Origin of the sequence: Streptomyces sp. NPDC026589 (genome assembly GCF_040638385.1) — a bacterium.
Classification (GTDB): domain Bacteria; phylum Actinomycetota; class Actinomycetes; order Streptomycetales; family Streptomycetaceae; genus Streptomyces.
Window position 1 is genome coordinate 1 of sequence record NZ_JBEZYG010000004.1, and the last position, 57,024, is coordinate 57,024.

A 57,024-nucleotide genomic window follows, 5' to 3' on the forward strand; every position below is an offset into this window, starting at 1 on the left:
TGCTGGCGGCCGGGGCGTCGCCCGGGGTCCTGCGGACGATGGGCCAGGCGGTGCTGATCACCTTCTCGGACGCGTGACCGGCCGGTGCCCGGCGGCGCGGGGCTTCGTCGTGGGGCCCGCGTCGTAAGGTCTGCCTCATGGGGCCTCCGCCGTGGGGCCTGCGTCACGGGGCCTCCGTCGTGGGCCTTCGCCGTGCGGCCCCGGAAGTCCCGATCCGTGGGGGCTCAGGAGTCCCGCGAGCCCGGCGGCAGCGCCGCGGGCCGGGGGCGCCCCGCATGCCGCCCCACCCGCTGCCACGAGCCGAGGCTCCCGGTGTGCTGGCTCTGCCCGCCACTCCCGCCCTGGCCGGTGCCGCCGTGCCCGGAGGGGGCGGGGTGGCCGCTCAGGGCGGTCCTGGAGGCGAAGAGACCGGCGCCGAAGGCCGGGAAACCGAGATTCTCCTCGCCGCTCCGGTCGCCCGGCAACGCCCGGAACGAGCGCCGGTACTCGGAGTACAGCGCGTCGTAGATCGGGGTGGGGGATACGCCCCCCGACGGATCCTGCGAAGGTCGCATGGCAGGGATCTGACTCTGATGCTGGCGGGAGGAGTCGTATGAGTGCACGTAGGTGCCAACGACCTCACCGCGCGTCGGATGCGGCTCCGCCGGAGAAATCGCTGTTCGGCGGGGGCGTCCGAGCCGGCCGGACACGATCAGGTCCCGGCCAGCGGCATCGACGCGGCGACCAGCAGCCCGTTGACCGCGGCCTTCTCCAGCGCGTCCCGGAGCAGGTCCTCACGCGGCTGCTGACCGATGGTGCCGGCCGGGGCGGCGAAGACGAGGACCGTCTGCGACTTGTTGGCCGCGGCCCGCCAGCCCTCGGTCACCTGGAGCGGCTGGTGGGCCTGCCACCAGGCGACCGGCTTGCCGCCGCCGGCGCTCGGCTGCAGCACCGCGTGCAGCTGGCCCACCGCCAGCAGCACGGACCAGCCCGCGAGGACCTCCGGCAGCCGGTTCAGGTCGGGGGAGGGGCGGAAGCCCTGCTCCAGCAGCAGCTGGAGGAACTCGTCGCCCCCGCTGCCGTCGGTGCCGGGCCGGGCGACCGGGCCGGTCGGTTCGACGACCAGGGCCGGGCGGAGATCGTCCTCGATGAGGACGAGTCCGCTGGTGATGCCGAGGACGGCCTGTTCGGGCATGCGCCCCTCCGTATCCTTCTGCTCGCTTCCGGTGATGCTGCGCACCGCGCCCTGGAGCTGGTCCTCGGCGACCTTGACGACCTGCGAGGGGATGCACGTCGCGTGGGCGAACGCGAGGACCGCGGTCTCGTCGCCGATGAACAGCACCGTGCTGGTGCGTTCCTGGTCGGAGTCGCCGGGGGTGCGGCAGGAGGTGCAGTCGTAACTGCCCGGGGCGTTGTCGCCGACGAGCAGCCGTTCGGCTTCGTCGTCGCCGATCTCGGCGCGTACGTCCTGGCTGACGTCGAGCATGCGCGGCACGGGGACTCCTCGAACTCGGTGCGTGGGCCGGGTGGTTCCCGGGCTCCATGAAGAGACAACGCGGGATCCGTGGCCGGGGTCACGCACCGGGGCGCACGGAAGTGCGACACAGGTCGACACATCGGTACATCGAGCAGTCGACGTACAGCTCCCGCGTTCCGCCGGGGAAGTTTTTACCGGGGGGCAGGCAACCTCTCGGCATTCTCCTACGTCAAGCTCGGAGGAAAGTCCTGGTGAACGGGGAGCGCCAGCCGTCCGGGTTACCGCACCGGTGGCCCGCACACGCGGTCCCGTTACTTCCGGGGTCTGCGGCTATCCGGATTGCATGCCTCCGGATAGCCGCAGGTCAGCGGCGCTGCGACGGTGGGGCGGGCATACCGTGAGAGATGTCGCGGACGCTCCGGGATTTCCCGGTGTATTTCGGACGGAAAAACGCCGGGAAGCACAGACTTGACAAGGCCGGGCCGACAGGGGAAACAGCGAAACCATGCATATTTCTTTTCTTCTGCACAATGCCTACGGAATCGGAGGGACCATTCGGACGACGTTCACGCTCGCCCGTACGCTCGCCGAGCAGCACGACGTCGAGATCGTGTCCGTCTTCCGGCACCGTGACGCCCCCGTCCTCGGCGCACCCGAGGGCGTGACGCTGCGCCACCTCGTGGACCTGCGGAAGAAGAGCGCGACGTACGACGGCGACGACGCCGAACACGCCCGGCCCGCAGTGGTGTTCCCGCGCGGGGACAGCAGGCACAAGCAGTACAGCAGGCTCACCGACGCCCGCATCGCCGCCCATCTCGGGGCGACCGAGGCGGACGTCGTCGTCGGGACCCGCCCCGGGCTCAACGTGCACCTCAGCCGGGGGACCCGCCGCGGACCGGTGCGCGTCGGGCAGGAGCATCTGACACTCGACAGCCACAACTACCGGCTGCGCCGCGAGATCGCCCACCGGTACACCCTGCTCGACGCGCTCACCACCGTCACCCGTGCCGACGCGGACGACTACCGAACGCGGCTGAAGCTGCCGGGCGTGCGGATCGAGGCCATCCCCAACGCCGTTCCCGAGGCCGCCTGTCCGCCCGCGAGCGGGGACCTGAAGTGGGTCGTCGCGGCGGGCCGGCTGCACCGGGTCAAGCGCTACGACCTCTTGGTGCGGGCCTTCGCCCAGGTGTCCGCGGCCCGTCCGGACTGGCGGCTGCGCATCTACGGCGGCGGGGACGCGACCGGCGACGAACAGGCGTCGCTGCGCACCCTCGTCGACGAACTCGGCCTGCACAACCACGTGTTCCTGATGGGCTCGGCCAACCCGATGGAGGCCGAGTGGCCCAAGGGGTCGATCGCCGCCGTCACTTCGGACCGCGAGTCCTTCGGCATGACGATCGTCGAGGCGATGCGCGGCGGTCTGCCGGTCGTCGCCACCGACTGCCCGCACGGGCCGGCCGAGATCGTCGAGGACGGCGTCGACGGGCGGCTGGTCCCGGTCGGCGACCCGGACGCGATCGCCGCCGCCCTGCTCCAGCTGATCGAGGACGACGACCTCCGCCACCGGATGGGCGGTGCCGCGCTCACCGCCTCGGCCCGCTTCGACCCGACGCGGATCGCCGAACGCCACGAGAGCCTGTTCGCCGAACTGCTCGCCCGCGGCGCCCGGGGGCACGGGCACGGCGCCCTGCGCACCGCCCTGCACCGCACCCGGGGCAGCGTCCTCGACGGGGCCTACGCCCTGCGCTACAAAGCCGCCGACGTGCTCCGCAAGGGAAGGGCCGCATGACCCCCGCCATAGCCACCGTACGGGCCGACTGCGTCGCCGATCCGGCCGGGACGCTCACCTTCGAGCTGACCGCCCCGGCCCCCGCCCCCGAGTCCGTGCTGCTCCTGCGGCGCCGGGGCGCGGCCGGCGGCAGACCCGGCGGCACGGTGCGGATCCCGCTCAGCGGATCCGGCCCGGGGCGGCTGCGGGCGGTGCTCCCGGCCTCCACCGAGCTGTCCGAAGGGCGCTGGGACGCCTATGTCGAGGAGCCGGGAGCCGCGACCGCCCGGACCGTGGAGCCGGGGCTGCGGGACCTGCGGGCGCTCGTCGACCGCAGCCCGGACACCGGAGCCGCGAGTGTCAGCGCCCGGGTTCCCTACCCGACCGCCGACGGCCGGCTCGCCCTGCGCTGCTGGGTCCGCGCCCCGCACGCCGAGGCGGGAGCCGTCGTCGTCGGCCCGGCAGGCATGACGGTCGAGGGCGTGCTGTACGGCGTCGCCGTGGGGGAGGGGGCCGCCGTGGAGGCCCGGCTGCCCGGGGACCGGGGCCGGGCGCACCGCTTCCCGCTCACCCCCGCCGACGGGCCGGCAGGCGCCTTCTCCTTCACCCTGCCCTACGGCCCGCCGGCCGAGGGGCCGGTGGACGGGGCGCAGCTCTGGCAGCTGTGGCTGGTCCCTGCGGCGGGCGCGCCCGGGGTCAGGATCTCCCGCATCCTCGACGACGTCTGGTCCCGCAACAAGTCCTTCGTCTACCCGACCCGGGCGCCGGCCCCCGGCGTGCTCGCCACCCCCTGCTACACCGCCGACAACGACCTCTGCCTCCGGCTGGAGCCCGGACCGGCGGACCGCTGAGGAAGGGGCCGCGGACGGAGGGATCGGGGGCGGAGCGGATCGCGGGCGGACCATCGCGGGCCGAAGGGATCGGGGGCGGAGCGGATCGCGGGCCGAGGGATTGCGGGCCGAGGGATTGCGGACCGGGGCTGTCCGCAATCCCTGGCAGACTCACCCGCATGTTGGAGACCTCGGCACGACTGCTGCGCCTGCTCTCACTGCTCCAGGCCCACCGGGACTGGTCCGGCGCCGATCTGGCCGACCGGCTCGGCGTCACCCCGCGCACCGTGCGCCGGGACGTCGACAAGCTGCGCGACCTGGGCTATCCGGTGAACGCGAGCAGGGGCACCGGCGGCGGCTACCAGCTCGGGGCGGGCGCCGAGCTGCCGCCGCTGCTGCTGGACGACGAGGAGGCCGTCGCGGTCGCCGTCGGCCTGCGGACGGCCGCCGGGCACGGCATCGAGGGCATCGGCGAAACCTCCGTACGCGCGCTGGCCAAGCTGGAACAGGTGCTGCCGCACCGGTTGCGCCGCCGGGTGAGCGCGCTCGGCGCGTTCACGGTGCCGATGCTCCGCGGGGCGGACGACTCCGCCGTGGACCCCGCTGTGCTCACCGAGCTGGCGGCCGCCTGCCGGGACGCGGAGCGGCTCCGGTTCGCCTACCGGACCCACGGCGGGGAGGTCTCGCGCCGGACCGTGGAGCCCCACCGACTCGTCTGCACCGAGCACCGCTGGTATCTGGTGGCCTGGGATCCGGACCGGGCGGACTGGCGCACCTTCCGGGTGGACCGGATCACCCCGACCCCGCCGCACGGCCCCCGTTTCGTCCCCCGCCCCCCGCCGGCGGACGATCTCGCGGCCTACGTCTCCCGGGGCGTCGCGGTCTCGGCGTACGCGGCGCGGGCCGTGGTCCTGCTGAAGGCCCCGGCGGCGGAGGCCGCCCGGCGGGTGTCGCCGTCCGCCGGGGTGGTGGAGGCCGTGGACGCGGACACCTGCCGGCTGATCGCGGGCGCGCCGGACCTCACCGTGCTGGTGATCCACGTGCTGATGATGGGGATCGATTTCGAGGTGATCGAGCCGCCCGAGCTGATCGAGGTCATGCGGGAGGCGAGGGACCGGCTCACGCGCGCGCTCGACGGATCTGAGGCTCCGGGTGTGGTAGAGGCCCGCCGTTCCGCGCACGCCGGCCGGGTGGGACAAGCGTGCGGTTAAGGAAAGGCCGGTTTACGGGGGCGGGAATTCCCGGTGACCCGGCCATTCGTGCGGCGCTCCCCGCGGAGGGGAAGAGAAGCAGGTCATCCCATGATTTCGGAAGGCTCCCGGCAGCCCCTCACGCTGTTGCACGGGGTTTCCCGATAATGCGCGCGGATGCCTCCGGTCGGCCCGTTCGAGTGAATAGGACCGCGTATACAGGTGTGGGGATCCTGTGACACAAGCGTGACCGCCACGGCATGTGGAGATGCAGGGGAACGCCCTCCCGGCCCGGCCTTCCGCCACGGTCCGGGGCCGCCTACGGTGAAGGCATGGCATCTCTACCGACCCCTCCAGCCCAGCCGGACGACGCCGCCGAGTCGTACGTCGGTCTCGCCGCCGACGCCGCCGAGCGACAGGCCACCAGCCGCGGCTGGGACACGGTCCGGGCCGTTCCCCCCGGCACGTTCCTCACCATGGAGTTCCGTCACGGCCGCATCAACTTCCAGGTCGAGGACGACACGGTGACGCGCTGCTGGGTGGGCTGACCCTCCGGCCGCACCGGGCCCCCGACGGCCGGAGGCCCCGACTACGGTCGGGGCCTCCGGTTGTGTGCGGGTGAGGCTGCGCGCACCCCGTCCCCGCGTTCGCGGGCAAGCGGGCAAGCGGGGAGCGGGGTCAGCCGCCGGTCATCGGACGCGCCGGGCTGCCGGTGCCGCGTGCGCCCCGTTCCGTGTGCGGCGGCGGACGGCGGACGCCCGCCGGGGCGACCGGCAGGGAGCCCGGACGCACGTGCCCGCCGTGGGCCCGCGCCCTGGCGCCCGGGGCCGGATGTCCCGCGGGGAGCACCGGCTCGGCCCCGGCGGCCACGGTCTCGGCGGCGAGGCCGTCGGCGGCCATCGACTGCGGGAGCATCACCGGCCGCGGTTCCGACCCCGACCCGGTCCCGGCCACGGATGCCGGGTGGGCGCCGTCGCGACGCTCGCGCCACTGCTCGCGCATCGCGAAGATCCAGGCCTCGGTCCGGGCGATCAGCGGCTCGAACCAGGGCAGCGCCAGCAGGATGAGCAGCCCGGCCGCCCAGCCCAGCACGACGTCGCTGAGCCAGTGCGTACCGATGTACACGGTGGTGAGGCCGACGCCCAGCGAGACCGTCGCGGAGACGGCCGACAGATAGCGCCTGGCGCGTGGCGTGGTGGCCAGATAGGCGAGGATTCCCCAGGTCACGACGGCGTTGGCGGTGTGCCCGGAGGGAAATATATCGCCGCCGGCGAACATCTCGGCCGAGCCGATCTGTGTCGCGTAGTGCGGGCCGAGCCGCCCGAGCCCCAGCTTGACCGCGCCCACCGTCACATTGAGCAGCAGCAGGGAGGTGCCGAGGACCAGCAGCGGCCGGAGCGTGTGCTGACGCCAGGAGCGCCAGCCCAGCCAGCAGGCGACCATCACCGCGGTGGGGCCGCGCTGGCCGAGCACGACGTAGTAGTCCAGGAAGGCGTGCAGTTCGGGCCACTGCTGGTAGGGCCGGAACAGCATGACCTTCCAGTCCAGGGCCACCAGCCAGGACGTGATCAGCACCGCCCAGACGATGGCGAGATAGAACGCCAACGTCCCGCCGAAGAGGGCGATGCGGTGACGGCTCATCCGCGGTGCCACTATCTTCGGCGGTTCCGGCTCCCGGTCCAGCCGGGCAAAGATGTCGGTACGCACCCAATCGACGTTACAGCGAGTGAGTGAGCGAGCAGGCCAATCCGGGCTCTTTGTGATGACGATGTGATGTGGACTTTGTCTCGGAACGGCGTCTTTTCCGGTCGCCGAGAAGTGCCTCCGTGATCTTGTCGCCAATTGCCCCTCGGTTCCGTTCGTAAGCGTGTTTGATCTCTCGGAAAAAGAGGCGCACCGGAATCCGCGGCAATTGGTCCCGCCATTCGAGGGAGGCGCGCGCCGTCGCGCCGCGCCCCTCGACGCCCGCCGGGATCCCCGTCACGGCGGGCGTCACGGCTCCTCGGACGGGAGCCCCCGGGCCGGTTCCGGAAACGGCGTACGCCAGACTGTGCGGCGGAACGCGGTATGACGTGGACCACAGGTGACCTCGCCGGACTCGCGTACGCTGACGGCTCACTCGCCTGTCGATGCCGGGCCCCACGTCACCGTCGGTCCGCCGAGCGCGAGGGACTCATCGGGAGGTACGTAGATGTCCGGGACGACCACGGCCGGGGTCCGGCTGCGCGAGGCCGCCGACGACGCCAACCGCTGGGTCGTCCTCGTGGTCCTCTGCCTCAGTCTCCTGGTCGTCGCTCTCGACGCGACCGTGCTCCACGTCGCTGTTCCCGCCGTCACCGAGGACCTGCGCCCGAGCGGCACGGCCCTCCTGTGGATCGTCGACGCCTACCCCCTCGTCTGCGCCTCGCTGCTCATCCTCTTCGGCACGCTGGGTGACCGGATCGGCAGACGGCGCGTGCTGCTCATGGGCTACGCGCTGTTCGGCGTCGCCTCCGCGATCGCCGCGACGGCCGACACCCCGGCCGTCCTGATAGCGGCCCGCGCCCTCCTCGGCGTCGGCGGCGCGATGATCATGCCCGCCACGCTGTCGATCCTGCGCCAGGTCTTCCCCGACCGCCGGGAGCGGGCGCTCGCCATCGGCGTGTGGACCGCGGTCGCCGCGGTCGGCGCCGCCACCGGACCGGTCGTCGGCGGCTTCCTGGTCGAGCACTTCTGGTGGGGCTCGGTCTTTCTCATCAACATCCCGCTGATGGCCGTGATCCTGCCGCTGGGCCGCTGGCTGCTGCCCGAGTCGCGCGGCGGCGACGACGGCCCGTGGGACGTGCTGGGTGCGCTGACCGCCGCGGCGGGAGTGCTCGGCGTCGTCCTCGGCGTGAAGCGGCTGGGCAGCGGCGCGGGGCTCCTGGACCCGGTCTCGCTGGGCCCGCTGGCCCTCGGGCTCGCGCTCCTGATCCTCTTCGTACGCCGTCAGAAGCGCCGCAGGCATCCGCTGATCGACGTCTCCATGTTCGCCCGCCCGGCCTTCTCCACCGCCGTGGGCTGCATCGTGCTCGCCATGCTGGCGCTGGTCGGCCTCCAGCTGATCGCCGTCCAGTACCTCCAGCTGGTGCTCGGGCTCAGCCCGCTGGAGACCGGGCTGCGGCTGCTGCCCCTGACCTTCGCGGCGATGGCCGCGGGCGCCACCGGCTCGTACACCCTGCGCCACGTCGGTCCCCGCCGCATGGTCGGCTGGGGCTTCGTCCTCACCGCGACCTCGGTGCTGCTGCTCACCTCGATGGGCCAGCACGACCGGCCCGCCCTGCTGACCTGCGCGTTCGTCCTGCTCGGCTTCGGCCTCCAGACCACGCTCTTCGGGGCGTACGAGTCGATGCTCAGCGACGCCCCGCCGGAGCGGGCGGGTGGCGCGGCGGCCATAGGGGAGACCTCCTACCAACTGGGCGCGGGCCTCGGCATCGCCCTGCTCGGCAGTGTCATGAACGCCGCCTACGCCCCCGGTCTCGCCGGTCTGCACGAGCAGGGCGTGCCCGCCCGCGCCGGGGCGGAGGCCTCCCATTCGCTGGGCGAGGCCTATCAGGTGGCCGCGCAGCTGGGCGGCCCGACGGGCGACCTGCTGCGCTCCACGGCCCGGCACGCCTTCATCGGCGGACTCCATGTCACGCTGTTCGTCAGCGCGGGGCTGCTGCTGCTCGGCGCCCTGGCCGCCCTGCGGCTGCCGAAGGCCATGGAGTGTCCGCCGAAGGAGGCGTGCCGCCGGCGCGAGGTGAATGACGCCGCATCCACAGCCGCTTCCGCATCCACGGCCGCTTCCGCAGCCTCAGCCTCCTCCGTGTCCACGGCTCCCGCGTACGGGGCTTCCGGTCCCGGGGCGGACGAACACCGGGTCCCAGGCGCCGCCCGGCCGGCCGGGCCGGACCGCCCGGCCCCGCGCCCGATGGTGCCCGCGCGGCGCGAGCCGGCCGAGGCGACCGGCTCTGGACGAGCGGCACACTGAGCCGTAACGTCAGCACGACGCCCTGACTACCACTGCTAGTTTTCGGAGGGCGGGCGTCTCCCGGTCCCTCCGAGCACCGTGCGAGCCGCCGGAGGCACCCTCATGTCCAGCACCGAGTCACCGAAGCCGTCGAAGCTCCCGCCGTTCGACACGTCGGATCCCCTCGGCATCGACGACCTGCTCGGCGCGGACGACCTCGCGATCCGCGACACCGTCCGCACCTGGGCCACCGACCGCGTCCTGCCGCACATCGCCGATTGGTACGAGAAGGGTGAGCTGCCCGGAATCAGGGAGCTGGCCCGGGAGCTGGGCGCGCTGGGCGCGCTCGGCATGTCGCTGGACGGGTACGGCTGCGCCGGGGCGAGCGCCGTCCAGTACGGGCTCGCCTGCCTGGAGCTGGAGGCCGCCGACTCCGGGATCCGCTCACTCGTCTCCGTACAGGGCTCGCTCGCCATGTACGCGATCCACCGCTTCGGCTCCGAGGAGCAGAGGCAGCGGTGGCTGCCCGGCATGGCGTCCGGCGAGATCATCGGCTGCTTCGGCCTGACGGAGCCCGACCACGGCTCCGACCCGGCCGGGATGCGGACGTACGCCAAGCGCGCCGGCGAGGACTGGATCCTCACCGGCCGCAAGATGTGGATCACCAACGGGTCGGTCGCCGGGGTCGCCGTCGTCTGGGCCCAGACCGACGAGGGCGAGGACGGGCGGGGCATCCGGGGCTTCGTCGTGCCGACCGACGCCCCCGGCTTCTCGGCCCCGGAGATCCACCACAAGTGGTCGCTGCGCGCCTCGGTCACCAGTGAGCTGGTCATGGACGAGGTGCGGCTGCCCGCCGACGCGGTGCTGCCGGACGCGAGCGGGCTGCGCGGTCCGCTGAGCTGTCTGAGCCACGCGCGCTACGGCATCGTCTGGGGCGCCATGGGCGCGGCGCGGGCCAGCTTCGAGTCGGCCCTCGGCTACGCGAGGAGCCGGGAACAGTTCGGCCGGCCGATCGGCGGCTTCCAGCTCACCCAGGCCAAGCTGGCGGACATGGCCCTGGAGCTGCACAAGGGCATCCTGCTCGCCCACCACCTGGGCCGCCGCATGGACGCGGGCAGGCTCCGGCCGGAGCAGGTCAGTTTCGGCAAGCTCAACAACGTGCGGGAGGCGATCGAGATCTGCCGCACCTCGCGCACGATCCTCGGGGCCAACGGGATCTCGCTGGAGTATCCGGTGATGCGGCACGCCACGAACCTGGAGTCGGTGCTCACCTACGAGGGAACCGTGGAGATGCACCAGCTGGTACTGGGCAAGGCGCTCACCGGTCTCGACGCCTTCCGGTGAACGGGACGCGCCGGTACCCGCGCGCCGACCGGATGCGTTGACCGGATCTCTCCGGCGAGCGCCCTGCTCAGCTCTGGTTGAAGAAGCCGCCGGCCTTGCGGCCGGCGGCTTCCCCCGCCACCACCTGGGTGTCGGCGGGGGACAGCAGGAAGACACGGGTGGCCACCCGGTCGATCGAGCCGCGCAGGCCGAAGATCAGCCCGGCGGCGAAGTCCACCACACGTTTGGCGTCGGCGGGGTCCATGGCCGTGAGGTTGACGATCACCGGGACGCCGTCCCGGAAGAGCTCGCCGATGGCGCGTGCGTCCCGGAAGCTGTCCGGGGTCACCGTCGCGATCCGGCGGTCCCGCTCCTCGGCCGTCTCCGCGGCCACCTGCACCCGCGGGTCGGTGACCCAGGCCTGGTTGCCCGTACCGGTCTCCGCACCCTCGGCGTACTCGTCGTCGTAGTACCGCTCGTCGTTGTCCTCTACGAGGCCCAGCCAGGCACTTGCCTTGCGCACCGATCCCATGGACGCCTCCTCTCACCGCGGTTCCTTGGCGTTCCGCATCTCTTTCGTATCCCTATGGTCGTCCATGATGCGGATACCGCGCCAAGTGGATAGTCGGCCCGCAGGCGATTCGTGACGTTACTGGTGCAGAAGATGTGGCGATTCGTCAGGGTTCGTCCTGCGCAAGGGGGCTTGTAGAAGGAAAATATGATGCTCCGGCCGTACGGGTGATCCGGGGGACGTACGGGTGAACGGGTCACTCGATACGATGCACGACGCTCCGGTGCGCGAGCGTCGCGCACCGGCTGAACGGCTCACGGGGGATCGTCGTGTTCGGAATCGTCAGGCCCTGCACCCATCGGCTCTCCGAAGGTCTCCGGGTCGAGTGGATGGCCCATCTCTGCGGTCTGTGCCTGGCCCTGAGGGCGGATCATGGACAGTTCGCCCGTATCGTCACGAACTATGACGGCCTGATCGTCTCCGTCCTGACGGAGGCTCAGGCGGGCCGGGCGTCCGGCGGTCGGCGCACCGCCGGTCCCTGCCCGCTGCGGGCCATGCGCACCGCGCCGGTCGCCACGGGGGAAGGGGCGCGGCTCGCCGCGGCCGTCTCGCTCGTCCTCGCCTCGGCCAAGGTCCGCGACCACGTCGCCGACCGGGACGGGCTGCTGGCCCGCCGCCCGGTCGCCGCCGCCGCGCGCCGGGTGGCCGCCGGGTGGGACCGGGCGGGCGCGCGGACCGGGGCGGCCCTCGGCTTCGACACCGCCCTCCTGGTCGACGCGGTCGACCGGCAGACCGGGATCGAGACGCTCGCCGGGCCCGGCACCCCGCTGCTGACGGTCACCGAACCGACCGAGACCGCCACCGCGGCCGCTTTCGCGCACACCGCCCAGCTCGCCGGGAAGCCGTGGAACGCCGCGCCGCTCGCGGAGGCCGGCCGGCTCTTCGGGCGGCTCGCCCATCTCCTGGACGCCGTGGAGGACCAGGAGGCCGACGCCGCGTCGGGAGCCTGGAATCCGCTCACCGCCACCGGCACCCCGCTGTCCGAAGCGCGCAGGCTCTGCGACGACGCGCTGCACGGCGTGCGGCTCGCGCTTCGGGAGGCGGAGTTCACCGACGGCAAGCTCGTCCACGTCCTCCTCGCCCATGAGCTGCGGCGCTCGGTCGACCGGGCGTTCGGCGCCTCCTCCTGCTCCCATCAGGGGCAGCAGGGGCTTCAGCTGCCCGAGAGCGCCTTCGGGCCGCCGCCGGGCAATCCCTACGGCGCGCCGCCCGGTCAGCCGTACGGTCCGACGCCGGGACATCCGTACGGTCCGCCGCCCGGCGGCCCGGGCTCGCCGCCTCCGCCGCGCCCGCCCCGCGACCGGCGCGGGCTGATCGCCGGATGCCTGGTGTGGGCCGGGCTGGCCTGCACCTGCCAGATGTGCTGCGGGAGCTTCGAGGATCCCTGGAGCCGGGAGCGGCGTCAGGCGCCGTGCCAGAGCTGCGGCGACTGCTGCGAGGCCTGCAGCTGTTGCGGCGACTGCGGTGAGGGCTGCTGCTGTTGCGGGGACTCCTGCGGCTGCGACTGCTGAACGGGCTCCGCCCGCCGGTGCGGCGGGCGGAGCCGGCGTCAGGTCACTTCAGTTCGGGCGGCGAGATCTCCGAGGACGGGATCGCGGACTCGGTGGTCCCCCACTTCTTCAGGATGCGGTCGTAGGTCCCGTCCTCCTTGAGCCGGTTGACCGCGGCCTGGAAGGCGGGGGCCAGCGGGGTGCCCTTCTTGAACGCGAAGCCCACGTCGAGCCGCTTGAACTCGTTGAGGAAGCGCAGTCCCTCCTGCCGGCTCACCCCGTAACGCAGCCCGTTGATCGTGGACATCACCACATCGCTGCGGTTCTGCTGGAGCGAGAGCCAGACCGCCGTCTGGTCGGCGTACGTCTTGACCTCGTACGGCTTCCTGCCCGCCTCCGCGCACCGGGGCAGATGCTCCTGGAGCGTCACCTCGAAGGTGGTTCCCGCCCCGGTGGCCACATTCAGCCCGCACAGCTGGGTGAGGTCGGTGACCTTCTTCAACCCGCTGTCCTCGCGGACCGCGAAGCCCTGCCCGTCGTTGATGTACGTCACGAAGTCCACCGTCTTGCGGCGTACGTCGGTGACCCCGAAGTTCCCCGTGCCCAGGTCGTACTTTCCGCTGCCCAGCGCCGGCAGGATCGCCTCGAACGACGCCACTTCGCGCTTCAGTTCCAGCCCGAGCACCCGGGCCGCCGCGTCCGCGAAATCGATGTCCGCGCCGGCCAGGGTGGTGCCGTCCTGCTCGTAGAAGGCTCCGGGCGGGGTGCCGATGGCGGCGGCGATCCGCAGGGTGCCCGCCTCCCGGACCCCGGCCGGCAGCAGTTTCGCCGCCGCCTCGTCCTTGCGCACCTTCGAGACCACGTCCGTCGTCGGGGTCTTCGCCCGAGCCGCCTTCTTGTCCGGCCCGCCGTCCGCCGCCTCCGTCGGCTCGGCGCAGCCGGTGAGGGTCAGCGCGGCCACGGTGATCAGGGCGAACAGGGCGGTATGTCGGGATCTGGGCATGGCTGTGCTCTCCGGATTCGTCGGGATGGGCCGACCGCCCCGGGCCGTCTGCGGGGGCACGGGGGACGGCGGATGTCTTCAGCGGTGCGAGGGGAGGGCGGAGCGGTGTGGTGAAGGTGAGGTCACGCGAGGAACGAGGCTCGAACGCCGAAAAACAGGGCGTGAGCAGGGAAAGCCGGACAGCGGGGAGTCAGCTCAACAGGAAGAGGACCACACGCGACCGAAGTCGATGTGGGAGCGGGTGACCAGCCACTGCTGCGGATGCATGGCCCAAGTGGAGCAGGCATCCGAGTGCGCGTCAACCGAGGTGAGATCCCCGGCTCACAGTGTGGACAGGCTTGACAACTCCCCGCGCACGCCGCTTATCTCGAACCCATGGACCGGCGCTGAGGGGCCCGGCCCTGTGTGGTTTCCGGTGTGAGGCACGCCCCGTGTTCGATCTGAGCATCCACGGAGCTCCCGCATGCCCCCGCAGACCGTCTCGCTGCCCCCTCCCTCCTCCCGGCCGCTCGTCAAGGACGACGCCGACACGGTCCCGCGCATCGTCCCCGTACGCCGAACAGGCCGCTGGACAGCGGCTGTTGCTGTTCTCGTGCTGCTCGCGCTGGCGCTGAACTCGGTCATCCGCAACGACGCCTTCCAGTGGGACGTCGTGCTCTCCTACTTCGGCACCGTCCCCGTCCTGCGCGGGCTCTGGCTCACGCTCTGGCTCACCGCGGTGGTCGTGGTGCTCGGCTTCGTGCTGGGAGCCCTGCTCGCGGTCATGCGCCTGTCGGGCAACCCCGTTCTCCAGGCCGTCAGTTGGGGCTACGTCTGGCTCTTCAGGTCCACGCCGATCCTGGTCCAGCTGCTGTTCTGGTTCAACATCGGCGCGCTGTACCCGCAGATCCTCGGCGTCTCCACGGTCAGCCTCCTCGGCCCGGTCACCATCGCCGTCATCGGACTCACCCTGCACGAGGCCGCGTACGCCGCCGAGGTGGTGCGCGGCGGGATCCTCTCCGTCGAGCGCGGCCAGGTGGAGGCCGCCCAGTCCCTCGGCCTCGGCCCCTGGCGGCGGTTCCGGCGCATCGTGCTGCCGCAGGCCATGCGCTCGATCGTGCCGCCGGCCGGGAACATGCTGATCGGCACCCTCAAGGGCACCTCCATCGTCAGCATCATCGCCGTGCAGGACCTGCTGTGCTCCGTCCAGCTCGTCTACCACCGCACCTACCAGGTCATCCCGCTGCTGCTCGTCGCCACGCTCTGGTACGCGGCCGTCACCACGCTGCTGAGCATCGGCCAGCGGTATGTGGAGCGGTACTACGCCCGTGGCACGGCGGGTGCGCGATGAGCACCGTGCCCAGCGTCGTGGTGATCGGCGGCGGCCCGCGCGGCACCGGCGTCATCGAGCGCATCGCCGCCAACGCCGGTGAGCTGTACGGCAGTCAGCGCCTGGACATCCATCTGGTCGACCCCTACCCGGCGGGCGGCGGGCGGATCTGGCGGCCGGACCAGTCGCCGCTGCTGTGGATGAACTCCATGGCCGAGGACGTCACCATGTTCACCGACGAGACGGTGGACCTGGCCGGCCCCGTCGTGACGGGACCCGCCCTGGACGCCTGGGCCGAGGACGTCCGCGCGGGCCGCGTCGTCCCTTCGGCGGACCCCGCCGTGGTGGCCGAGATACACGGACTCGCCGGCGCGGACTTCCCCTCCCGGCGACTCCAGAGCGCCTATCTGCGCTGGACCTACGACCGCGCCCTGGCCGCCCTGCCGCCCGGCATCACCGTGCACGAGCACCGCACCACCGCCCTCGCCGTCACCGGACCACGCGGCGGCCGCCAGCGCGTCCGGCTCCAGGACCGCGCCGAACCCCTGCCGGCCGACCTCGTCGTCCTGACCGTGGGCCACCTCGACGCCGAGAAGGAGCCCGAGCAGGAGCGGCTGAGCGCCTTCGCCCGGCGGCACGATCTGGTGCACCTGCCGCCCGACTTCACCGCCGACAGCGACCTCGACGCCCTGCGCCCCGGGGAGCCGGTCATCGTCCGCGGCTTCGGGCTCGCCTTCATCGATCTGATGGTCCTGCTCACCGAGGGACGCGGCGGACGCCACGAGAACGGGGTCTACCTGCCGTCGGGCCGTGAACCCGTGCTGTACGTCGGATCGCGCCGCGGCGTCCCGTACCACGCGAAGATCGGCTACGGCTGGACCGGCGAACGCCCGCCGCCGCTCCGCCTGGGGCAGGCGTGGGCCGAGGAGCTGCTGAGCCGGCCCGGGCCGCTCGATTTCCGGCGCGATGTCTGGCCGGCGGTCGCGAAGGAGCTCGGCCACGCCCACTACCACCGGCTGTTCACCGCCCACCCCGAGCGCACCGCCCTCGCCCACGAGGTCTTCGCCGAGAAGTACGCCGCCGCCGACCCGGACAGCCCCGAACTGGCCGGGCTGATCGCCGAGGCCGTGCCCGACCCCGCCGACCGGCTCGACCTCGACGCCCTGGACCGGCCCCTCGACGGTGTCCGCCACGCATCGCCCGAGGCCCTCCAGGAAGCCCTGCGCGACCACATCACCGCCGACCTGACCCGGCGTCACGACCCGTCGCGCAGCGAGGACCTGGCGGTCTTCCTCGGGCTGCTCACCGCCTACGCCCAGCTCGTCCGGCTCGGCGACATCGGCGGCTGGTGGCACGGCTTCTTCAGCTATCTGGCCTCCGGCCCGCCGGGGCCCCGGCTCCAGCAGCTCCTGGCCCTCTCCCGGGCCGGCGTCGTCCGCTTCCTCGGCGCCGGCCTCACCGTGGAGACCGACGAGGAGCACGGCCTCTTCCGGGCCACCGGCGCCACCCTCCCCGGTGCGCACACCGAGGCCCGCGCCCTGGTCGAGGCCCGCCTCCCCGACCCCTCGCTCCGGCACACGGCGAGCCCCCTGCTGCGCGCGCTGCGCGACGAGGGGGCCGCCGTCACCGACACCGGACTGCTCTCCGTGGACCCTGCCGACAGCCGGGTGCTGGACCGCGCCGGCCGCCCGCACCCGCGCCGCTTCGCGCTGGGGCCCTTCACCACCGCCCGCAACAGCGGGGCGTTCACCCGGCCCCGTACCGGCGGACCCGCCTTCCGGCAGAACGACGCCGCCGCGCGCGCCGCCCTCACCTTCCTGCGCGACCTCTCCTGTCGGGGCCTGCTCGCCTCCTGACCGCCCACCCCTTCCCGTACCACCCCGCCACCGCGCCCAAGGACTCCACTCATGTCGCTGACCAGCGATCCACCCATCGACCCACCCGCCGGGACCCTCGACGGCCCACCCGCTCCCGAAGCCGCCGAACCCGGCACCGACTACGGAGAGCTGACGGTCGTCCCGGTCCGCCACCCCTGGCGCTGGGTCGCCGTCGCCGTGACCGCCGTCCTGGTCGCCCAGTTCATCAACGGGCTGGTCACCAACCCCGGCTGGGAGTGGGACGTCTTCGCGCAGTTCTTCTCCGCACCGGTCATCCTCAAGGCGGTCTGGCTCACGCTCCAACTGACCTTCTACGGCACGGTCCTCGGCTTCGCGCTCGGCATCGTGCTGGCGTTCATGCGGCTGTCGGCCAGCCCGTTCCTGCGGACGGTCGCGTACGGCTACATCTGGGCGTTCCGCTCCATCCCGCTCATCGTGCAACTGCTGTTCTGGTTCAACCTCGCCTATCTCTACGAGGAGTTGCAGTTCGGCATCCCGTTCGGGCCGGGCTTCCTCACCTTCGACACGATGAACCTGGTCGGCGCGGTCAGCGCGGCCGTCCTGGGCCTCGCGCTGCACCAGGCGGCGTACGCGGCGGAGATCGTACGCGGTGGCGTACTGGCCGTAGGCGGCGGCCAGTTGGAGGCGGCGGCCGCCCTCGGTATCCCGAAACTCCGGCAGCTGCGGCGGATCGTGCTCCCGCAGGCGATGCGCTCCATCCTGCCCAACGCGGCCAACGAGATCATCTCGCTGTTCAAGGGCACCTCGATCGTCTCCGTCATGGCGATCGGCGAGCTCTTCTACCAGGTCCAGGTCGTCTACGGCCGCAGCGGCCGGGTCGTCCCGCTGCTGATGGTCGCCACCGCCTGGTACATCCTCCTGACCACCGCCCTCTCGATCGTCCAGTACTACGTCGAACGTCACTACGCCAAGGGGGCCGTGCGATGAGCGCACCCAGCGATGCCATGGTCGAGATCCGCTCCGTGCACAAGAGCTTCGGCTCCCTGGAGGTGCTGCGCGGCATCGACCTCTCGGTGCGGCCCGGCGAGGTCACCGTCATCCTCGGCCCCTCCGGCTCCGGCAAGTCCACCCTGCTGCGCACCATCAACCACCTGGAGAAGGTCGACCAGGGCTGGATCAGCGTGGACGGCACCCTGGTCGGCTACCGCAGGGACGGCGACAAGCTCTACGAGCTGCGCGAGCGCGAGGTACTGCGCCAGCGCACCAAGATCGGCTTCGTCTTCCAGAACTTCAACCTCTTCCCGCACCTCACCGTGGTGGAGAACATCATCGAGGCGCCCGTCTCCGCGCTGCGCCGCCCCCGCAAGGAGGCCGTCGAGGCGGCGGAGAAGCTGCTGGAGCGGGTCGGCCTCGCCGACAAGTCGGCGGCCTACCCCGGGCAGCTCTCCGGCGGCCAGCAGCAGCGCGTCGCGATCGCCCGCGCCCTGGCGCTGGAGCCCAGGCTGCTGCTCTTCGACGAGCCGACGTCCGCGCTGGACCCGGAGCTCGTGGGAGAGGTCCTCGACGTCATCAAGGACCTGGCGCACGGCGGCACCACGATGATCGTCGTCACCCATGAGATCGGCTTCGCCCGCGAGGTGGCCGACACCGTCGTCTTCATGGACGAGGGCCGCATCGTCGAACAGGGCCCGCCCGCCGACCTGCTGGACCGCCCCACCCAGGAGCGCACCCGCGCGTTCCTCTCCAAGGTTCTCTGACCCGCCCCCATGCCTCCCTCATCCGCAAGGAGTACGTACGTGTCCGTCCGCCGCAGTATCACCCTCGCCCTCGCCGCGCTCACCGCCACCGGAACGCTCACCGCCTGCGGCGACCCCGACGTCTCCACCGGCGTGGCGGCGTCCAAGGACAGGAAGGACACCGGGGTCAACACCAGCCCCGACCAGGACCGTCTCAGAGGCAGGAAGGTGGACGCCGTCGCCGCCCTCGTCCCCGAGGCGATCCGCGAGCGCGGCACGCTGAGGATCGGGGCCAGCGCGGACGCCGTGCCGCCGCTCGGCTTCTACGCCACCGACGACAGGACCCGGATCGGCTCCGAGATCGACATCGCCACCCTCGTCGCCGACACCCTCGGTCTGAAGCCGCAGTTCGAGCAGGTCTCCTGGGAGAACCTCTTCGTCGGCCTGGACAGCTCCAAGTTCGACGGGGTCCTCTCCAACGTCACCGTGACCGAGGAGCGCAAGGAGAAGTACGACTTCGCCACCTACCGGCTCGACAACATCGCCTTCGAGGCCAAGAAGGGCTCCGGCTGGAAGGTGAAGGGCCCCGCCGACGTCGCCGGCAGGACGATCTCGGTCTCCTCCGGCACCAACCAGGAGAAGATCCTCGTCGAGTGGAGCGAGGAGAACGTCAAGGCCGGGCGCGAGCCCGTGGAGATCAAGTACTTCCAGAAGGAGAACGACTACTACCTCCCCCTCCAGTCGGGCCGCATCGACGCCCACCTCGGCCCGAGCCCGTCCGCCGCCTACCACGTCGCGACGTCCGGCCAGAGCGAGATCGCCGGACAGATCTCCGGGGCCGGCGGCGGCCTCCAGGGCAAGATCGCCGTCACCACGAAGAAGGGCAGCGGGCTGGTCGAGGCGTACGCCGCCGCGATCGACCACATCGTCGAGGACGGCTCGTACGGCAAGGTCCTGAAGCGCTGGGGGCTCGGCGGCGAGGCCGTGGAGAAGTCGGAGATCAACCCGCCCGGCCTGCCGAAGACGGAGAGCTGACCGATCCGAACCGGGGGTGCCCTGCCGATCGGGGCCGGTCCACGACCGGCAGGACACCCCAGGGCCCACCGGGTCCGCCGCCCCGGCCGTGCGTCCCGTCCGGGGCGCGGCCGGTCAACGGCCTCCGCGGCGCCCCCCCGACCGACCGTCACCCGAGAGGTTCCCGCATGCCCGCCCCTGCCTCCCTCCACCTGGCCGCCGAGATCGGCGGCCCCCCGCACTACGACGCCGGGCACTACCTCCGGCTCGCCCGGCTCGCCGAGGACGGCGCGCTCGACTACGTCACCCTCGGCGACTCGTTCGCCCGCCCCGGTCTCGACGCGCTCGCCGTCCTCGCCCGCGTCGCCCCCGCCACCGACCGCATCGGCCTCGTCCCGACCGTCACCACCACCCACACCGAGCCGTTCCACGTCTCCTCGGCCGTCGCCACCCTGGACTGGGTGAGCCGGGGCCGCGCCGGCTGGAGCGCGGACGTCTCCACCACCGAGGCGGAGGCCCGGCTCTTCGGCAGACGCCCCGCGGCACCGCCCGCCGCCCTGTGGCAGGAGGCCGGGGAAGTGGCCGACGTCTCCGGGCGGCTGTGGGACAGCTGGGAGGACGACGCCGAGATCCGCGACACCGCCACGGGCCGCTTCATCGACCGGGACAAGCTGCACTACGTCGACTTCGAGGGCGCCACCTTCTCCGTACGGGGCCCCGCCATCGTGCCGCGCCCGCCGCAGGGCCGCCCCGTCACCGTCATCGACGCCACCACCGGCCCGGCCCGCGAGGCGGCCGCCCGGTACGCCGATGTCGTCCACATCCGGGCCACCACCCCCGAGCAGGCGGCCGCCGTCCGCGACGAGGTGCGGGCCAGGGCCGCCGGCCACGGGCGCGACCCCGGGGCGCTGCGGGTGCTGGTCGCGCTGACCGTCGATCTCGGCGACCGGGAGACCGCGCCGGAACCCGGCCTGGTGAGCGGACCGCGGCTCGCCGGGCGCGGTACCTACTTCCGGGGCGGCCCGGTCGACCTCGCCGACCTCATCGCCGAGTGGCACCGGGCCGGCGCGGCCGACGGCTTCCACCTCACGCCCATCACTCCCGAGCGTGACCTCGAAAGGATCGTCAACGGCACCGTGGCCCTCCTCCAGCACCGCAGCCTCTTCCGTACCTTCCACCCGGGCGGCACCCTGCGCGAGCACCTGGGGCTCGTGCGCCCCGCGAGCCGCTACGCCGCCGCCAGGTCCACCGCGAAGGAGGTCTGACCGTGTCCCGTCCGATGCACCTCGCCGCCCATTTCCCCGGCGTCAACAACACCACCGTGTGGACCGACCCCCGCTCCCGCAGCCAGATCGACTTCTCCTCCTTCGAGCAGCTGGCGAGGGTGGCGGAGCGGGGGAAGTTCGACTTCTTCTTCCTCGCCGAAGGGCTGCGGCTGCGCGAGCACAACGGCCGCGTCCACGACCTCGACGTGGTCGGCCGGCCCGAGTCGCTGACCGTGCTGAACGCGCTGGCCGCCGTCACCGACCGGCTCGGCCTCGCCGCCACCGTCAACGCCACCTTCAACGAGCCGTACGAACTCGCCCGCCGGCTCGCCACCCTCGACCACCTCAGCGCGGGCCGGGCCGCCTGGAACGTGGTGACCTCCTCCGATGCCTTCACCGGGGAGAACTTCCGCCGGGGCGGCTATCTGGACCGGGCCGACAGGTACACCCGGGCAGCCGAGTTCGTCGCCACCGCCCGTGAGCTGTGGGACTCCTGGACGCCCGACGGCGTGTCACGGCCCTTCGCCCACGAGGGGCCGCAGTTCACGATCTCCGGAGAGTTCACCGTCCCGCGCTCGCCACAGGGCCACCCGGTGGTCATCCAGGCCGGGGACTCCGACGAGGGCCGGGAGTTCGCCGCCTCCGCCGCCGACGTCATCTTCACCCGGCACGGCACCCTGGAGGCGGGCCGCGCCTTCTACGCCGACGTCAAGGCGCGGCTCGCGGCGTACGGCAGGGAGCCCGGCGACCTGAAGATCATGCCGGGCGTCACCGTGGTGACCGGCGACACCGACGCCGAGGCCCAGGAGCGCGCCGCCGAGATCCGCCGGCAGCAGATCTCCCCGCAGAACGCGATCCTCACCGCCGAACAGCTCTGGGGCGCCGACCTTTCCGCGTACGACCCCGACGGGCCGCTTCCCGAGATCGACCCCGTCATCGACTCCGGCCTCGTCAAGGGCAGGGTCCTGCACGGGGATCCTGTTGCCGTGGTCGCCCGCTGGCGTGCGATCGCCGAGGCCAAGGGGCTCTCGCTGCGGCAGACGGTCATCGAGACGACCGCCCGGCAGTCGTTCATCGGCTCGCCGCGGACGGTCGCGGCGGAGCTGACCGCGTTCGTCGACGAACGGGCCGCCGACGGTTTCATCCTCGTCCCCCATCTCACCCCGAGCGGCCTGGACGACTTCGTCGACCGGGTCGTCCCGCTCCTCCAGGAGAGCGGAGCGTTCCGCACCGAATACACCGGCTCCACGCTGCGGTCGCACCTCGGCCTCCCGGAGCCGGTATGGAAAGGTTGACCGCATGAGCACGGACGCACAGCAGCAGGAGCAGGGCGGCGGGCCGGACGCCGCACAGGACTGGCAGCGGTGGCACGAAGGGCGCGTCGTCGCCGTCGCCGCCCCGTACGGCCCGCTCTCCCTGACCGGAACCCACTGGCTCTCCGACTACCCGGAAGGGCGAATTCCGGCCGTCCCGGGACAGTGGCGCGAGGAGGGCGACGAGGTGGTCCTCACAGCCGCCGCGGAGGAGGGCGTCGTCGTCGACGGCAAGCCGCTGACCGGCGAGGTCAGGCTGGGGGCGGACCGTGGGCCGATCGACGACTCCCGGGTGGCGCAGGGGGAGCGGCGGCTGGTGGTGCTCCGCCGCGAAGGGCTCTGGGCGGTACGGGACTTCGACCCGGGGTCACCGGCCCGGCACGCCTTCTCGACCATCGAGGCCACCCCGTACGACCCCCGCTGGGCGCTGCCGGGAACGTTCCGTCCCTACGGCGACGACCGGACCGTGCGGGTGGTCAACGCGGACGGGGTCGAGCGCGGTCTCGGGCTCGGCGGTGAGATCGTCTTCACGGTGGACGGCGACGAGCACACGCTCCAGGTCGCGGTCGAACCCGACGGGTCGCTGTGGGCCGTCTTCGCCGACACGACCAGCGGGAACGGTAGCTACCGCTTCCGATTCCTGCGGCCCGCGGCGCCCGCCGCCGACGGCCGCGTGGAGGTCGACCTCAACCGCGCGCTGCTGCCGCCGTGCGCCTTCGCCGATCACTTCATCTGCCCGTTCCCGCCCCCGGGCAACACGCTCTCCGTCGCGGTCCCGGCGGGGGAGCGGAACCGGATCGACGCCTGACCCGCGAGAGGTCCCTCCGGCCCCGGGAGCCCCACGGCTCCCGGGGCCGGAGGCGTGTGTGACCCACGTGGCCGAAAGGCATTCTTGCGCCCCCTGTCCGGGCCCCTCGATACTCCGGTCAGCGATTGTCAGGGGCACGGCAACTCCGGAATCCGGGCAGGCCCCCGACTGCGCCTCACGGGCCCGCCACCCCACAGGAGGGCCCCCGATTCCCCTCGGAGGAACCCGAAGTGAGGATCAAGCGCACCAGTAACCGCTCGAACGCGGCGAGACGCGTCCGTACCACGGCCGTACTCGCGGGGCTCGCCGCCGTCGCGGCGATGGCCATTCCCACCGCGAACGCCGAAACCCCCCGGACGTTCAGTGCCAACCAGCTGACCGCGGCGAGCGACGCCGTGCTCGGCGCCGACATCGCGGGCACCGCCTGGAACATCGACCCGCAGTCCAAGCGCCTCGTCGTCACCGTCGACAGCACGGTCTCGAAGGCGGAGATCAACCAGATCAAGAAGTCGGCGGGCGCCAACGCCGACGCGCTGCGCATCGAGCGCACGCCGGGCAAGTTCACCAAGCTGATCTCCGGCGGCGACGCGATCTACTCCAGCACCGGACGCTGCTCGCTCGGCTTCAACGTCCGCAGCGGCAGCACCTACTACTTCCTGACCGCCGGCCACTGCACGGACGGCGCGACCACCTGGTGGGCGAACTCGGCCCGCACCACCGTGCTCGGCACGACCTCCGGGTCGAGCTTCCCGAACAACGACTACGGCATCGTGCGCTACACCAACACCACCATTCCCAAGGACGGCACGGTCGGTGGCCAGGACATCACCAGCGCCGCCAACGCCACCAACGGCATGGCCGTCACCCGCCGCGGCTCCACCACCGGCACCCACAGCGGTTCGGTCACCGGACTCAACGCCACCGTCAACTACGGGGGCGGCGACGTCGTCTACGGCATGATCCGCACCAACGTGTGCGCCGAGCCCGGCGACTCCGGCGGCCCGCTCTACTCCGGCACCCGGGCGATCGGTCTCACCTCCGGCGGCAGCGGCAACTGCTCCTCCGGCGGAACGACCTTCTTCCAGCCGGTCACCGAGGCGCTGAGCGCGTACGGCGTCAGCGTGTACTGACCGGTCCCACGCCGGCCAGGTACGGAGCAGTCCGTACAAACGTGCCCCCGTCCGGAATTCCGGACGGGGGCTCCCGCTCGCCGGGGAGCTCTTGAGAGGATGTCGCCACGACGGGTCGCCGCTACGGGGCGACGGGGGCGGGGCGACGGGGGCGGGCGCGCTCCTGGCCGCGCTCCGCTGGCATCAGGGGGTAGCAGGTCCGTGAATCGCATCGGAGTGACCGGTCACCGCTCCATCCCCGCCGAGGCCGAGGCCCATGTGCTCGCGGGTCTGCGGGCCGCGCTGTGCGGCCTCGACGGCGCGACGCAGGCGCTCTCCAGCCTGGCGGTCGGCGCCGACCAGCTCTTCGCCGACCTCGCCCTCGCCTGCGGCGCCGAACTGACCGCCGTGATCCCCAGCGGCGACTACGAGGCCTGCTTCGAGAACGCCGTCGACCTCGCCCGCTACCGGATGCTCAAGGCGCGCGCGGCGCAGGAGGTCCGGCTCGACTTCCCGCACTCCACCGACGAGGCGTACTACGCGGCGGGCGCCTACATCGCCGACCACTGCGACCGCCTGCTCGCCGTCTGGGACGGCCTCCCGGCCCGGGGCCTCGGCGGCACGGGTGACATCGTGACGTATGCCCGCACGCTGGGCCGCCCGGTCACCGTGATCTGGCGCGACGGCGTACTGCGCGGCTGACCCCGGAGGGCGCCATGACGGGAGGCCGCCCATGACCGGTGGGCGCCCGCCGAGCAGGCCGTACGAGGAGAGATGCTCCCGACCCCGTACGGCGGCCTCCCCGGCTCACACGCGATGTCTGACCAGCCAGTCGGTGTGCTCGGGCGACACGATCCGCTCGGTCTCGAAGACCGCCGCCGGCCAGTGCCGCTCGGTGAGGGTGGTCTCCATGGCGGCCTGCATCGACTCCAGGTCCTTCTCCACCAGCGAGTGCGCCGAGATCAGCGGATGGTGCCGCCGCATCTCGTTCCAGGCGAGACAGGCCGCCGCCGCCGCGGAGAACGCCCCCGTCAGGCCGAACGAGCGCCCCACCCCGAAGGCCTGGAGAACGCTCAGCGCCAGCGCCGGGAGCGTCAGCGCGACAATGGCGCCCGACCACAGGAGCGCCCCGCGCCGGGAGGCCTGCTGGCGCCTGCGGTACCAGCGCCGCTGTTCGATGAGCCGGTCCCGTACATAGGTTTCCTTGCGCACCGTGTAGGCCTTGTTCCGTAACGCGCGCATGGATTCCGTGATGAGGCCGCCGGAATCCGGCAGTTCCTCGCGCGGGTCGGCCCAGCCCACTTTCCGTAACTCCTGGAGGCCGTCCTCCAGACGATTGGCGAACAGCGCCTCCGGGTGCTCGGACGCGCTGTCGAACGGTGCGCCGTGGACCGCGTAGCGCCAGCAGTTGGACTTGATGAACTCGGCCGCAGAGCGGTTCAGTTGCCAGTGCGACTTTGCTTTGCGGTGGGAGGCGAGGAAGGTCGCGAAGAGCACGCCCAGATAGGCCAGCACCGCGGCGCCGTACAGGGCACGGGCCGCCGGTCCGTCCTCGGTGTGCCAGGGCAGCGCCGCGGGCACCGTGCCCGCCACGAGCAGCGCGAGCTGAGCCCGGGTGGTGTTCACGGCCTCACGCTGGCGGGCCACGGCGACCGCGTCGGTGTGGTGGAACAGCGTCGGCAGGTCGTCGTTCCTGAAGACCATGGATCTCAGCGGCTCGGGCAACGCCGTCATGGACGCCTCCGTCTGCAGTTGTCGTCTGACCCGGCCGGTCGTGGCGCCTGCCCCGCCCGGGCCACGAGAGTAGGGGGGAGGACCGGACGCGGCAAGAGCGTCCCGGCTCCTCGGACGGTCACCACGACAGGGTTCGGCCACTTCCGCGCGGGTGACCTTCCTCACATCGCGACTCTGTGGCAAGGTGGTTCAACTGGGCTGAACCAGACGTGAGTTGCTGCCCCCTGTGGGGGGGTGCGACCACCTCCGTGCGGGGAGGGGCCATCGAGAGTGACCGGGACGGCGGGCGTGCTCTCGCCGCGGTGCGCCGGGCGGGTCGACGCGCCGCGCGCCCGGGCGCGGGTCACGGGCGCCGTGAGCGAGGGCCGCGAACCCGTCCTGGACCGCGTGCGCGTCGCCCGGGCGCGACACGATCTCCCTGGCGAGGAGCTGGTGAACGGGTGAACCGTCGTCCCGCCGGAGCCTCCCGGCGCCCGCCGTCCGGGACCCGCGCGGTGCGCGCGCCCGGCACCTGTGCGAGCGCTCTCGCCGGCGGCGGGAAGCCTCTCACCTGCGCGTGCCGGCGGCGGGCCGGACAGCCCCTGGGCCCGCCGGTTCCGCCGCTCGTCCCCCGCTCACCCGAGCGGCCGAGCGGAAGGTGCGTTCCGAGTTTCGAATCCAGGTGTCAAGGCCGCTCCGCCGGCATGTGGAAGAGCCTCCGCGGTAGTAAAGTGCGCGTGCCGGAAGGTGTGATGACACGCAATCCGGCAGCGTTTCAATGTCCGGAAACAGACCCCTTCAGGATCCCCCTAGGACGGCCGTGAAGACCTACGGAACCACCCCCGCCTTCGCCTCTGCGAAGAACCGCGCGACCCTCTCGGCGACCGACGTTCGCAGCGCCGAGGCCGCCAGGAAGATCAACCGCGTATGCGGTGCGACAACGGCCAGGTCCACCCGGATCTCCACGTTCAATTCGGCTCTCTGAGCCGACGTCGGAAGCGGCTAGAATGACGGGATGACAGGACCCCTGGTCCCCTTCCGTGAATTCGTGCTGAAAGTGCACAGCAGGTGCGATCTGGCCTGTGATCATTGTTATGTCTACGAACATGCCGACCAGAGCTGGCTGACACGCCCCAAGACCATCTCTGACGAGGCAATTTCCTGGACTGCCCGGCGCCTGGCCGAGCATGCGACGACTCATGCGCTTCCCTCCGTAACAGTGATCCTGCACGGTGGGGAACCGCTCCTGGCGGGGCCCGCGCGACTGCGACGGGTCTGCGAGGAGCTCGGCTCGGCTCTGCACGGCATCGCTGAGCTGGACCTCAGGATCCACACCAACGGCGTCCAGCTCAGCCCTCGTTACCTCGACCTGTTCGACGAGTTCCACGTCCGGGTCGGGATCTCGCTCGACGGCGACCGCGCGGCCAACGACCGCCACCGGCGATTCGCCGATGGACGCAGCAGTCACCCGATGGTGCTGCGAGCCGTCGAACTGCTCCGCGAGGAGCGCTACCGCCACCTGGACCTCGGCCTGTTGTGCACGGTCGACATCCACAACGACCCGGTGGCTGTCCAGGACGCTCTCGCCGCACTCCGGCCCCCGCTCGTCGACTTCCTGCTGCCGCACGCCACCTGGGACGACCCGCCCCCGCGGCCGGACGGATCGCCCACCGCGTACGCCGACTGGCTCCTGACGGTCTTCGACCGCTGGACGGAGCAGGGCCGCCCCATGCCCGTCCGCATGTTCGCCTCGGTGCTCTCCAGCCTGAACGGCGGCCCCAGCCTCACCGAGTCCCTCGGCCTGGCCCCCACCGACCTCGTCGTCATCGAGACCGACGGGCAGCTGGAACAGGTCGACTCGCTCAAGAGCGCCTACGAGGGCGCCGCCGCCACCGGGTTCGACGTCTTCCGCAACACCTTCGACGAGGTCGCGGCCCACCCCGGCGTCCGGGCGCGGCAGCTGGGTCTGGCCGGGGTCAGCGAGACCTGTCGCCGCTGCCCCGTCGTGCGCTCGTGCGGCGGCGGGCTCTACACCCACCGGTACCGCTCCGGCAGCGGCCCCGCAGGTCTCGACAGCGGCTTCGACAACCCGTCGGTCTACTGCGCCGACCTGGCCGCCCTGATCCGGGGCATCGAGGAGCGCACGGCCGCGGCCACCGAGTCGCCCGCCGTCCGGGCGCCCGACGAACTGCTCGCCGCCCACCAGGACCTGACCCGGACCCTGCTCGCGGCTCTCCACGACACCCTCGACGGGCGGGGCGGGGCCCTCTGGGACGACGCCTGGCGGCTCGCGGCGACGCTGGAGGCGGAGACCCCGGGCGCCGAGGCGCTCGACACGGTGCTCGCCCACCCCTACACCCGGACCTGGCTCGTCGGCGCCCTGGAGGACGTCGAGGAGGGCCGCGGCCTGACGGGGCCCGCCGCCGAACGGCTCGGCGCCACCGTGGCCGCCGCCGCCGTCCGCGCCGGACACGACCTGTCCGTGCCGGTGGCGTACCGGGACGGAGGCCTGTATCTGCCCACCCTCGGCACCGTGCTCCTCGGCGGCCCGGGGGAGCGGGGAACGGCCGTGGTGCGCGCCACGGCCGACGGATTCCTCGTCCGCCGTCCGGAGGACGCGCCCGGCACGGAGCTGCGCATCGCCCCCGATGAGCCCGAGGGCCCGCACTGGCTGCCCGTACACGTCCTGCGCCGGGCGCCCGCCCCCGTACTCCTGCTGGACGACCTCGACCCCCTCCGCGACTGCTTCGACGTCCCCGCGACCGACCGCCTGGAAGCGGAGGAGGCCGACGCCTGGGCACACCGGGTCGGCGAAGCCTGGTCGTTGCTGGCCGACGCCGTGCCCGGCCAGGCGGCCGAGGCTGCCCGTACGTTGACCACGCTGACCCCCCTGTTCACCGGTGACGCCGAGCCGGGGCGCCACGGGCCCGGCGCGCTCGGCGTCGGGCCGTCGGCGGAGGCGAACGAGCTGGCACTCGGCCTGCTGAGCGGATTCCGCCGGGCGAAACTGCGGGCGCTCGGTGAAGTGACGGATCTTTACGCCTTGGACGGTACCTGGGAACATCGGACGCCTTGGGGGAACGAACACGTGACGTTCTCCCGACTGCTGGCCGAGACATTCGAACGGGCGGGGCTCGGGCTTTACGACCCGCGCTACCTCACGGGTGTTCCGGAAGCTCTCGACAAGATCGAAAACGCGGCGGAGGTGACGGTCGACGGAAAACAGCTGATCTCCGCTGTCCGCAAGGAGATCAGCGGAACCCGGAGTGCGACCGAGAAGAATGGCGGCAGGAGCTTCCCGTCGTCCGGTCATGCGGCGAACGTCATGGGATCTGACCAGAAAGTGACGTTCGAATGACCGAACGGCAGGGGGGTGGAAAGCGGTCCGCTCCGGAATGATGAGTTCGCTTCCACTCCCTATCCTCCTTCCGGGATGCGAGTGCTCACACAGGACGGGGGTCGTGTGCACGCATCGACGCAACAGCGAGCGGTGGGCCATCGGCCGTATTTCTTTCTGAGTTACGCCCACACGCCGGGGTACGGCGGCGGCACGGACCCCGATATGTGGGTCGAACGGCTTTTCCAGGACCTCTGCGGCCATGTGATGGCCATGACCGACTTACCCGCGGGCGCGCCCGCGGGCTTCATGGACCGGGAGATACGTTCCGGAGAGGGCTGGTCCGAACGGCTCGGCGACGTCCTCGCCACCTGCCGGGTCTTCGTCCCGCTGTTCTCGCCGCGCTACTTCGCCAGTGAGATGTGCGGCAAGGAGTGGTACGCCTTCGAACAGCGCGCCATCCACCACCGGGCCCGCTCCAACCAGCCCGCCGAGGCCATCGTCCCGGCACTCTGGGTACCGGTGCCGCCGAGCCAACTGCCCGGCTCCGCGGAGCGGTTGCAGTTCAACCACCGTGATTTCGGGGAACGGTACGTCAGCGACGGCCTGTACGGCCTGATCAAGCTCAGACTCTTCGCCGAGGAGTACGAACGGGCCGTCTACGAACTGGCCAAACGCATCGTGAGCGTCGCCGACTCGGTCCGCATCGACACCGGCCGGCCCGTCGACTACCGCCTCGCGCCCAGCGCCTTCGGCTCCCCCAGCAGCGGAGTCGGCGCCCCCCGGCCGATGCAGATCACCATCGCGGCGCCGACGCGCCACGATCTGCCCGAGGGTCGCAACAGCGACCACTACGGCGACCACCCCCAGGACTGGAACCCCTACTACCCGGCCGCCGCGCGCCCGCTGGCCTATGTGGCGGAGGAACTGGTCCGCTCCCTCAACTACCAGGCCGTCATCACCTCGTTCGACGAGGACCGGCACGACGGCAAGACCCCGCCCACCACCCCCGAGATCCTGCTCGTCGACCGCTGGGCCCTCCGGGACGAGGACCACCGCCGCAGGCTCGCCGCCTTCGACGCCGAGAACCGGCCCTGGGTGACCATGGTCGTGCCGTGGAGCCGCGACGACCACCAGAGCAGAGCGGCGGAGAGCGAGCTCATCGAGACGCTCGAAGCGACCATGCCGATCAAGATGGGCCAGGGCCGGGCCCTGTGCCGGGCCGCCGCGAAAGGAGTGCCCACCATGGAGGCGTTCGGTCAACTCCTGCCCCAGGTGGTCGAGGTGGCCGCCCAGCAGTACCTCAAGCACGCCAAGGCCTACCCTCCCGGATCCGGTGGCGGCTCCGGTGAGCGGACCCGGCTCACCGGCCCCATGGGCAGTACGAGCTACATCCCCGACCCGCACGACCCTGCGACGGAAGCGGAGGACCTATGAGTGCCGGTCGTGACGGGCGCATCGTCACCTTCTACTCGTACAAGGGCGGTACCGGGCGCACCATGGCGCTCGCCAACACCGCCTGGATCCTCGCGGCCAACGGCAAGCGGGTACTGGCCGTCGACTGGGACCTGGAGGCCCCCGGGCTGCACCGGTTCTTCCACCCCTTCCTCGACCCGGCCACCCTCGGCGCCACCACCGGCGTGATCGACCTGATCACCGAGTACGCCTGGGCCGCGACCAGCCCCGCCCAGCGCCCCGAGGACTGGCACCGCGACTACGCGCGCATCCAGCCGCACGCCGTGTCGCTGACCCCGGAGTCGCTCGGCTGGGAGTTCCCGCAGGGCGGGACGCTCGACTTCGTCTCCGCCGGACGGCAGAACCGCGAATACTCCGCGACCGTCTCCACGTTCGACTGGGACAACTTCTACGACCGGTTCGGCGGCGGCCACTTCTTCGACGCGCTGCGCGACGACATGAAGGCCAACTACGACTACGTCCTCGTCGACAGCCGGACCGGCCTCAGCGACATCGCCGACATCTGCACCGTCCACCTCCCGGACGTGCTCGTCGACTGCTTCACCCTCAGCGACCAGTCCATCGACGGCGCGGCCTCCGTCGCCCGCCAGATCGCCGAGCGCAACACCGGCCGTCCCATCGCCCTCTACCCCGTCCCGATGCGCATCGACGAGGGCGAGAAGGAGAAGGCGGACGCCGGGCGAGCGCTGGCCCGGCTCAAGTTCGACCGGCTGCCGCGCGACCTGTCCGGCGACGAACTCACCGCCTACTGGGGCGCGGTGGAGATCCCCTACCGGCCCTACTACGCCTACGAGGAGACGCTCGCCACCTTCGGTGACGAGGCCGGGCTCTCCAACTCGCTGCTCTCCGCCTTCGAACGGCTCGTCGCGGTCATCACCGACCGGGAGATCACCTCCATGCCCCCGATCGGCGAGGAGGTCCGCCTGCGGATCCGCGACGCCTTCACCCGGCGCAGGCCCGCCCTGCCCGCCGATCTCTTCCTCAGCTACGTGGCGGAGAACCGGATGTGGGCCGACTGGCTCGAATCGATCCTCACCCGGGCCGGTTTCCGGGTGGTCCCGCGCGACGTCTCCGCCGAACGCTCCCCCGACGAGCCCGCCGACACCACCGCGGAGAGCGCCGCCCGCACCGTCGTGCTGCTCTCCAGCGCCTACCTGAAGTCGCAGCGCGCGGTCGAGCTGTGGGAGCGGACCGCCGCGGAGGCCGTCGGCAGCGGCCGCCGCCGACTGGTTCCCCTGCGGGTCGGGGACGTACGCCTGAGCGCCCCCTACATCGACCGCAACCCCGTCGACCTCTTCCGGCTGGACGAGGTGCACGCCACCACCGCCGTGATGCGAGCCCTGGACCGCCCGGTGCAGGTGGCGGACGGGGTCTCGCCCGGGCCCCGCTTCCCCGGCACCGTGCCGAGGATCTGGAACGCGCCGCCCCGCAACCCCGGATTCACCGGCCGCTCCCTCGTCCTGGAGCGGATGCGCGACCAGCTCGGCGGCGGCCTGGCCGTCGTCCTGCCGCAGCCGCAGACCCTGTACGGACTCGGCGGCGTCGGCAAGACCCAGGTGGCCCTGGAGTACGTGCACCGCTTCATGGCCGACTACGACCTGGTGTGGTGGATATCGTCCGAGCAGACCGACGACGTGGTCGCCTCGCTCGCCGAGCTCGCCGTCCGGCTCGGCGCCCAGGGAGGCGACGACATGGCCGCAGCCTCCCAGGAGGCCGTCGACCTGCTGCGGCGCGGCGTGCCCTCGGACCGCTGGCTGCTGGTCTTCGACAACGCGGACGACCCCGAGCAGCTGCGCCGCTACTTCCCGCAGGGAGGTTCCGGCCACATCCTGGTGACCTCCCGCAACCAGAGCTGGTCCCAGCACGGGGACGCGCTGCCCGTGGACGTCTTCCTGCGCGAGGAGTCGATCGAGCACCTCCAGCGCCGGGCGCCGGGGCTCAGCGACGAGGACGCCGACCAGGTGGCGACCGCCGTGGGCGACCTCCCGCTCGCCGTGGAGCAGGCGGCCGCCTGGATCGCGGAGACCGCCACCCCCATCGACGCCTATCTCGAACAGCTCGCCCAGCAGGCGCCCCAGGTCCTCGGGCTCAACCAGCCGGCCGGCTACCCGGAACCGGTCGCCGCGACCTGGAACATCTCCATCGCCCGGCTGAAGGAGCGCTCGCCCGCCGCCGTGCGGCTCCTCCAGCTCTGCGCCTTCTTCGCCCCGGAACCGATCTCCGCGAACCTCCTCTACAGCAAGGAGATGATCGACGCGCTGAAGCCGTACGACTCCTCGCTCCAGGAAAAGCTGGTGCTGGGCCGGGTCATCCGGGAGATCGGCCGGTTCGCCCTCGCCAAGGTCGACCAGGTCTCCAACTCCATCCAGGTCCACCGCCTCGTCCAGGCCGTGATCAAGGCACAGCTCAGCGAGGAGGAGCAGCGCGAGGCCCGGCACGTCGTCCACCGCATCCTGGCCGGCGCCCGGCCCGACGACGACGAGCCGATCGACAATCCGGAGACCTGGCCGCGCTTCGCGACGATCTGGCCGCACCTCGGCCCCTCCGATGCCCGCAACTGCAAGGAGCCGGAGACCCGCAGGCTCCTGATCGACCGGGTCCGCTACCTCTGGAAGCGCGGCGACGTCAGGACCGCGGGCGCGCTCGGCGACGAGCTGCGGGAGATCTGGCGGGAGAAACTGGGGGAGCGGGACCTGCAGTACCTCTACCTCTGCTTCCACCTCTCCAACATCCTGCGCACCCGGGGTCGTTACGTGGAGGCGAAGGAGCTGGACGAGTTCACCCTGGAGCGGCAGCGGGCGGTTCTGGGCCCCGAGCACCCGCACACGTACATGACCACCAGCAGCCTGGCCATCGACCTCGGCCTGCTGGGGGACTACGCCCGGGCGATCGAGATGGCGACCGAGGCGCACGAGGGGTTCGGGCAGATCTTCCACGACTCCCACCCCCGGACCCTGGCCGCCGCCAACAACCTGGCCCTGAACCTGCGCAGCGTCGGCCAGTACGCCCGCGCCCGGGAGATCGACCAGGACGTCTACGACCTGCGCTCCCAGGTGCTCGGACCGGAGCACCCCTACAGCCTGTCCTCCGCCATGAACCTCGCCCGTGACCTGCGGGAGGTCGGACGGTACGAGGACTCGGTGGGGCTGCTCAGCACCACGTACAACAGCTTCAAGGAGACGATGGGCCGCAGCTTCCCCACCACGCTGAGCGCCGCGAAGAGCCTCGCGGTGTCGTTGCGCAGGGCGGGCCGGCTGGAGGACGCCCGCCGTCTCACGGTGGCGACCCGCGCCCGCTACCGGGCGAAGTACACCATCGCCAACCCCGACTCGCTGGCCTGCGACCTCAACCTCGCCGCGGACCTGTTCGCGGCGGGCGAGAGCGCCGAGGCGAGGGACACGGCGCAGGAGGTCGTGGACCAGTTCATGAAGGTGCCGGGGGAGAGGCACCCGTACACCCTGGCGGCGCAGAACAACCTCGGCGTCTATCTGACGGGGGCCGGGGAGACGGAGGCGGCGGAGCGGGTGCTGAAGCTGGTCGTCGCCTCCATGCGGGACACGTTCGGTCGCGAGCACCCGAACACCCTGTTCTGTGTGATGAACCTGGCCAGCGCGACGGCGGACCGGGGAGAGCTGGACATCGTGCTGAAGACCGAGCAGCGGCTGTCCGGGCAGCTGCGCGAGGCGCTCGGGGCGCACCATCCGGAGACCCTGGCCATGACCTCGAACATGGCGGTCACGCTCGCCGCCGTGGGGCGGGATGACGAGGCGGTGCAGTTGCGGGCGGAGATCGTCCCCGAGCTGTCGCGCCAGCTCGGCGACGATCATCCGCTGGTCCGGATGGCCCGGACCGACGAGCGGTTCCGGCGGGAACTGGAACCGATGTCGGTGTGACCGCCCGGCCGGGAGGGCTCACCCTCCCGGCCGGAGCCCCCGCACGGTCCCGTCCGGGGGCTCCCGCTCGTCCAGCAGCCAGTCGAGGACGCGGGGGAGCATGGGGAACGCGTCGAAGTGGGCCGCCTCCGGTTCGAGTACGGCGGTGGCGCCCGGTATCTGCCCGGCCAGCCAGCGGGAGTGGCCGACCGGGGAGAAGACGTCCTGCACCCCGTGCCAGAGGAGCACCTTGCCGGTGATCCGGCCGGGATCGAACCCCCAGGGGCTGCAGAACGCGATGGCGTCGTCGATCCAGCCGTACGCCGAGGTGCGCAGCCCCTCGCTGTAGTTGCGCAGCAGCATGGAGCGGATCCCCGCGTCGTTGACCACCACCCGGTCGGAGTCGGTCAGCTCCCGGCGTAGGTCGTCCAGGAGCCTGACCGGGTCCCGGCGGATCTGCGCCGAGCGCGTGATGAAGGACTCCGCCAGGCTCTCCGGGTCGTCTGCCGCGGTGGAGTACGCGAGCACGTTGGACGCGGTCATCCCGTCGAACCAGTCGAGACCGGCCGCGTCCGGGGGCGCGAGACTGACCAGCGCCGCGGTCCGGGTGATCCGTTCCGGCATCAGCGCCGCGCAGGCCAGGGCGTGCGGGGCCCCGCCGGAGCGGCCCACCACGGCGAATCGCTTCAGGCCCAGGGAGTCGGCGATGGCCCGGACGTCCTCGACGACGTCCGCGATCCGACGGCCCTCGTGCCGGTCGCTGCCGCCGTATCCCGGGCGGTCGTAGGTGATCAGCTGCGTATGGCGCTGATACAGCACCATGCCGCGGGGAGCGGGCCCGAGCCTGCTGCCCGGAGTGCCGTGAAGGAGGAAGACCGGTCTCCCCCGTGGATCGCCCATCCGCTCCACCATCAGATGCCGCCCGTCCGCCGCGAGCACCCGATTGCGCACCCGTTCCTCCTCCGCTCGGTCACCCGGCCGGCCCGGGCACGGTGTGCCCGGCGTGTGCTGCCCTTTCGATGATGACCCATCAGGGGCGTTACCGGGACTGTTGGGCGACAGGAACTGTGAAGGTACGGGGAGGCTCCCGGTGGACGAATTCCGTCGGCATCCGGACGGGTCGGTACACCATCCGGACCGGCACCGGCGAATACCGGACAGGACTAGTCCTCACCCAGGGGCTGTCGACGGTTGCACCGGGTGTTCGCGATCGGAACCGACGTGGCAAGACCCGGGGTAGGTGAACACCTCGCGGGCGTAGCGTCGCTGTCGTGTGCACGTCTGGAAGCCGACCTTGTGCGCGTTTCGCCGCGTCGGAATAGTGGGCGCCCCATCCTCCGTGTACGGGCACCCCACTTGCTCCGTGCGCGGCCCCACAGGAGGTCGAAGTTGAAGCATCGACGCATATCCAGGAAGCGTGCGACACTGGCCGGCTCGGCCGTCGTCGCCCTGGTCGCAGCGGGATTCACGTTCCAGACTGCGAACGCCAGTGACGATGTGCCGGTATTCGCGGCCAAGACCCTCAGCGCGGACGCGGCCGGAAAGCTGGCCACCGCCCTGGACCGGGACCTGGGCGCGGACGCGGCAGGCTCGTACTACGACGCCACGGCGAAGGCCCTTGTCGTGAACGTCGTCGACGAGGCGGGCGCCGAGCAGGTCCGCCAGGCGGGCGGCAAGGCCCGAATCGTGGAGAACTCCCTCGCCGAGCTGAAGTCGGCCCGGGGGACCCTCACCGACAAGGCGACGATCCCGGGCACCTCCTGGGCGGTCGACCCGGTGAGCAACAAGGTGCTCGTCACCGCCGACAGCACGGTCGACGGCGCTGCCTGGAAGAAGCTCTCGGCCGTGGTCGAGGGTCTCGGCGGCACGGCCGAACTCAACAGGACGGCGGGTGAGTTCACGCCGCTGATCGCGGGCGGCGACGCGATCTGGGGCTCCGGCTCCCGCTGCTCGCTCGGCTTCAACGTGGTCAAGGGCGGCGAGCCGTACTTCCTGACCGCCGGCCACTGCACCGCGTCGGTCACCAGCTGGTCGGACACCCAGGGCGGCTCGGAGATCGGGGCGAACGAGGGCTCCAGCTTCCCGGAGAACGACTACGGCCTGGTCAAGTACACCTCGGACACCGCGCACCCGAGCGAGGTGAACCTCTACGACGGCTCGACCCAGGCGATCACGCGGGCGGGCGACGCGACGGTCGGCCAGGCGGTCACCCGTAGCGGCTCCACCACCCAGGTGCACGACGGTGAGGTCACCGCGCTGGACGCCACGGTCAACTACGGCAACGGCGACATCGTCAACGGCCTCATCCAGACGACGGTCTGCGCCGAGCCCGGCGACAGCGGCGGCGCCCTCTTCGCGGGCGACACCGCGCTCGGTCTGACCTCGGGCGGCAGCGGCGACTGCTCCTCGGGCGGCACGACCTTCTTCCAGCCGGTACCGGAGGCGCTGGCCGCCTACGGCGCCGAGATCGGCTGACGTTCCACCGCGTCACGGCGACACGGAGAGGCCCCCGGCGTACCGGGGGCCTCTCCCTTGTGCGGTGCGGGCGGAACGGGAACCGGCGGCCGGGAGGTCAGGCGGCCTTGGGCAGATTGTCGGAGTCAGCCTTGGCCGGGGAGACGCCGAAGGCTTTCACGGCCTGGTAGTAGGTCCAGGCCGTGCCGTTGCACGAGGTCTTCGTCGCGCCCGAGTAGCGGGCGCACACGCGCTTGAGGTCCTCGTAGAAGGCGGAGTCGATGCGGGCCTTGTTGGCGGAGAACGTGCCGGCGGCCTTGTAGTTCCGGTAGCCGAAGTCATGGCGGGCGCAGGAGGTCTGGAAGGGGAAGCCGAACGGGTTGTCGGGGGAGCTGCTGCAGTAGTCCGTCGACCAGTTGAAGCCGTACGCCGACCAGGCGCCCTGGTTGTTGCGGGCGGCGTTCCAGGCGTTGTGGCTGGAGGCGCTCGTCTGGGTCCAGGAGCTGAGCACCTGGGGTTTGTCGGCGGGGGCGGCCGCGGCGGAGGCGGCGGTGATCAGGCTGAGCGGGAGCGACAGGGCGACCGCGGCGAGCGGAACCGTGAATCGACGACGCATGAGCGACCTCCGTGGGGTGAAAGGAGTGGTCCAGGCCGTGCTCCTCGTCGGGTGGTACGAGGCCGCTCCAGCATGTCGTCATGCACCTGTCATGACTAGGCGTCGCGCTGACCGGACATCAAGAATTGGTGCGCACGTCAGATGGGGCCGCCCGGCGGGGCGGCCCCATGAACGTTCTACCGAGCGGAAGGGGGGCGGGCGTCAGGCAGCCGTCGATCCGCCGGCCGTGCGTGCCGTCTCCGTACCGTCATCGTCCCGTCCGGCCCGGTGCCGCATCGACAGCAGCAGGGTCAGTGCCGTGCCGGCGACCGCCCAGGCCGAGAGCACCAGCAGGGGCCCGGTGACCGCGTTGCCCCGGAAGTAGGCGATCGAGCGGGTCACCCAGGTGCCCGCGCCCGGAGGGAGGGCCGGGCCGATCGCCCGCCAGAAGTCCGGGAGCATCGGGAGCGGGAAGGCTCCGCCCGCGCTCGGGTTGCCGGCGATGACGATGATCAGGACGGCCAGGCCGATGCCGACGATGCCGGTCAGCGCCTCCAGGGCGAGCGTGATCATGCCGACCGAGAAGACGACCAGGGCGCCGAGGCCGGCCAGGCCCCAGAAACTCCCCGGCAGGGCGCCGAGGATCGGGCCGATGATGACCGCGCCGCCGATGCCGCCCGCGATCGCGTACAGCGCCATGACCACGGTCCGGATCGTGGCCCGCTGCCGGTTGGCGGGTTTTGTGCCCGCGCTGATCGCCAGGATCGAGGCGCAGAGGTAGCCGCCGACGCACCAGCCGACCACCAGGTAGAAGGACGAGAGTCCGTCGAAGTCGTCGGCGGAGGCCGGCGCCACGTCCACGGTCCGCACGGCCCGCTGCTGGGAGCCCTCGACCTGGGCGATGATCTTCTCCAGGGCGCCGGAGAGAACGGTCCCGCCCCCGGAGGCGACCAGCAGGGTGTCGGTGCGGCCCTCCGGCGAGACGATCAGGGCGCCGTCGATGTCGCGGTTCATGATCTGCTCGCGGGCCTCGGCGGCGCTGCTCACCGTACGGGGGTCGAGCGGTCCGCCGGGGAGCCCGTCCAGCCGGTCGACGAGCTGCTGGGACATCTGCCGCGGGGCCACCACCCCGAAGGCCACATCCGTCGGCGTGGGCTTGTGCAGCGCTCCGACGTAGGAGGCGATGAACAGCAGTTGCAGTCCGAGCACACCGATGACGAGCAGGGCGGCCCGTGGGGTGACGGCGTTCTTCACCTCGTCGACGAAAGTCATGCCCCCACGGTCCCGGCGTGACGGCGTCCGCGCAGGCGGGGCGGGGCCGAACGGCGTAGCGCGGGGTCGGGCGGGCCTCGGGCTTTCCTTTCGTAAGGGCATGTTCTGCGGTAAGTTCCAGCCGTGGACGTGAGCTCTGAGGTCAAGGATGAGAAGGCCGTCGCGATGAGCGACGCATTCACGGCGGACTGCCCGGCCCGCACGGTGCTGAATCACGTCAGCAGCCGATGGGGGGTGCTGATTCTGGCCGCGTTGCAGGAGGGGCCGATGCGCTTCTACGTGCTACGGGACAGGATCGGCGGCATCAGCGAGAAGATGCTGTCCCAGAATCTGCGGGTGTTCGTGCGGGACGGGCTGATCGCCCGTGAGGTCGAAGCCACGGTGCCGCCCCAGGTGACCTACTCGCTCACCCCTCTGGGGCGGGAGCTGGCGGTGACACTGGGCGGCCTGGTCGAGTGGGTCACGCACCGGATCGGAGATGTCCTCGCCGCGCGCGAGCGCCATGACGACGTGAAGTGAACCCGCTGTCCGTCCGGCGCCCCGCTCCCGGTGGAGCGGGGCGTCTTTTCGTGTCGGGCGACTTCTCGAACGTTTCCCCGGGCCCGGCCGTCAGGCCTGCGCGCTATCGGCCCGGTCCGGGGCTGACCGACAGGTAAGCCCTTACCAATCGAAAGCTCAAAACCTAGGGTAAGCCCGACGGGTCGAGTGGCCCGGAAGGGAGAATTCGGTGGATACGGAAACCGCGCCGCGCGCCGGGGTGCGCGAGTGGATCGGGCTGGCGGCCCTGGCGCTGCCCGCGATGCTCGTGATCATGGATATGAGCGTGCTCCATCTGGCGCTGCCGACCCTGAGCCGGGATCTGGAGCCTTCAGGAGCGCAACTGCTCTGGATCACCGATGTCTACGGGTTCGTCATCGCCGGCGCGATGATCACCATGGGTACGCTCGGCGACCGCATCGGCCGTCGCCGGATGCTGATGATCGGTGCCGTGGCCTTCGGCTGCGCCTCGGTGCTCGCCGCCTACGCGCCCACCGCGGAGACGCTGATCGTGGCCCGCGCCCTCCTCGGCCTCGCCGGCGCGGTGCTGGGCCCGTCGACGCTGTCGCTGATCAGCGCCATGTTCCACGACGCCAAGCAGCGCGGTTTCGCCATCACGGTGTGGATGACGAGCTTCATGCTGGGCGGCGCGGTCGGCCCGTTGGTCGGCGGTGTGCTGCTGGAGGCGTTCTGGTGGGGTTCGGTCTTTCTCGTGGCCGTGCCGGTCATGGTGTTCCTGCTGGTGGCGGGCCCGTTGGTGCTCCCGGAGGTCCGTAATCCGGACGCCGGCCGACTTGATCCGACCAGCGCCGCGATGTCGCTGGCCGCCATCCTGCTGGTCGTCCTCGGCGTGAAGGAGTTCGCCGGGGAGGGCGTCACCTGGCCGGCGTTGTTCGTCCTGGTGGCCGGCCTCGCGATCGGCGCCCTCTTCGCCGTACGGCAGCGCCGGCTCACCGACCCGCTGCTCGACATGAGGCTCTTCGCCGACCGCGGCTTCAGCGTCTCCCTCGGAACGCTGACCCTGACCGTGGTGTTCATGCTGGGCAGTCAGTTCCTCATCGCCCAGTACATCCAGATGGTGGTGGGCATGGAGCCGCTGGAGTCGGCGGTGTGGAGCCTGCCGATGGTCGTCAGTGGAACCCTCGCGATGTTCATCGCCCAGGGCGTGGCGGCCCAGGTGGGCAAGGCGTACGTTTTCGGCGCCGGTCTCACGATCGCCGCCATCGGCTTCGCGGTGCTCTCCCAGGTGGACAGCGGCTCCGGGATCGGAACCGTCGTCACGGCGGCGTCGCTGCTGTTCGCCGGTCTGATGCCGGTCTCGTCCCTCGGGATCGGGATGATCGTCGACGCCGCGCCGCCCGAGCGGGCGGGCTCGGCCGCCGCGGTGGGGGAGACGACCCAGGAACTGGGCGGCGCCCTCGGCATCGCGGTCCTCGGCAGCGTGCTGAACGTCGCGTACCACGGGGGGATGACCGGCTCGGTGCCGGACGGCGTACCCGCCCCCGCCCGGGAGGCGGTCACCGACAACCTGCCCGCGGCCCTTGAGGTCGCCGGTCGGGTGCCCGCGGAGGCAGGGGCCCAACTCGTCTCCGTGGCAAGGGAATCCTTCGCCCAGGGCCTCTCATGGATCGCGATGGGAGCTGTCCCGGTCATGCTCGCACTGGCTGTCACGGCCACGGTGCTGCTCCGGAACGTGGGGCGCGCCGACGGGGGCGCGGACCAGGAGGGGGAGACGGGGGAAGCGGGAGAGGCCGGCAAGTCGACGTCCACGGCGGGGGCGGCGTCGTGAACTGACCCGACCGCTCGCCATGCGGCCGGCCATAGGTCGCCCTCTTGGGGGGAGATGAATGGCCGGCCGCGTCGGTGGCCGGGAGCGAGCACCCCGCCCCGCCAGTTTTTACCGACGCGTAACTTCCCTCTCCACCTTACTCGTGCGTAATTTGGCATGAGCACATAAAGCTTGTGGTCCGGGCCACAGGGCGCACCGCCATCGCACCTCCCTTGAGCCGCAAGGAGACCCCACGATGCTGCCCTGGATCCGTGCTGCGCGCGTTCCCCGCACGCGCAGTCTGTTCGCCGCGCTGCTCCTCGTCCTCACCGTTCTCGTCGCCCCCGCGGCGACCGCGACCGCGGCGACCCCGGCCGCCGCCGAGGCCACTTCGCGTGGCTGGAACGACTACTCCTGCAAGCCCTCCGCCGCCCATCCCCGCCCCGTCGTCCTGGTCCACGGAACCTTCGGGAACTCGATCGACAACTGGCTGGTCCTCGCCCCCTACCTGGTCAACCGGGGCTACTGCGTCTTCTCCCTCGACTACGGACAGCTCCCCGGCGTGCCGTTCTTCCACGGCCTCGGCCCCATCGACAAGTCCGCCGAACAGCTCGACGTGTTCGTCGACAAGGTCCTCGACGCCACCGGAGCCCCGAAGGCCGACCTCGTCGGCCACTCGCAGGGCGGCATGATGCCGAACCACTACCTGAAGTTCCTCGGCGGCGCCGACAAGGTCAACGCCCTCGTCGGCATCGCCCCGGACAACCACGGCACCACGCTGCTCGGCCTCACCAAGCTGCTGCCGTACTTCCCCGGCGTCGAGAGGTTCATCAGCGACAAGACCCCCGGACTCGCCGACCAGATCGCGGGATCTCCCTTCATCACCAAGCTCACGGCGGGCGGCGACACTGTCCCCGGCGTCCGCTACACCGTCATCGCGACCCAGTACGACCAGGTCGTGACCCCGTACCGCACGCAGTACCTGGATGGGCCGAACGTACGCAACGTGCTGCTCCAGGACCTGTGCCCGCTCGACCTGTCCGAGCACGTGGCGATCGGGACCATCGACCGCATCGCCTTCCACGAAGTGGCCAACGCCCTCGACCCGGCACGCGCCACCCCGACCACCTGCGCCTCGGTCATCGGCTGACCGGCCGCGCGACGACGGGCCGGGGTCCGCCGTCCGAGGTGCGGACGGCGGACCCCGGCCCGTCACGTCCTGCCGCGCCCGACGTCCCGGAGGGACGCGGCAGGGGTAGGGGGGTGGGGGAGGGGTGCTGCGGCGGTCAGCGGCTGTGGCGGCCCGCGGCGGCGGCGGCCCGTCGGCGCTGCGACGCGAACAGCACGGCCGCACCGGCGGCGAGGACTCCCGCGCCCCCGATCGCCAGATACGTGCTGCTGCTGGAACCGCCCGTCTCGGCCAGCACCTCCTCGGAGCCCGCCGCGTTGACCTCCGGGGCGTTGCCCTCAGCCTTCTTGGCCGGGGCGGCCGGGGCGGCGGCGGTGGCCTTCGCCCCGGTGTTCGCGTCGTCGTCCCCGTGGCCGTTGTGCTCGACCGACGACTTCTCGGAACCCTCGGCGATGGCGTCCTCGGACGGCGCGGAGGGCTCCGCCGCCGGGGCCTCGGCGCCGGAGTCACCACCGGAACCCTGCTGCCCCTCCTCCTTCTCCGCTCCACCGCCGGCCGAAGCGCCGCCGAACGTCACATCGGAGCAGGCGTAGAACGCCTCGGGGGAGTCGGAGCGCTGCCAGACCGTGTAGACCAGCTGCCGCCCCGAGCGCTCGGGGACCGTCCCGTCGAAGACGTACGAACCGTTCTCCAGCGCCGGGTCGGTGGCCTCGGCGAAGGGCTTCGCCTCCAGGTCCGACCAGGCCAGCGGCTTCGTGGGGTCGTAACCGGGCTTGGTGAGGTACAGCTCGAACGATCCCCGGTGCGGGGCCGTCGCGCGGAACCGGAAGGTGTGCTCGCCCGCGGACATCGCGGTGGCAGGCCAGTCGGCGCGCGGGAGGTCCAGTCCCTTGAACTTGTCGTTGGCCGCGCTGCACAGCTTGCCGTCCGGGATCAACTCACGGTGCTTGCCCTCCGCGTTGGCGATGTTCACCCCGTTCCAGTCGTACAGCGCCTGCGTCCCGCCCGCCGCGACCGCCGCCCGGCACGCCGCCGACGTCGGGCTCTCGGGCCCCTCGGCGAAGCACGCGGACACCCGGCTCACCGGGTCGGTGAGCGAACCGTGCGCGACGGCCGGGGCGGAGGCCAGCCCGGCCAGTGCGAGCGGTGCGAAACCGAGGGCGAGAACACCGGCGGCCTTGCGACGAACGGTCATGGATGGATCTCCTTCGAAACAGCACAGCTGTGAGGGTGGCGCTCAGCAAGCTAGCCGCTCCGAAGGTCGAAAATGCCTGATGGGAGGGGGTGGTGACGATCCTTATGGTCGCTTTAAGGAAGGGTTAGGCATGGGCTCAGGTAGCCCCTGCCCCCGCCGCCTCACCCCGTCCACCGGTACCGCCGCTCCGGCCGCCCTGTGCCTCCGTAGCGCAGGGTCACCTCGGCCCGCCCCGTCGCGGTGAAGTGCTCCAGGTAGCGGCGCGCGCTCACCCGGGACAGTGCTCCCACCTCGGCGCACTCCGAAGCGGACAGCCCCTCGGGGTGGTCGCGCAGGGTGCGTTCCACCAGGTCGGCCGTGGGGGCGGCCAGGCCCTTCGGCAGCTCGCGCGAGCCGGGCGGGCGGGTGCCGAAGATCTGGTCGACGTCCTCCTGGCGGGCCTCTCCCAGCCTGTCCAGGCGGGTGCGCAGCGAGGCGACGTGGCGCATCTGCTCCTGGAGCGCGGACCGGCTGAACGGCTTGATCAGATAGTGCAGGGCCCCCGCCCGCAGCGCGGCCCGGATCACCCCCGCGTCCCGGGCCGCCGTGATGAACAGGGCGTCCGCGCTGGGGCGCGAGGCGTCCCGCTCCTCCGCCGCACGCAAGGCGCGCAGCACCCCGATCCCGTCCATATCGGGCAGATAGATGTCCAGCAGCACCAGATCGGGGCGCAGCCGCTCGGCCGCCCGCAAGGCGTCGGCACCGTTGTGCGCCACCCCGACGACCGCGAAGCCGTCCATAGCGGACACATAGCGGCTGTGCAGCTTCGCGACCATGAAGTCGTCGTCCACCACCAGCACAGTTGTCACGCCGCCACGCTAGGCGGCGACCGCAATGACCACAACGTCCGTTGATACCGGAAGAGAGACAGCTTCTTAACGCGCAGGCAACATGTGGGCCACTTCACAGTTGAAAGGCGGAACCTGTGCGACTGCGCACTCTCCTCGCCCTCTTCGGGGCCGCGTTGCTGGTGGTGGTGGGGCCACCCCTGCTGTCCACCGGTGACGGTTCCGACACCGGCACCCAGATTCCCGGGCTCCGCTTCATGGTCCCCAACACTCCCGGCGGCGGCTACGACATCACCGCGCGCACCCTGGCCAAGAACGCCGAGGACGCCGGACTCACCCACAACATCGAGGTGTTCAACCTGCCGGGCGCCGGCGGAACGGTCGGCCTGACCCGGCTCGTCGGCGAACACGGCAACGGCAAACTCGCGCTCTCCATGGGACTCGGCGTCGTCGGAGCCGTCCACACCAACAAGTCCCCGAGCACGCTGGCCGACACCACCCCGATCGCCCGGCTCACCGAGGAGCCGGACATCGTCGTCGTCTCCAAGGACTCCCCGTACCGGACCATCGCCGACCTGCTCGCCGCCTGGAAGAAGGACCCGGCCGGCGTCCCGGTCGGCGGCGGCTCCTCGCCCGGCGGCCCGGACCATCTCGCCCCGATGCTCATGGCACAGGCGGCCGGCATCGCCCCGAGGACGGTCAACTACATCCCGTTCGACGGCGGGGGCGAACTCCTCGCCTCCATCCTCGGCAACAAGGTCGGCTTCGGGGTCTCCGGCCTCGGCGAGTACCGCGACCAGATCGAGGCGGGCGAGCTGCGCCTGCTCGCCGTGACCGGTCCGAAGCGGGTACCCGGCCTGGACGCCCCCACCCTGCGCGAAGCCGGCCTCGACACCGAGTTCACCAACTGGCGCGGCGTCGTCGCCCCGCCCGGCCTCTCGCCGGCCGAACGCGACAAGCTCACCGGCCTCATCCGCGAACTCCACGGCACGAAGGAGTGGAAGGAGTCGATGAAGAAGAACGGCTGGGACGACGCACTCCTTATCGGCGAACCCTTCGGCGACTTCCTCGACGAGCAGAACCAGCGCGTCGCCACCGTTCTCAAGGAGCTGGGGCTGTGACCACCGGACCCACCGGACCCACCGGACCCACCCAAACCCCCGGCCCCGCGGCCCAGCCGGGCGCCGAAGCCGCACAGGAGGGGAACGCCACCCTCACCTGGCTGCGCGAGCACTCCGAACTCGGCGTCTGCGTCCTGCTGTTCGCGCTCGGCGTGCTCGTGCTCACCGACGCCTTCACCATGAGCGTCGACATCGCCCAGCGCGGTCCCGTCGGCCCCCGGACGGTCCCCTTCGTCATCGGCGGACTCTTCCTCCTCATCTCCGTCCTGCTCGCCGGCGACGTCCTGCGCGGCGGCCGGGGCGAGGCGGAGGGCGGCGAGGACGTCGACCTCGACGAACCGGCCGACTGGCGCACCGTCCTCCTGCTCACCGGGGTCTTCCTCGGCGCCGCCGTCCTGATCGGCCCCCTGGGCTTCCCGATCGCCGGGGCGCTGCTCTTCTGGGGCTCCGCCTACGCGCTCGGCAGCCGGCACCACGGCCGGGACCCGCTCATCGCGGCCGGCATCTCCCTCGCCACCTATTTCGTCTTCGACAACCTGCTCGGTGTCCCCCTTCCGGGCGGCCCGCTGATGGGGGTGCTCTGACCGATGGATTCCCTCAACTCCCTCATCGACGGCTTCGGTACCGCGCTCACCCCGATGAACCTGCTGTGGGCCGCGATCGGTGTCCTGCTCGGGACCGCGATCGGCGTGCTCCCCGGCATCGGCCCGGCGATGGCCGTGGCGCTGCTGCTCCCGGTGACGTACGGACTCGACCCGACCGGCGCGTTCATCATGTTCGCCGGGATCTACTACGGCGCGATGTTCGGCGGCTCCACCACCTCGATCCTCCTCAACACCCCCGGGGAGAGCGCGGCCGTGGTCGCCGCGATCGAGGGCAACCCGATGGCGAAGGGCGGACGCGGCGCCCAGGCGCTCGCCGCCGCCGCGATCGGTCACTTCGCGGGCGGCATGATCGGCACGATCCTGCTGGTCGTCCTCGCCCCGACCGTCGCCTCCCTCGCCATCGGTATCGGCGCCCCCGACTACTTCGCCATCATGGTGCTGGCCTTCATCGCCGTCACCTCCGTCCTCGGCGCCTCCCGCATCCGCGGCATCGCCTCGCTCCTCATCGGCCTCACCATCGGACTGGTCGGCCTCGACCAGATGACCGGCCAGCAGCGCCTGACCTTCGGCTCGCTCCAACTGGCCGACGGCGTCGACGTGGTCATCGTCGCGGTCGGACTCTTCGCGATCGGCGAAGCGCTCTGGGTCGCCGCCCACCTGCGCCGCTCCACCGGAAAGCCGATCCCCGTCGGCAGACCGTGGCTCGGCCGCGCCGACCTGAAGCGCACCTGGAAGCCCTGGCTGCGCGGTCCCGTCATCGGCTTCCCCTTCGGGGCGATCCCGGCGGGCGGCGCGGAGATCCCCACCTTCCTCAGTTACGTCACCGAGAAGCGGCTCTCCAAACACCGTGACCAGTTCGGCAAGGGGGCCATCGAAGGCGTCGCGGGACCGGAGGCCGCCGCCTCCGCCTCCGCCGCCGGAACCCTCGTCTCGATGCTCACGCTCGGTCTGCCCACCACCGCTGTCGCCGCCGTGATGCTGGCCGCCTTCCAGCAGTACGGGATCCAGCCCGGCCCCCTGCTGTTCGAACGCGAACCGGAGCTGGTCTGGGGCCTCATCGCCTCGCTCTTCGTCGGCATGGTGCTGCTGCTCGCCCTCAACCTGCCGCTCGCCCCCGTCTGGGCGAAGCTCCTGCGGATCCCGCGCCCCTACCTGTACGCGGGCATCCTCTTCTTCGCCGCCGTCGGCGCGTACGCGGTCGGCGGCGAGTCCCTCGACCTGGTGATCCTCCTGATCATCGGGTTGATCGGGTTCGGGATGCGGCGCTACGGACTGCCGGTGCTGCCCGCCGTCATCGGGGTGATCCTCGGCCCGGCCGCCGAACAGCAGCTGCGCCGCGCGCTCCAGATCAGCGACGGGAGCGTGTCCGGCCTGGTCAACACCCCGTTCTCCGTCACGGTCTACGCGATCGTGGTGCTGATCGTGGCGTGGCCGCTGATCAGCCGGCTGATCGTCCGGCTGCGCGGCGGCCGGAAAACGGCAGAGGGGTCCCGCACTGTCAGTGGCGGCTGAGAACATCGGCTCCATGACCACGATCGACTGGGACGCGGCTGCCGGATCCTTCGACGAGGAGCCCGACCACGGGCTCCTCGACCCCGCGGTGCGCGACGCCTGGGCCGGGCGGCTGGAGAGCTGGCTGCCCGGCACCCGCGCCGACGTGCTGGACCTGGGGTGCGGCACCGGCAGTCTCTCCCTGCTCGCCGCGGGCCAGGGCCACCGTGTCACCGCCGTCGACCGCTCGCCCCGCATGGCCGACCGGGCCCGCGCCAAGCTCGCGGGGACCGGTGCGGAGATCCTCGTCGGGGACGCCGCCCGGCCCCCGGTCGGGGAGCGGGTGTTCGACGTCGTCGTGGCCCGGCACGTCGTCTGGCTGCTGCCCGACCCCGCGGCGGCCCTGGAGCACTGGTTCGGCCTGCTGAAGCCGGGCGGGCGGCTCGTGCTGGTCGAAGGGGTGTGGGGCGGCGCCGGCCTGTCCGCCACCGCGCTCACCGCCCTGCTCTCCGCGCACACCGAGCGCATCCACCACGAGGACCTGGCCCCCGACTCCCGGCTGTGGGGGAAGAAGGTCGACGACGAGCGCTATGCGCTGGTCGCCCGCGCGATGCCGCCGCACCGGCACACCGAGGTCGTCGACGTCCACCTGATCCTGCGTCGCGGCCCGGACGTCCTGCTGGCCCGCCGCTCCAACACCGGGTACGCGGACGGACTGCTCCACATGCCCTCCGGCCACGCGGAGGACGGCGAGGACGTCCGCGAGGCGATGATCAGGGAGGCCGCCGAGGAGATCGGCCTCGATCTGGAGCCCGAGGAGCTGAAGGTGGCCCTCGTGATGCAGCACCGGGGCCCCGGCGGCGGGGCGCGGATGGGCTGGTTCTTCGTCGCGGAGCATGACCCGGCCCGCCCGCCGCGCAACGCGGAGCCGGAGAAGTGCTCCGAGCTGGACTGGTTCCCGCTGGCCGCCCTGCCGGACGACATGGTCGCGTACTGCCGTGCGGGCCTGGACGGTTACCGGTCGGGCGAGCACTTCATGATCCACTGGCACCGGGACGGGGAGCCGATCGCGTACGTTCCCGGCGGCGCCGGCCGCGCCGTCCCGCTGCCCGCCGCCGGGGAGGTCACCGGGCGGGTGCACCACATCGAGCTGTGGGTGGCGGACCTGGCGGAGGCGGAGCGCGGCTGGGGCTGGCTGCTGGGCCGCCTCGGCCATGTCCCGTACCAGCGCTGGGCCCACGGCCGCAGCTGGCGGCGCGGTGACACGTACGTCGTGGTGGAGCGGTCGCCCGACCTGGCCGCCGGCGACCACGACCGCCGCCGCCCCGGCCTCAACCACCTGGCGTTCCACGTCGCGGACCGGTCCGCCCTCGACGCCCTGGTCGCCGAGGCCCCGGCGTACGGCTGGCGGCTGCTGTTCCCCGACCGCCACCCGTACGCGGGCGGCGAGGGGCATCACGCCGCCTATCTGGAGGACTCGGCGGGGTACGAGGTGGAGCTGGTCGCCGACTCCCGGCCCCGCCCCTGAGCCGCCTGCGGTCCGTACGAAAGCCGCGCCCGGCGGTCCGTACGCCCCCCGCCCGGCGGTCTGTACGAAGCCGCGCCCGGCGGCCCGTGCGAGCCCGCCGCCGGGTGGTCCGTACGAAGCCGCGCCCGGCGGTCCGTGCGAGCCCGCCGCCGGGTGGTCCGTACGAAGCCGCGCTCGGCGGTCCGTGCGAGCCCCCCGCCCGCCATCGCCGCCGGGGCCGTTCAGCCGAGCAGGGCGGTCAGCCCCTCCGTCCGGGCCAGGCGTTCCAGGTCGTCCAGGGCTCGGACCGCCGCCCCGGCCGCCGCCGGATCGCGCCCGGCCAGACCGCTCTCCTCGAACTCGTCCTCGTCCAGCCGCAGGACCGAAGCGCCGTCGGCCGAGACCCACAGGTCCAGGTCCAGGTCCTCGACCGCCAGCACCCCGTCCGCCAGCACGGCGGGCCGGGTGATGTCGCAGTACCAGCCCTTGAGCCGGCCGTCGCCGGTGCGGACCTCCTTCACCGCGAACCACCGGTCCCGCCAGTAGTGCTCGGTGAGGACGTCGCCCGGCTCGAACCGGACGAAGCCGAAGTCCCGCACTCCGGGGGCGGCCCAGGGCGCCCGGACGGTGACGCGGACGCCGTCGTCCCGGACCAGCTCAGCCGGATACCTGATCTTGGTGCGGCCCGCCTTGGACAGGGCGACGACGAGGCCCTTCGTACGGCCCGCGCGGGCCTCAGAGGGTGCGGACATGGCGGACCTCCGTCGCGCAGACCTGGTAGCCGAACCACTGGTTGACGGCCAGCATCGGGCCGTTGCCGGTGTCGTTGGAGGTGTACGCGTCCGTGTATCCGGCGGCCCGGGCCCGGTGCAGCGAGTCGTTCTTCGCGAGCTTCGCCAGGCCCCGCCCCCGGAAGTCCCGCAGGGTGCCGGTCATGCCGCTCAGATACGTCCGCGCGCCGTCGGTGGTGGCCGCGCTGAACGCCGCCACCTTCCCGTCCACCAGCACCACCGAGGTGAGCCCCTGGTCGAAGGCCGGGTGGTGCCAGACGCTCGTCAGCCAGTCCTCGTAGTCGTCCAGCTCGGAGGTGATGTCGCCCGGCTCGTCCGCCGTCACCTCGGCGTCCGCCTCGAACAGCGGCCGGGGATCGTCGGCGAAGGCGGAGCCGGGACGCAGCTCGACGCCGACCGGGAGCTCCTGGCGCGGCGGCAGGGTCCCGCCCGCGAGGTCGAGGCGCTGGAAGTGCGCGGAGCGGCTGGGCCGGTAGCCCCGCTTACGGGCGAACTCCAGGCTCTCCGCGTTGTCCAGGACCCATGCGTACAGGACGGTGGCCCCGACCTCGGCCAGGTGCTCCTCAGCCGTGCGCAGCAGCAGCGAGCCCGCGCCGCGGTTCGTCCGGCCGGGAAGCGTCTGCGGGGTGAAGTACCCCTGCCCCGGCTCCGGGCTCTCGTGGGCGATGCCCGCCTGCGCCGTGGCGATGATCTCGCCGTCCTCCTCGGCGAGCAGCAGCCGGTAGTGCCGGTCCGGATGGGCGTGGGCCAGGTCGTGGACGATCTGTTCGGGGGTGGCCACCATCCAGGGGACCGAGGCCCGGCGGGCCTGGGTCCACGCCTCCGCGTCGGACGGCCGGAAATCGCGCACGATCACAGTCATGCGGTGGACCGTATGCGCAGCCGCTCCCCGAACGCCTCCCCTTTTTTCGCCGGTGGGGGAGAATCGGCCCGTGACTGACAAGATCGTCCTCGACCCGGACTCCGGCATCGCGCCGTACGAGCAACTGCGCACCCAGCTCTCCGAACTGGCCCGTTCCGGCGCGCTGCCCGTCGGCCACCGGCTCCCGACCGTACGCGGCTTCGCCGAGGAGCTGGGCCTCGCCGCCAACACCGTCGCCAAGGCCTACCGGGCCCTGGAGGCGGACGGGGTGATCGAGACCCGGGGACGCAACGGCACCTTCGTCGCGGCTGCCGGGGGAGCGGCCGAACAGCGGGCGGCGAGCGCCGCGCGGCTGTACGCGGAGACCGCCGAGCGGCTCGGCCTCACCCGGCAGCAGGCCCTGGCGCTGGCCAAGGACGCGGTGCGCGCGGCGTACGGGGACTGAAGCGGTTCACCGCGGGCGCACCCGTAGCGGTCGGCCGGCTGTCACAGATACAGCCCCGCGTCCGACCCCGCGTCCTGCTTCGGTACGGACGCGGGGCCGATGCCCCGGCGCAGCGCGTACAGCTCGGCGAGGGAGTTGCCCTCCCGGCTCACCCCTTCGTCCGTGCCCAGCCAGGCCGCCGACTCCTGACGGGTCAACGGCCCGACCTCGATCCTGGCCAGACAGCGGCCGGGGCGCACGACCGCCGGGTGCAGCCGCTCCAGGTCCTCATTGGTGGTGACCCCCACCAGCACGTTGCGGCCCTGGCCCAGCAGGCCGTCCGTCAGGTTCAGCAGCCGGGACAGGGCCTGGCCCGCCGTGTGCTTGGCCTCGCCGCGGATCAGCTCGTCGCAGTCCTCCAGGAGCAGCAGCCGCCACCGCCCCTTCGCCGTGCCGTCGTCCTCGCCGATCGCGATGTCCATGAGATAGCCGACGTCGTTGAAGAGCCGCTCGGGGTCCAGCACACAGTCGACCTGGCACCAGTCGCGCCAGGAGCGGGCCAGGGTGCGCAGCGCGGACGTCTTGCCGGTGCCGGGCGGGCCGTGCAGCAGGAGGAGCCGGCCCGCGATGTCGTCCGGCGTCACCTTCATCAGCCGGCCCATCGCCTCGGCCACCGGCGCGGTGTAGTTGGGGCGGACCTCGTCCCAGCTTCCGGCGGCGATCCGGCGGGTGGTGCGGTACGGGCCGCGGCGCGGCGAGACGTACCAGAAGCCCATGGTCACGTTGTCGGGCTGGGGCTCCGGCTCGTCCTGCGCCCCCTCGGTGGCCTGGCCGAGGACCTTCTCCGCCAGTTCGTCGCTGGTCGCGGTGACGGTGACGTCCGCGCCGCGGTTCCACCGGGACGCCAGCAGGGTCCAGCCCTCGCCCTCCGCGAGCGTCGCGCTGCGGTCGTCGTCGCGGGCTGCCCGCAGCACGGTGGCGTCCGGCGGCAGCAGCGTCGCCCCGGCCCTGACCCGGTCGAGGGAGGAACTGTGCGCGTACGGCTGCTCGCCCGTCACGAAGCGGCCGAGGAAGAGCGCGTCGACGACGTCGGACGGTGAATCGCTGTCGTCGACGGTGAGCCGGATCGGCAGAGCGGATTCGGGGGAGTCAGGCATGGCGCCCATGATCCGGCACCGGTTGCCCCCGTGCACCCGGGTTTCGCAGGCTCGCGTGCCGGGCCGGCGGCGCGCCCGGAAACCGACGGGGCGACAGCGGGGCGTCAACGGGCGCCCGTTGAACGACCGGGGGCGGACGGAAGCACTCCATCCCTATTTTTGGCATGAACACTTCCGGTGCGGTGCGTGTGCTGCTACTACGGAGTAGGCAGATATCCCCTGCTCAAGGAGGTCCCATGAAAATGTCCAGACTCGTGGCGTTCTCGTCCTCGCTCCTGCTCGGCGCCGCCCTCGCCCTCACCGGCGCGGGGATCGCGAACGCCGACTCGTCCGCCGCGGCCGTCGACTACGTCGCCCTCGGTGACTCGTACTCCTCCGGTGTCGGAGCCGGTGGCTACGACGGCTCCAGCTGCAAGCGCAGCAGCCGCGCCTACCCGGCCCTCTGGGCGGCCGCCAACTCCCCCTCCTCGTTCGACTTCGCCGCCTGTTCCGGCGCCCGGACCGGAGACGTCACGAGCAGTCAGCTCGGCCGCTTGAACGCCTCGACCGACCTCGTCTCGATCTCCATCGGCGGCAACGACGCGGGTTTCGCCGACGTCATGACGACCTGTGTCCTTCAGTCCGAGGCCACCTGCCTCAACCGCGTCGCCACCGCCCGCGCCTATGTCGACTCCACCCTGCCCGGCAGGCTCGACTCCGTGTACACCGCCATCCGCTCCAAGGCCTCCTCCGCACAGGTCGTCGTCCTCGGCTACCCCCGCTTCTACCAACTCGGCGGCGGCTGCATCGCCGGTCTGAGCGAGAAGGAGCGCTCCGCCATCAACGGGGCGTCCGACCACCTCAACACGGCCACCGCCAAGCGGGCGGCGGACCACGGCTTCACCTTCGGCGACGTCAGGACGACCTTCGCCGGGCACGAGATCTGCTCGGGCAACGCCTGGCTGCACAGCGTGAACTGGCTCAATATCGGCGAGTCCTATCACCCCACCGCCGCCGGACAGTCGGGCGGCTACCTTCCCGTTCTCAACTCCGCTCTCTGAGCGGAGCCCCGGCGCCTCCGGCCGGAACGCTCCGCCTCCGCCGTCCCCCACGCGGCCTGCGTGCGGGGGCGGCCCGGCGACCGCTCCGAACCGTGCGAACCGCTCGAACTGTCCGAAGTCGCCCTGGAATCGCGCAGATTCGGTAACGAGGCGTCAACCTCCGTATGTGTGTGCGTAATCCTGTGGCCGGGATACACGGGTGTCACCGCGGGACGATAGGGTTAACCTGCCCGGACCGGGTGCCCTCGTACGGGTGGGGAGTGACATGGAACAGATAACGGTGCGAAGCAGGCCGCGTGTGCCTGCCATCACATGCGGGAGCGGTGCGACCAGTACGCGCCTCGACCGCCATCTCGCGGTGCTCGGCGGCCCCGTCGTCCCGCAGCGCGAGTCGGCGGAAGCGACGCTGCTCATGCGTGAACTGACCTCGCGTGATGCCGCGCACACCCGCAGGAGCAGGAGCGCACGCGTGTCGCTCTTCGCGCCGCTGCGGCGACTGCGGCGCTCGCTCTTCGGCAGCCGCCGCTGACCCATGGCGTCGCCCGTCGGGACCGGCCCGCCGCTCGGGGCGGTTCAGACGATCACTCCGTCCCGGCGCAGCACCGATGTCTGCTCGTCCGTCATCCCCAGGGCTCGCAGCAGCACATCGGTGTGCTCACCCAGCGCCGGTACGGCGCCCATCCGTGCCTCCTCGCTCCCCGGAAGCGTGATCGGCGGCAGCAGCGCCCGCAGCGGCCCCACCGGTGTCCCCACCTCCCGCCACCGGTCCCGTGCCGCGAGCTGCGGATGCGCCGCCACATCGGCCACCGTGTTCAGCCGCGCACAGGCGATGCCCGCCGCCTCAAGACCGGCCAGCGCCTCCCGCCCCGTCAGGCCCGCCAGCGCCCGGCCCACCGCCGCGTCGGTCCGCTCCCGGTTCGTGGTCCGTGCCGCGTTCGTCGCGAAGTCCGGGTCGTCGGCCAACTCGGGCCGCCCGAGCACCTGTTCCGCCAGCCGCCGCCACTCCCGGTCGTTCTGCACGGAGAGCAGCACCTGCTCACCGTCGGCCGTCGCGTAGGCGTCGTACGGGGCGATCACCGAGTGCGCGAGGCCGGTGCGCGCCGGGGGAGCGGAGCCGTGCGTCCCCTGGTGCAGCGGGTGGCCCATCCACTCGGCCAGCGCGTCCAGCATGGAGACCTCCACCGGGCCGCCCCGCCCGGTGTTCGCCCGCCGCAGCAGCGCCGCGAGCACCCCGGAGAACGCGTACATCGCCGCCGCGATGTCCGCCGCGGGAATGCCCGCCTTCACCGGCCGGTCCGCCGTCCCCGTCACCGAGACCAGGCCGGCCTCGCACTGCACGAGCATGTCGTAGGCCCGTTTGTGCGCGTACGGCCCGTCCGCGCCGTAACCGGAGATGTCGACCGCCACCAGGCGCGGGTGCGCCGCGCAGAGCGAGGCGGCGTCGAGGCCGAGCCGGGCCGCCGCCCCCTGGGCCAGGTTCTGGACGAACACATCGGCCCCGGCAACGAGTTCACGGACCACCGCGAGGCCGCGCGGATCCTTCAGATCGACGGCGAGGGACTCCTTGCCGCGGTTGCACCAGACGAAGTGCGAGGCGAGACCGCGCGCCGCCGTGTCGTAGCCGCGCGCGAAGTCGCCGCCGTCCGGGCGCTCCACCTTGATGACCCTGGCTCCGAGGTCGGCGAGCTGCCGGGTGGCGAAGGGGGCGGCGACCGCTTGCTCGACGGCCACCACGGTGATGCCGTCGAGGGGGAGTGGCGAGGTGTTCATGCCTCCGTGCTTACCCTCTGAGCGCCGCTCGTGCCACCTCCGGCCGCCCTGCGGACCTCCCGGCCCGCCGCTCCGCCGGCTCCGGCGCCTCGCCGCTACAGCAGCGCGAACTGCCCCTCCGGGCCCTCCTCCTGGTGCCCGAGCACCGATGCGGGACGCCGTGCCGAGGGCGGCACCGGCAGCACCCCGGCCGCCCGCAGCTCGGCGGGCCCGATCCGCGGTCCCGCCTCCAGCGCCGCCCACAGCTCCTGCCGGGGCCCCGCCGTGCCGTCCAGCAGAGCAAGCACCGTGATGAGTTCGAGCAGCTCCGAGGTCCACTCCCGGGGCCAGCCGCGCGCACCGACCGCGTCCAGACCGTCCGGGGCGGCCCCGTCCGGCCCCCGGCCCGTCACCGCCGCGGCCCGGCACCCGAACCAGAGCTCCAGCACCCGCACCCCGCCCGCCGTGAACTCCCAGGCCGCCGCGGGCACCGGCGAGATCCGGCCATCGCCGACGAGCAGCGCCTCACTCTCGGCCTCATGGACCAGCTCGGTGGGGCGGGCCGGGAGGGCCGCCCGCACATAGGGCCTGCGCCCGCCCGGCAGCCGGGGCCGCTCCCCGCCCCGGGCCCCGCGCAACTGGAGCCGCATCAGCTCCCGGCCGAGCGCCACCCCCGACGCCCACACCTCCGCGTCGGCCGGCAACGGGACCCGGGGGCCGGTGGTGGAGGACCGGGCGGCGGCCAGGACCCAGGCCAGCACCGCTTCCGGGGTGAACGCGTCCGGCTCCGCCGCTCCGCCGAGCCGCCCGCGCAGCAGGTCCGTGAGGCCGGGGGCCAGGTTGGGTTCCGTGCCACCGGGCCTGCGGTAGAGCGGCCTGATCCGGCCGGGCCGCCCGGCGGGGGAGTGCCCGTCGGGCAGCAGCGCGGTCACGGACAGGGCGGGCCCGGAATCCTCGGGGGCGCAGCTGTGCTCGACCACGAACAGCTGCCGCCCGTCGGCGACCCGCCACAGCTCCGGACGGGCCGCGTCGATCAGCCGGTGGTCGGGGAGCAGCCACTGTTCGTCGTAGGGGCCGTGGAGGATTCGCACGGGGTCGGGGCAGGGGCCCGGGGTCCGGGCGAAGCGGCCCGTTCCGGCGGACCGGCCGGGCAGGGCGGCGACCGAGGTGTGCGGCGTACGGGAACGGCTGGGCGCGAACAGCCGCTCCTGTTCGGCGGGGCCGGCGTCGGCCAGCCGTTCCCAGCGGGCCCGGAGCGCCACGGGGTCGGGGCCGATCACCCAGGCGCGGCCGGTCCGCAGCGGCCGTACGGACCACGGCATCAGCTCGTCCAGCGACAGCAGGCCGTCCGGGGACGGGGGCCCGTCCGAAGGCCGGGGTGTCCCCGGAGGCAAGGACCGGGCGATTCCGCCGCCGTCGCCGTCGCCGCCGACCGCTGTCCCGTGCGCTGTCACCTGCCCGTCCTCCCCTGTCCGCCGTGACCCTTTCGCATCGTAACGGCGGGCGGCGCGCCCGTGGGGCGGGGTCAGTGGGCCTCCACCGTCACGGAGAAGGAGAACCGGTCGCCCCGGTAGCGGATCCGGGCCACGTCCACCACGCGCCCTTCCTCGTCGTACGTCACGCCCGTGTAGTGCAGGATCGGGCTGAGCAGCGGGACCTGGAGCAGCTCGGCGGTGACGGGGTCGGCGAGCCGCGCCTCGACCGTGTCGGTGATCCGGGAGATCCTCACCCCGACGACGTCGCGCAGGACCTTGGTCATCGGCCAGCGTTCGAGGTCGGCCACGTCGATCCGGGCGGCGATGTCGGGACGGACCGCGTTCTCCGCCCAGTTGGTGGGCTCGTCGCTCTGCCCGTCGCGGCGCAGCCGCCGGTAGCAGGTCACTTCGGCGCAGTCCGGGAAGAACTCGGCGAGATCACCGGGCACCGCCCTCGGGCCGTGGCCGAGAACGGTCGTCGCCTCCCCGGACTGCTGGGCCACGATCGCGTCGACCGAGCCCAGCAGCCGGACCGGGGAGACCCGCCGGGCGCGCGGCTCGATGAACGTGCCGCGCCGCCGATGCCGGCTGATCAGCCCCTCCGCCTCCAGCTCCTTGAGCGCCTGGCGCATCG

Annotated in this window: 50 protein-coding genes and 1 pseudogene (1 of these 51 only partly in view); 34 read left to right on the forward strand and 17 right to left on the reverse strand. The window is 72.1% G+C overall.

Features of this window, described 5'->3' with window-relative positions; genetic code table 11:
* Positions 1-77: pseudogene (locus AB0F29_RS08090) on the forward strand (HutD family protein); the annotation flags it as partial.
* Between the two features lie 147 nt (positions 78-224).
* Here AB0F29_RS08090 and AB0F29_RS08095 read toward each other — a convergent pair.
* Together AB0F29_RS08095 and AB0F29_RS08100 are read right to left on the reverse strand one after the other, a co-directional pair.
* Positions 225-554: a hypothetical protein gene (locus tag AB0F29_RS08095; RefSeq protein ID WP_361868753.1), complete on the reverse strand. Its 330-nt coding sequence runs from the start codon at positions 552-554 to the stop codon at positions 225-227.
* Positions 555-691: 137 nt separating this feature from the next.
* Positions 692-1,474: a hypothetical protein gene (locus AB0F29_RS08100; RefSeq protein ID WP_361868756.1), complete on the reverse strand. Its 783-nt coding sequence runs from the start codon at positions 1,472-1,474 to the stop codon at positions 692-694.
* Between the two features lie 487 nt (positions 1,475-1,961).
* Between AB0F29_RS08100 and AB0F29_RS08105 the strand changes: the two genes are divergently transcribed.
* The 4 genes from AB0F29_RS08105 (at position 1,962) to AB0F29_RS08120 (ending at position 5,792) form a co-directional block, all read left to right on the forward strand.
* Positions 1,962-3,245 carry a glycosyltransferase family 4 protein gene (locus tag AB0F29_RS08105; protein WP_361868758.1) on the forward strand — a complete coding sequence of 428 codons (1,284 nt, stop codon included), beginning with the start codon at positions 1,962-1,964 and terminating at the stop codon, positions 3,243-3,245.
* The gene (locus AB0F29_RS08110; RefSeq protein ID WP_361868761.1) at positions 3,242-4,075 is read left to right on the forward strand and encodes a transferase; all 834 of its coding nucleotides are present in this window, start codon (positions 3,242-3,244) and stop codon (positions 4,073-4,075) included. The genes AB0F29_RS08105 and AB0F29_RS08110 overlap by 4 nt, the downstream gene beginning before the upstream one ends.
* Positions 4,076-4,233: 158 nt before the next feature.
* Complete coding sequence (locus tag AB0F29_RS08115; protein ID WP_361868763.1) at positions 4,234-5,265, forward strand: YafY family protein; 1,032 nt, start codon at positions 4,234-4,236, stop codon at positions 5,263-5,265.
* 311 nt (positions 5,266-5,576) lie between these two features.
* Positions 5,577-5,792: an I78 family peptidase inhibitor gene (locus tag AB0F29_RS08120; RefSeq protein ID WP_361868765.1), complete on the forward strand. Its 216-nt coding sequence runs from the start codon at positions 5,577-5,579 to the stop codon at positions 5,790-5,792.
* Between the two features lie 130 nt (positions 5,793-5,922).
* On the opposite strand, the gene AB0F29_RS08125 is transcribed toward AB0F29_RS08120, so the two are convergent.
* A complete protein-coding gene (locus AB0F29_RS08125; RefSeq protein ID WP_361868767.1) occupies positions 5,923-6,951 on the reverse strand; it encodes a phosphatase PAP2 family protein in 1,029 nt (342 codons plus the stop codon).
* A 484-nt stretch (positions 6,952-7,435) separates the two neighbouring features.
* Here AB0F29_RS08125 and AB0F29_RS08130 point away from each other — a divergent pair, with 484 nt between their 5' ends.
* Together AB0F29_RS08130 and AB0F29_RS08135 are read left to right on the forward strand one after the other, a co-directional pair.
* Positions 7,436-9,235: an MFS transporter gene (locus AB0F29_RS08130; RefSeq protein ID WP_361868770.1), complete on the forward strand. Its 1,800-nt coding sequence runs from the start codon at positions 7,436-7,438 to the stop codon at positions 9,233-9,235.
* Between the two features lie 102 nt (positions 9,236-9,337).
* Positions 9,338-10,558 carry an acyl-CoA dehydrogenase family protein gene (locus tag AB0F29_RS08135; protein WP_361868773.1) on the forward strand — a complete coding sequence of 407 codons (1,221 nt, stop codon included), beginning with the start codon at positions 9,338-9,340 and terminating at the stop codon, positions 10,556-10,558.
* A 67-nt stretch (positions 10,559-10,625) separates the two neighbouring features.
* Here the strand turns inward: AB0F29_RS08135 and sepF are convergent, their stop codons facing one another.
* Positions 10,626-11,069, reverse strand: a complete 444-nt coding sequence (gene sepF, locus AB0F29_RS08140; RefSeq protein ID WP_018959635.1) for a cell division protein SepF — start codon at positions 11,067-11,069, stop codon at positions 10,626-10,628.
* 308 nt (positions 11,070-11,377) lie between these two features.
* Here sepF and AB0F29_RS08145 point away from each other — a divergent pair, with 308 nt between their 5' ends.
* Positions 11,378-12,619 carry a DUF5685 family protein gene (locus AB0F29_RS08145; protein ID WP_361868776.1) on the forward strand — a complete coding sequence of 414 codons (1,242 nt, stop codon included), beginning with the start codon at positions 11,378-11,380 and terminating at the stop codon, positions 12,617-12,619.
* Positions 12,620-12,662: 43 nt separating this feature from the next.
* On the opposite strand, the gene AB0F29_RS08150 is transcribed toward AB0F29_RS08145, so the two are convergent.
* Entirely contained in the window at positions 12,663-13,601 is a 939-nt protein-coding gene (locus tag AB0F29_RS08150) for an ABC transporter substrate-binding protein (RefSeq protein ID WP_361868779.1), read from the reverse strand.
* A gap of 463 nt (positions 13,602-14,064) precedes the next feature.
* On the opposite strand from AB0F29_RS08150, the gene AB0F29_RS08155 reads away from it, so the two are divergent.
* The 10 genes from AB0F29_RS08155 to AB0F29_RS08200 all read left to right on the forward strand — a co-directional run bounded on the left by AB0F29_RS08155 (position 14,065) and on the right by AB0F29_RS08200 (position 24,695).
* Positions 14,065-14,931, forward strand: a complete 867-nt coding sequence (locus AB0F29_RS08155) for an amino acid ABC transporter permease (protein WP_361868781.1) — start codon at positions 14,065-14,067, stop codon at positions 14,929-14,931.
* Entirely contained in the window at positions 14,928-16,766 is a 1,839-nt protein-coding gene (locus tag AB0F29_RS08160) for an FAD/NAD(P)-binding protein (protein ID WP_361868784.1), read from the forward strand. Before AB0F29_RS08155 ends, AB0F29_RS08160 begins: the two co-directional genes overlap by 4 nt.
* Positions 16,767-16,817: 51 nt before the next feature.
* Positions 16,818-17,735 carry an amino acid ABC transporter permease gene (locus tag AB0F29_RS08165; RefSeq protein ID WP_361868787.1) on the forward strand — a complete coding sequence of 306 codons (918 nt, stop codon included), beginning with the start codon at positions 16,818-16,820 and terminating at the stop codon, positions 17,733-17,735.
* Positions 17,736-17,752: 17 nt separating this feature from the next.
* Positions 17,753-18,505, forward strand: coding sequence for an amino acid ABC transporter ATP-binding protein (locus tag AB0F29_RS08170; RefSeq protein WP_361869540.1), 753 nt, complete (start codon positions 17,753-17,755; stop codon positions 18,503-18,505).
* Positions 18,506-18,544: 39 nt separating this feature from the next.
* Positions 18,545-19,519, forward strand: coding sequence for an ABC transporter substrate-binding protein (locus tag AB0F29_RS08175; protein WP_361868789.1), 975 nt, complete (start codon positions 18,545-18,547; stop codon positions 19,517-19,519).
* A gap of 167 nt (positions 19,520-19,686) precedes the next feature.
* Entirely contained in the window at positions 19,687-20,763 is a 1,077-nt protein-coding gene (locus AB0F29_RS08180; protein ID WP_361868791.1) for an LLM class flavin-dependent oxidoreductase, read from the forward strand.
* A 14-nt stretch (positions 20,764-20,777) separates the two neighbouring features.
* Positions 20,778-22,058, forward strand: a complete 1,281-nt coding sequence (locus AB0F29_RS08185) for an NtaA/DmoA family FMN-dependent monooxygenase (RefSeq protein ID WP_361869543.1) — start codon at positions 20,778-20,780, stop codon at positions 22,056-22,058.
* A gap of 4 nt (positions 22,059-22,062) precedes the next feature.
* A complete protein-coding gene (locus AB0F29_RS08190) occupies positions 22,063-22,884 on the forward strand; it encodes a DUF1684 domain-containing protein (RefSeq protein ID WP_361868794.1) in 822 nt (273 codons plus the stop codon).
* Between the two features lie 230 nt (positions 22,885-23,114).
* Positions 23,115-24,014, forward strand: a complete 900-nt coding sequence (locus AB0F29_RS08195; RefSeq protein WP_361328155.1) for a S1 family peptidase — start codon at positions 23,115-23,117, stop codon at positions 24,012-24,014.
* Positions 24,015-24,215: 201 nt separating this feature from the next.
* The gene (locus tag AB0F29_RS08200; protein WP_361868797.1) at positions 24,216-24,695 is read left to right on the forward strand and encodes a hypothetical protein; all 480 of its coding nucleotides are present in this window, start codon (positions 24,216-24,218) and stop codon (positions 24,693-24,695) included.
* A 105-nt stretch (positions 24,696-24,800) separates the two neighbouring features.
* Here AB0F29_RS08200 and AB0F29_RS08205 read toward each other — a convergent pair whose 3' ends face one another.
* A complete protein-coding gene (locus tag AB0F29_RS08205) occupies positions 24,801-25,727 on the reverse strand; it encodes a DUF4231 domain-containing protein (protein ID WP_361868799.1) in 927 nt (308 codons plus the stop codon).
* Positions 25,728-25,997: 270 nt separating this feature from the next.
* On the opposite strand from AB0F29_RS08205, the gene AB0F29_RS08210 reads away from it, so the two are divergent.
* The 5 genes from AB0F29_RS08210 (at position 25,998) to fxsT (ending at position 34,412) form a co-directional block, all read left to right on the forward strand.
* Positions 25,998-26,171, forward strand: a complete 174-nt coding sequence (locus tag AB0F29_RS08210) for a hypothetical protein (RefSeq protein WP_361868801.1) — start codon at positions 25,998-26,000, stop codon at positions 26,169-26,171.
* A 355-nt stretch (positions 26,172-26,526) separates the two neighbouring features.
* The gene (fxsA, locus tag AB0F29_RS08215) at positions 26,527-26,691 is read left to right on the forward strand and encodes an FxSxx-COOH cyclophane-containing RiPP peptide (protein ID WP_361868804.1); all 165 of its coding nucleotides are present in this window, start codon (positions 26,527-26,529) and stop codon (positions 26,689-26,691) included.
* Positions 26,692-26,721: 30 nt separating this feature from the next.
* Positions 26,722-29,064, forward strand: coding sequence for a radical SAM/SPASM protein FxsB, inactivated metallohydrolase extension form (fxsB, locus tag AB0F29_RS08220; RefSeq protein ID WP_361868807.1), 2,343 nt, complete (start codon positions 26,722-26,724; stop codon positions 29,062-29,064).
* A gap of 75 nt (positions 29,065-29,139) precedes the next feature.
* Complete coding sequence (gene fsxC / locus AB0F29_RS08225) at positions 29,140-30,480, forward strand: FxsC protein (RefSeq protein WP_329153758.1); 1,341 nt, start codon at positions 29,140-29,142, stop codon at positions 30,478-30,480.
* Entirely contained in the window at positions 30,477-34,412 is a 3,936-nt protein-coding gene (gene fxsT, locus AB0F29_RS08230; RefSeq protein WP_361868810.1) for an FxSxx-COOH system tetratricopeptide repeat protein, read from the forward strand. Before fsxC ends, fxsT begins: the two co-directional genes overlap by 4 nt.
* 18 nt (positions 34,413-34,430) lie before the next feature.
* Here the strand turns inward: fxsT and AB0F29_RS08235 are convergent, their stop codons facing one another.
* Positions 34,431-35,342 carry an alpha/beta hydrolase gene (locus tag AB0F29_RS08235; RefSeq protein ID WP_361868812.1) on the reverse strand — a complete coding sequence of 304 codons (912 nt, stop codon included), beginning with the start codon at positions 35,340-35,342 and terminating at the stop codon, positions 34,431-34,433.
* Positions 35,343-35,687: 345 nt separating this feature from the next.
* Between AB0F29_RS08235 and AB0F29_RS08240 the strand changes: the two genes are divergently transcribed.
* On the forward strand, positions 35,688-36,866 hold the full coding sequence (locus tag AB0F29_RS08240) for a S1 family peptidase (protein ID WP_361868815.1): 1,179 nt from the start codon (positions 35,688-35,690) through the stop codon (positions 36,864-36,866).
* Between the two features lie 97 nt (positions 36,867-36,963).
* Here the strand turns inward: AB0F29_RS08240 and AB0F29_RS08245 are convergent, their stop codons facing one another.
* Together AB0F29_RS08245 and AB0F29_RS08250 are read right to left on the reverse strand one after the other, a co-directional pair.
* Positions 36,964-37,461 carry a phospholipase gene (locus tag AB0F29_RS08245; RefSeq protein WP_361868817.1) on the reverse strand — a complete coding sequence of 166 codons (498 nt, stop codon included), beginning with the start codon at positions 37,459-37,461 and terminating at the stop codon, positions 36,964-36,966.
* Positions 37,462-37,662: 201 nt separating this feature from the next.
* Entirely contained in the window at positions 37,663-38,712 is a 1,050-nt protein-coding gene (locus AB0F29_RS08250) for a DUF3533 domain-containing protein (RefSeq protein ID WP_361868819.1), read from the reverse strand.
* A 165-nt stretch (positions 38,713-38,877) separates the two neighbouring features.
* Between AB0F29_RS08250 and AB0F29_RS08255 the strand changes: the two genes are divergently transcribed.
* From AB0F29_RS08255 to AB0F29_RS08265, 3 genes are all read left to right on the forward strand, one after another.
* A complete protein-coding gene (locus AB0F29_RS08255) occupies positions 38,878-39,231 on the forward strand; it encodes a helix-turn-helix domain-containing protein (protein ID WP_361869545.1) in 354 nt (117 codons plus the stop codon).
* Positions 39,232-39,439: 208 nt separating this feature from the next.
* Positions 39,440-41,038, forward strand: coding sequence for an MFS transporter (locus tag AB0F29_RS08260; RefSeq protein ID WP_361868821.1), 1,599 nt, complete (start codon positions 39,440-39,442; stop codon positions 41,036-41,038).
* 235 nt (positions 41,039-41,273) lie between these two features.
* Positions 41,274-42,167: an alpha/beta fold hydrolase gene (locus tag AB0F29_RS08265; protein ID WP_361868824.1), complete on the forward strand. Its 894-nt coding sequence runs from the start codon at positions 41,274-41,276 to the stop codon at positions 42,165-42,167.
* A 136-nt stretch (positions 42,168-42,303) separates the two neighbouring features.
* On the opposite strand, the gene AB0F29_RS08270 is transcribed toward AB0F29_RS08265, so the two are convergent.
* Positions 42,304-43,341 carry a lytic polysaccharide monooxygenase gene (locus AB0F29_RS08270; protein ID WP_361868827.1) on the reverse strand — a complete coding sequence of 346 codons (1,038 nt, stop codon included), beginning with the start codon at positions 43,339-43,341 and terminating at the stop codon, positions 42,304-42,306.
* Between the two features lie 161 nt (positions 43,342-43,502).
* On the reverse strand, positions 43,503-44,189 hold the full coding sequence (locus AB0F29_RS08275; RefSeq protein WP_026290828.1) for a response regulator: 687 nt from the start codon (positions 44,187-44,189) through the stop codon (positions 43,503-43,505).
* Positions 44,190-44,305: 116 nt separating this feature from the next.
* On the opposite strand from AB0F29_RS08275, the gene AB0F29_RS08280 reads away from it, so the two are divergent.
* The 4 genes from AB0F29_RS08280 to AB0F29_RS08295 are packed head-to-tail and all read left to right on the forward strand — an operon-like array spanning position 44,306 to position 48,913.
* Positions 44,306-45,289 (forward strand): tripartite tricarboxylate transporter substrate binding protein, encoded by a 984-nt coding sequence (locus AB0F29_RS08280; protein WP_361868829.1) that lies wholly within the window; start codon positions 44,306-44,308, stop codon positions 45,287-45,289.
* The gene (locus tag AB0F29_RS08285; protein WP_361868832.1) at positions 45,286-45,873 is read left to right on the forward strand and encodes a tripartite tricarboxylate transporter TctB family protein; all 588 of its coding nucleotides are present in this window, start codon (positions 45,286-45,288) and stop codon (positions 45,871-45,873) included. The genes AB0F29_RS08280 and AB0F29_RS08285 overlap by 4 nt, the downstream gene beginning before the upstream one ends.
* A 3-nt stretch (positions 45,874-45,876) precedes the next feature.
* The gene (locus tag AB0F29_RS08290; RefSeq protein WP_361868834.1) at positions 45,877-47,406 is read left to right on the forward strand and encodes a tripartite tricarboxylate transporter permease; all 1,530 of its coding nucleotides are present in this window, start codon (positions 45,877-45,879) and stop codon (positions 47,404-47,406) included.
* A gap of 13 nt (positions 47,407-47,419) precedes the next feature.
* Positions 47,420-48,913: a trifunctional class I SAM-dependent methyltransferase/NUDIX hydrolase/VOC family protein gene (locus AB0F29_RS08295; protein WP_361868837.1), complete on the forward strand. Its 1,494-nt coding sequence runs from the start codon at positions 47,420-47,422 to the stop codon at positions 48,911-48,913.
* Positions 48,914-49,134: 221 nt separating this feature from the next.
* Here the strand turns inward: AB0F29_RS08295 and AB0F29_RS08300 are convergent, their stop codons facing one another.
* Both AB0F29_RS08300 and AB0F29_RS08305 read right to left on the reverse strand, forming a co-directional pair.
* The gene (locus AB0F29_RS08300) at positions 49,135-49,644 is read right to left on the reverse strand and encodes a DUF402 domain-containing protein (protein WP_361868839.1); all 510 of its coding nucleotides are present in this window, start codon (positions 49,642-49,644) and stop codon (positions 49,135-49,137) included.
* On the reverse strand, positions 49,628-50,545 hold the full coding sequence (locus AB0F29_RS08305; RefSeq protein ID WP_361868842.1) for a GNAT family N-acetyltransferase: 918 nt from the start codon (positions 50,543-50,545) through the stop codon (positions 49,628-49,630). The genes AB0F29_RS08300 and AB0F29_RS08305 overlap by 17 nt, the downstream gene beginning before the upstream one ends.
* A gap of 70 nt (positions 50,546-50,615) precedes the next feature.
* On the opposite strand from AB0F29_RS08305, the gene AB0F29_RS08310 reads away from it, so the two are divergent.
* On the forward strand, positions 50,616-50,990 hold the full coding sequence (locus tag AB0F29_RS08310) for a GntR family transcriptional regulator (RefSeq protein WP_018959602.1): 375 nt from the start codon (positions 50,616-50,618) through the stop codon (positions 50,988-50,990).
* Positions 50,991-51,031: 41 nt separating this feature from the next.
* Here the strand turns inward: AB0F29_RS08310 and AB0F29_RS08315 are convergent, their stop codons facing one another.
* On the reverse strand, positions 51,032-52,126 hold the full coding sequence (locus AB0F29_RS08315; protein ID WP_361868845.1) for a DUF5925 domain-containing protein: 1,095 nt from the start codon (positions 52,124-52,126) through the stop codon (positions 51,032-51,034).
* A 236-nt stretch (positions 52,127-52,362) separates the two neighbouring features.
* Between AB0F29_RS08315 and AB0F29_RS08320 the strand changes: the two genes are divergently transcribed.
* On the forward strand, positions 52,363-53,166 hold the full coding sequence (locus tag AB0F29_RS08320; RefSeq protein WP_361868847.1) for an SGNH/GDSL hydrolase family protein: 804 nt from the start codon (positions 52,363-52,365) through the stop codon (positions 53,164-53,166).
* A 265-nt stretch (positions 53,167-53,431) separates the two neighbouring features.
* On the forward strand, positions 53,432-53,695 hold the full coding sequence (locus AB0F29_RS08325; protein ID WP_003970092.1) for a hypothetical protein: 264 nt from the start codon (positions 53,432-53,434) through the stop codon (positions 53,693-53,695).
* A 44-nt stretch (positions 53,696-53,739) separates the two neighbouring features.
* Here the strand turns inward: AB0F29_RS08325 and AB0F29_RS08330 are convergent, their stop codons facing one another.
* From AB0F29_RS08330 to AB0F29_RS08340, 3 genes are all read right to left on the reverse strand, one after another.
* Positions 53,740-54,936, reverse strand: coding sequence for a CaiB/BaiF CoA-transferase family protein (locus tag AB0F29_RS08330; RefSeq protein WP_361868851.1), 1,197 nt, complete (start codon positions 54,934-54,936; stop codon positions 53,740-53,742).
* Positions 54,937-55,031: 95 nt separating this feature from the next.
* The gene (locus AB0F29_RS08335) at positions 55,032-56,309 is read right to left on the reverse strand and encodes a type ISP restriction/modification enzyme (RefSeq protein ID WP_361869548.1); all 1,278 of its coding nucleotides are present in this window, start codon (positions 56,307-56,309) and stop codon (positions 55,032-55,034) included.
* A gap of 131 nt (positions 56,310-56,440) precedes the next feature.
* Positions 56,441-57,024: the 3' portion of a GntR family transcriptional regulator gene (locus tag AB0F29_RS08340; protein WP_361869551.1), read on the reverse strand. Its footprint extends 136 nt past the window's final position; the window shows 584 of its 720 coding nt (coding positions 137-720); its start codon lies beyond the right edge, outside the window; its stop codon occupies positions 56,441-56,443.

Bases quoted from the DNA above. Each gene is read 5' to 3' on its own strand.
- AB0F29_RS08095 (WP_361868753.1), bottom strand. From the start codon at position 554: ATGCGACCTTCGCAGGATCCGTCGGGGGGCGTATCCCCCACCCCGATC.
- AB0F29_RS08105 (WP_361868758.1), top strand. From the start codon at position 1,962: ATGCATATTTCTTTTCTTCTGCACAATGCCTACGGAATCGGAGGGACC.
- AB0F29_RS08110 (WP_361868761.1), top strand. From the start codon at position 3,242: ATGACCCCCGCCATAGCCACCGTACGGGCCGACTGCGTCGCCGATCCG.
- AB0F29_RS08115 (WP_361868763.1), top strand. From the start codon at position 4,234: ATGTTGGAGACCTCGGCACGACTGCTGCGCCTGCTCTCACTGCTCCAG.
- AB0F29_RS08120 (WP_361868765.1), top strand. From the start codon at position 5,577: ATGGCATCTCTACCGACCCCTCCAGCCCAGCCGGACGACGCCGCCGAG.
- AB0F29_RS08130 (WP_361868770.1), top strand. From the start codon at position 7,436: ATGTCCGGGACGACCACGGCCGGGGTCCGGCTGCGCGAGGCCGCCGAC.
- AB0F29_RS08135 (WP_361868773.1), top strand. From the start codon at position 9,338: ATGTCCAGCACCGAGTCACCGAAGCCGTCGAAGCTCCCGCCGTTCGAC.
- sepF (WP_018959635.1), bottom strand. From the start codon at position 11,069: ATGGGATCGGTGCGCAAGGCAAGTGCCTGGCTGGGCCTCGTAGAGGAC.
- AB0F29_RS08150 (WP_361868779.1), bottom strand. From the start codon at position 13,601: ATGCCCAGATCCCGACATACCGCCCTGTTCGCCCTGATCACCGTGGCC.
- AB0F29_RS08155 (WP_361868781.1), top strand. From the start codon at position 14,065: ATGCCCCCGCAGACCGTCTCGCTGCCCCCTCCCTCCTCCCGGCCGCTC.
- AB0F29_RS08160 (WP_361868784.1), top strand. From the start codon at position 14,928: ATGAGCACCGTGCCCAGCGTCGTGGTGATCGGCGGCGGCCCGCGCGGC.
- AB0F29_RS08165 (WP_361868787.1), top strand. From the start codon at position 16,818: ATGTCGCTGACCAGCGATCCACCCATCGACCCACCCGCCGGGACCCTC.
- AB0F29_RS08170 (WP_361869540.1), top strand. From the start codon at position 17,753: ATGGTCGAGATCCGCTCCGTGCACAAGAGCTTCGGCTCCCTGGAGGTG.
- AB0F29_RS08180 (WP_361868791.1), top strand. From the start codon at position 19,687: ATGCCCGCCCCTGCCTCCCTCCACCTGGCCGCCGAGATCGGCGGCCCC.
- AB0F29_RS08185 (WP_361869543.1), top strand. From the start codon at position 20,778: ATGCACCTCGCCGCCCATTTCCCCGGCGTCAACAACACCACCGTGTGG.
- AB0F29_RS08190 (WP_361868794.1), top strand. From the start codon at position 22,063: ATGAGCACGGACGCACAGCAGCAGGAGCAGGGCGGCGGGCCGGACGCC.
- AB0F29_RS08205 (WP_361868799.1), bottom strand. From the start codon at position 25,727: ATGACGGCGTTGCCCGAGCCGCTGAGATCCATGGTCTTCAGGAACGAC.
- fxsB (WP_361868807.1), top strand. From the start codon at position 26,722: ATGACAGGACCCCTGGTCCCCTTCCGTGAATTCGTGCTGAAAGTGCAC.
- fsxC (WP_329153758.1), top strand. From the start codon at position 29,140: ATGCGAGTGCTCACACAGGACGGGGGTCGTGTGCACGCATCGACGCAA.
- fxsT (WP_361868810.1), top strand. From the start codon at position 30,477: ATGAGTGCCGGTCGTGACGGGCGCATCGTCACCTTCTACTCGTACAAG.
- AB0F29_RS08245 (WP_361868817.1), bottom strand. From the start codon at position 37,461: ATGCGTCGTCGATTCACGGTTCCGCTCGCCGCGGTCGCCCTGTCGCTC.
- AB0F29_RS08250 (WP_361868819.1), bottom strand. From the start codon at position 38,712: ATGACTTTCGTCGACGAGGTGAAGAACGCCGTCACCCCACGGGCCGCC.
- AB0F29_RS08255 (WP_361869545.1), top strand. From the start codon at position 38,878: ATGAGCGACGCATTCACGGCGGACTGCCCGGCCCGCACGGTGCTGAAT.
- AB0F29_RS08265 (WP_361868824.1), top strand. From the start codon at position 41,274: ATGCTGCCCTGGATCCGTGCTGCGCGCGTTCCCCGCACGCGCAGTCTG.
- AB0F29_RS08270 (WP_361868827.1), bottom strand. From the start codon at position 43,341: ATGACCGTTCGTCGCAAGGCCGCCGGTGTTCTCGCCCTCGGTTTCGCA.
- AB0F29_RS08290 (WP_361868834.1), top strand. From the start codon at position 45,877: ATGGATTCCCTCAACTCCCTCATCGACGGCTTCGGTACCGCGCTCACC.
- AB0F29_RS08295 (WP_361868837.1), top strand. From the start codon at position 47,420: ATGACCACGATCGACTGGGACGCGGCTGCCGGATCCTTCGACGAGGAG.
- AB0F29_RS08300 (WP_361868839.1), bottom strand. From the start codon at position 49,644: ATGTCCGCACCCTCTGAGGCCCGCGCGGGCCGTACGAAGGGCCTCGTC.
- AB0F29_RS08305 (WP_361868842.1), bottom strand. From the start codon at position 50,545: ATGACTGTGATCGTGCGCGATTTCCGGCCGTCCGACGCGGAGGCGTGG.
- AB0F29_RS08315 (WP_361868845.1), bottom strand. From the start codon at position 52,126: ATGCCTGACTCCCCCGAATCCGCTCTGCCGATCCGGCTCACCGTCGAC.
- AB0F29_RS08320 (WP_361868847.1), top strand. From the start codon at position 52,363: ATGAAAATGTCCAGACTCGTGGCGTTCTCGTCCTCGCTCCTGCTCGGC.
- AB0F29_RS08325 (WP_003970092.1), top strand. From the start codon at position 53,432: ATGGAACAGATAACGGTGCGAAGCAGGCCGCGTGTGCCTGCCATCACA.
- AB0F29_RS08330 (WP_361868851.1), bottom strand. From the start codon at position 54,936: ATGAACACCTCGCCACTCCCCCTCGACGGCATCACCGTGGTGGCCGTC.